Annotated in this window: 54 protein-coding genes and 1 pseudogene (1 of these 55 running past the window's edge); 38 read left to right on the top strand and 17 right to left on the bottom strand. The window is 59.3% G+C overall.

Features of this window, described 5'->3' with window-relative positions:
* On the top strand, nt 1-278 hold the 3' end of the coding sequence (locus ACYP2A_RS14790) for a LysR family transcriptional regulator (protein WP_459746014.1). The gene continues 655 nt to the left of window position 1, outside the view; the window shows 278 of its 933 coding nt (coding positions 656-933); its start codon lies off the left edge, out of view; the stop codon is at nt 276-278.
* Here the strand turns inward: ACYP2A_RS14790 and aroE are convergent.
* Both aroE and hemF read right to left on the bottom strand, forming a co-directional pair.
* Entirely contained in the window at nt 237-1,055 is an 819-nt protein-coding gene (gene aroE, locus ACYP2A_RS14785; RefSeq protein WP_459746012.1) for a shikimate dehydrogenase, read from the bottom strand. The two genes, ACYP2A_RS14790 and aroE, sit on opposite strands and share 42 nt — an antisense overlap.
* A gap of 15 nt (nt 1,056-1,070) precedes the next feature.
* Nucleotides 1,071-1,994 carry an oxygen-dependent coproporphyrinogen oxidase gene (gene hemF, locus ACYP2A_RS14780; RefSeq protein WP_459746011.1) on the bottom strand — a complete coding sequence of 308 codons (924 nt, stop codon included), beginning with the start codon at nt 1,992-1,994 and terminating at the stop codon, nt 1,071-1,073.
* Between the two features lie 167 nt (nt 1,995-2,161).
* Between hemF and ACYP2A_RS14775 the strand changes: the two genes are divergently transcribed.
* Entirely contained in the window at nt 2,162-3,136 is a 975-nt protein-coding gene (locus ACYP2A_RS14775) for a quinone oxidoreductase family protein (protein ID WP_459746009.1), read from the top strand.
* Nucleotides 3,137-3,138: 2 nt separating this feature from the next.
* Here the strand turns inward: ACYP2A_RS14775 and ACYP2A_RS14770 are convergent, their stop codons facing one another.
* From ACYP2A_RS14770 to ACYP2A_RS14760, 3 genes are all read right to left on the bottom strand, one after another.
* On the bottom strand, nt 3,139-3,696 hold the full coding sequence (locus ACYP2A_RS14770) for an L-threonylcarbamoyladenylate synthase (protein WP_459746008.1): 558 nt from the start codon (nt 3,694-3,696) through the stop codon (nt 3,139-3,141).
* Between the two features lie 53 nt (nt 3,697-3,749).
* Complete coding sequence (gene dprA / locus ACYP2A_RS14765; protein WP_459746007.1) at nt 3,750-4,868, bottom strand: DNA-processing protein DprA; 1,119 nt, start codon at nt 4,866-4,868, stop codon at nt 3,750-3,752.
* Between the two features lie 121 nt (nt 4,869-4,989).
* Nucleotides 4,990-6,015, bottom strand: coding sequence for a LysM peptidoglycan-binding domain-containing protein (locus ACYP2A_RS14760; protein ID WP_459746006.1), 1,026 nt, complete (start codon nt 6,013-6,015; stop codon nt 4,990-4,992).
* Nucleotides 6,016-6,121: 106 nt separating this feature from the next.
* Between ACYP2A_RS14760 and def the strand changes: the two genes are divergently transcribed.
* The 4 genes from def to trkA all read left to right on the top strand — a co-directional run bounded on the left by def (nt 6,122) and on the right by trkA (nt 10,368).
* Nucleotides 6,122-6,628: a peptide deformylase gene (def, locus tag ACYP2A_RS14755; protein WP_459746005.1), complete on the top strand. Its 507-nt coding sequence runs from the start codon at nt 6,122-6,124 to the stop codon at nt 6,626-6,628.
* Nucleotides 6,629-6,691: 63 nt separating this feature from the next.
* Entirely contained in the window at nt 6,692-7,636 is a 945-nt protein-coding gene (gene fmt / locus ACYP2A_RS14750) for a methionyl-tRNA formyltransferase (RefSeq protein WP_459746003.1), read from the top strand.
* The gene (gene rsmB, locus ACYP2A_RS14745; protein WP_459746002.1) at nt 7,633-8,958 is read left to right on the top strand and encodes a 16S rRNA (cytosine(967)-C(5))-methyltransferase RsmB; all 1,326 of its coding nucleotides are present in this window, start codon (nt 7,633-7,635) and stop codon (nt 8,956-8,958) included. The genes fmt and rsmB overlap by 4 nt, the downstream gene beginning before the upstream one ends.
* Nucleotides 8,959-8,994: 36 nt before the next feature.
* Nucleotides 8,995-10,368, top strand: coding sequence for a Trk system potassium transporter TrkA (trkA, locus tag ACYP2A_RS14740; protein ID WP_459746001.1), 1,374 nt, complete (start codon nt 8,995-8,997; stop codon nt 10,366-10,368).
* Between the two features lie 77 nt (nt 10,369-10,445).
* On the opposite strand, the gene ACYP2A_RS14735 is transcribed toward trkA, so the two are convergent.
* The 3 genes from ACYP2A_RS14735 to ACYP2A_RS14725 all read right to left on the bottom strand — a co-directional run bounded on the left by ACYP2A_RS14735 (nt 10,446) and on the right by ACYP2A_RS14725 (nt 13,052).
* Nucleotides 10,446-11,360 carry an Abi family protein gene (locus tag ACYP2A_RS14735; RefSeq protein WP_459745999.1) on the bottom strand — a complete coding sequence of 305 codons (915 nt, stop codon included), beginning with the start codon at nt 11,358-11,360 and terminating at the stop codon, nt 10,446-10,448.
* A 214-nt stretch (nt 11,361-11,574) separates the two neighbouring features.
* Entirely contained in the window at nt 11,575-12,462 is an 888-nt protein-coding gene (locus tag ACYP2A_RS14730) for a lysophospholipid acyltransferase (protein WP_459745998.1), read from the bottom strand.
* 38 nt (nt 12,463-12,500) lie between these two features.
* Nucleotides 12,501-13,052 carry a DNA-3-methyladenine glycosylase I gene (locus ACYP2A_RS14725; protein ID WP_459745997.1) on the bottom strand — a complete coding sequence of 184 codons (552 nt, stop codon included), beginning with the start codon at nt 13,050-13,052 and terminating at the stop codon, nt 12,501-12,503.
* Between the two features lie 80 nt (nt 13,053-13,132).
* Here ACYP2A_RS14725 and glyQ point away from each other — a divergent pair, with 80 nt between their 5' ends.
* From glyQ to ACYP2A_RS14685, 8 genes are all read left to right on the top strand, one after another.
* On the top strand, nt 13,133-14,080 hold the full coding sequence (glyQ, locus tag ACYP2A_RS14720) for a glycine--tRNA ligase subunit alpha (RefSeq protein WP_459745996.1): 948 nt from the start codon (nt 13,133-13,135) through the stop codon (nt 14,078-14,080).
* Complete coding sequence (gene glyS, locus ACYP2A_RS14715; protein ID WP_459745994.1) at nt 14,077-16,131, top strand: glycine--tRNA ligase subunit beta; 2,055 nt, start codon at nt 14,077-14,079, stop codon at nt 16,129-16,131. Before glyQ ends, glyS begins: the two co-directional genes overlap by 4 nt.
* A gap of 13 nt (nt 16,132-16,144) precedes the next feature.
* A complete protein-coding gene (gmhB, locus tag ACYP2A_RS14710) occupies nt 16,145-16,687 on the top strand; it encodes a D-glycero-beta-D-manno-heptose 1,7-bisphosphate 7-phosphatase (protein ID WP_459745993.1) in 543 nt (180 codons plus the stop codon).
* Between the two features lie 76 nt (nt 16,688-16,763).
* A complete protein-coding gene (locus ACYP2A_RS14705; RefSeq protein ID WP_459745991.1) occupies nt 16,764-17,534 on the top strand; it encodes a lysophospholipid acyltransferase family protein in 771 nt (256 codons plus the stop codon).
* A 257-nt stretch (nt 17,535-17,791) separates the two neighbouring features.
* Nucleotides 17,792-18,292, top strand: coding sequence for a sigma-70 family RNA polymerase sigma factor (locus ACYP2A_RS14700; protein WP_459745989.1), 501 nt, complete (start codon nt 17,792-17,794; stop codon nt 18,290-18,292).
* Nucleotides 18,289-19,248 (top strand): FecR domain-containing protein, encoded by a 960-nt coding sequence (locus ACYP2A_RS14695; protein ID WP_459745986.1) that lies wholly within the window; start codon nt 18,289-18,291, stop codon nt 19,246-19,248. The genes ACYP2A_RS14700 and ACYP2A_RS14695 overlap by 4 nt, the downstream gene beginning before the upstream one ends.
* A 99-nt stretch (nt 19,249-19,347) precedes the next feature.
* Nucleotides 19,348-21,792: a TonB-dependent siderophore receptor gene (locus ACYP2A_RS14690; protein ID WP_459745985.1), complete on the top strand. Its 2,445-nt coding sequence runs from the start codon at nt 19,348-19,350 to the stop codon at nt 21,790-21,792.
* 124 nt (nt 21,793-21,916) lie between these two features.
* The gene (locus ACYP2A_RS14685; RefSeq protein ID WP_459745982.1) at nt 21,917-23,155 is read left to right on the top strand and encodes a sensor histidine kinase; all 1,239 of its coding nucleotides are present in this window, start codon (nt 21,917-21,919) and stop codon (nt 23,153-23,155) included.
* Here the strand turns inward: ACYP2A_RS14685 and ACYP2A_RS14680 are convergent.
* Nucleotides 23,142-25,388: a putative bifunctional diguanylate cyclase/phosphodiesterase gene (locus ACYP2A_RS14680; protein WP_459745978.1), complete on the bottom strand. Its 2,247-nt coding sequence runs from the start codon at nt 25,386-25,388 to the stop codon at nt 23,142-23,144. The two genes, ACYP2A_RS14685 and ACYP2A_RS14680, sit on opposite strands and share 14 nt — an antisense overlap.
* 353 nt (nt 25,389-25,741) lie before the next feature.
* Between ACYP2A_RS14680 and ACYP2A_RS14675 the strand changes: the two genes are divergently transcribed.
* The 5 genes from ACYP2A_RS14675 to ACYP2A_RS14655 all read left to right on the top strand — a co-directional run bounded on the left by ACYP2A_RS14675 (nt 25,742) and on the right by ACYP2A_RS14655 (nt 28,525).
* A complete protein-coding gene (locus ACYP2A_RS14675) occupies nt 25,742-26,275 on the top strand; it encodes an RDD family protein (protein ID WP_459745976.1) in 534 nt (177 codons plus the stop codon).
* 32 nt (nt 26,276-26,307) lie between these two features.
* Complete coding sequence (locus tag ACYP2A_RS14670) at nt 26,308-26,946, top strand: hypothetical protein (RefSeq protein ID WP_459745972.1); 639 nt, start codon at nt 26,308-26,310, stop codon at nt 26,944-26,946.
* 30 nt (nt 26,947-26,976) lie between these two features.
* The gene (locus ACYP2A_RS14665) at nt 26,977-27,453 is read left to right on the top strand and encodes a hypothetical protein (RefSeq protein WP_459745969.1); all 477 of its coding nucleotides are present in this window, start codon (nt 26,977-26,979) and stop codon (nt 27,451-27,453) included.
* 86 nt (nt 27,454-27,539) lie between these two features.
* Entirely contained in the window at nt 27,540-28,022 is a 483-nt protein-coding gene (locus ACYP2A_RS14660) for a DUF6985 domain-containing protein (protein ID WP_459745966.1), read from the top strand.
* A 47-nt stretch (nt 28,023-28,069) separates the two neighbouring features.
* Entirely contained in the window at nt 28,070-28,525 is a 456-nt protein-coding gene (locus ACYP2A_RS14655) for a hypothetical protein (protein WP_459745964.1), read from the top strand.
* 75 nt (nt 28,526-28,600) lie between these two features.
* Here ACYP2A_RS14655 and gyrB read toward each other — a convergent pair whose 3' ends face one another.
* The 4 genes from gyrB to dnaA are packed head-to-tail and all read right to left on the bottom strand — an operon-like array spanning nt 28,601 to nt 34,837.
* Nucleotides 28,601-31,018 carry a DNA topoisomerase (ATP-hydrolyzing) subunit B gene (gene gyrB / locus ACYP2A_RS14650; protein ID WP_459745962.1) on the bottom strand — a complete coding sequence of 806 codons (2,418 nt, stop codon included), beginning with the start codon at nt 31,016-31,018 and terminating at the stop codon, nt 28,601-28,603.
* 4 nt (nt 31,019-31,022) lie between these two features.
* The gene (gene recF / locus ACYP2A_RS14645) at nt 31,023-32,126 is read right to left on the bottom strand and encodes a DNA replication/repair protein RecF (RefSeq protein ID WP_459745961.1); all 1,104 of its coding nucleotides are present in this window, start codon (nt 32,124-32,126) and stop codon (nt 31,023-31,025) included.
* Nucleotides 32,127-32,150: 24 nt separating this feature from the next.
* Nucleotides 32,151-33,254 (bottom strand): DNA polymerase III subunit beta, encoded by a 1,104-nt coding sequence (gene dnaN, locus ACYP2A_RS14640; protein WP_459745959.1) that lies wholly within the window; start codon nt 33,252-33,254, stop codon nt 32,151-32,153.
* Between the two features lie 38 nt (nt 33,255-33,292).
* Nucleotides 33,293-34,837, bottom strand: a complete 1,545-nt coding sequence (dnaA, locus tag ACYP2A_RS14635) for a chromosomal replication initiator protein DnaA (protein ID WP_459745957.1) — start codon at nt 34,835-34,837, stop codon at nt 33,293-33,295.
* A gap of 586 nt (nt 34,838-35,423) precedes the next feature.
* On the opposite strand from dnaA, the gene rpmH reads away from it, so the two are divergent.
* The 5 genes from rpmH (at nt 35,424) to mnmE (ending at nt 39,349) form a co-directional block, all read left to right on the top strand.
* Nucleotides 35,424-35,558, top strand: a complete 135-nt coding sequence (gene rpmH / locus ACYP2A_RS14630) for a 50S ribosomal protein L34 (RefSeq protein ID WP_002551315.1) — start codon at nt 35,424-35,426, stop codon at nt 35,556-35,558.
* A gap of 16 nt (nt 35,559-35,574) precedes the next feature.
* Entirely contained in the window at nt 35,575-35,985 is a 411-nt protein-coding gene (gene rnpA / locus ACYP2A_RS14625; RefSeq protein ID WP_459745955.1) for a ribonuclease P protein component, read from the top strand.
* Nucleotides 35,978-36,223: a membrane protein insertion efficiency factor YidD gene (gene yidD, locus ACYP2A_RS14620; protein ID WP_459745954.1), complete on the top strand. Its 246-nt coding sequence runs from the start codon at nt 35,978-35,980 to the stop codon at nt 36,221-36,223. Before rnpA ends, yidD begins: the two co-directional genes overlap by 8 nt.
* Nucleotides 36,224-36,225: 2 nt before the next feature.
* Nucleotides 36,226-37,902 (top strand): membrane protein insertase YidC, encoded by a 1,677-nt coding sequence (yidC, locus tag ACYP2A_RS14615; protein ID WP_459745953.1) that lies wholly within the window; start codon nt 36,226-36,228, stop codon nt 37,900-37,902.
* 76 nt (nt 37,903-37,978) lie between these two features.
* Nucleotides 37,979-39,349 (top strand): tRNA uridine-5-carboxymethylaminomethyl(34) synthesis GTPase MnmE, encoded by a 1,371-nt coding sequence (mnmE, locus tag ACYP2A_RS14610; protein ID WP_459745951.1) that lies wholly within the window; start codon nt 37,979-37,981, stop codon nt 39,347-39,349.
* Between the two features lie 293 nt (nt 39,350-39,642).
* On the opposite strand, the gene ACYP2A_RS14605 is transcribed toward mnmE, so the two are convergent.
* The 4 genes from ACYP2A_RS14605 to ACYP2A_RS14590 form a co-directional block, all read right to left on the bottom strand.
* A complete protein-coding gene (locus ACYP2A_RS14605; RefSeq protein WP_459745950.1) occupies nt 39,643-40,275 on the bottom strand; it encodes an RBBP9/YdeN family alpha/beta hydrolase in 633 nt (210 codons plus the stop codon).
* 107 nt (nt 40,276-40,382) lie between these two features.
* A complete protein-coding gene (locus tag ACYP2A_RS14600) occupies nt 40,383-42,824 on the bottom strand; it encodes a TonB-dependent siderophore receptor (RefSeq protein ID WP_459745948.1) in 2,442 nt (813 codons plus the stop codon).
* 106 nt (nt 42,825-42,930) lie between these two features.
* Nucleotides 42,931-43,869, bottom strand: coding sequence for a FecR domain-containing protein (locus ACYP2A_RS14595; RefSeq protein ID WP_459745946.1), 939 nt, complete (start codon nt 43,867-43,869; stop codon nt 42,931-42,933).
* A complete protein-coding gene (locus ACYP2A_RS14590) occupies nt 43,869-44,375 on the bottom strand; it encodes a sigma-70 family RNA polymerase sigma factor (RefSeq protein ID WP_459745944.1) in 507 nt (168 codons plus the stop codon). Before ACYP2A_RS14590 ends, ACYP2A_RS14595 begins: the two co-directional genes overlap by 1 nt.
* Nucleotides 44,376-44,971: 596 nt before the next feature.
* Here ACYP2A_RS14590 and mnmG point away from each other — a divergent pair.
* The 14 genes and pseudogenes from mnmG to glmU form a co-directional block, all read left to right on the top strand.
* Complete coding sequence (mnmG, locus tag ACYP2A_RS14585; protein ID WP_459745941.1) at nt 44,972-46,864, top strand: tRNA uridine-5-carboxymethylaminomethyl(34) synthesis enzyme MnmG; 1,893 nt, start codon at nt 44,972-44,974, stop codon at nt 46,862-46,864.
* Nucleotides 46,861-47,535 carry a 16S rRNA (guanine(527)-N(7))-methyltransferase RsmG gene (rsmG, locus tag ACYP2A_RS14580; protein WP_459745940.1) on the top strand — a complete coding sequence of 225 codons (675 nt, stop codon included), beginning with the start codon at nt 46,861-46,863 and terminating at the stop codon, nt 47,533-47,535. Before mnmG ends, rsmG begins: the two co-directional genes overlap by 4 nt.
* Before the next feature lie 18 nt (nt 47,536-47,553).
* Nucleotides 47,554-48,345, top strand: coding sequence for a ParA family protein (locus tag ACYP2A_RS14575; RefSeq protein WP_459745938.1), 792 nt, complete (start codon nt 47,554-47,556; stop codon nt 48,343-48,345).
* A gap of 7 nt (nt 48,346-48,352) precedes the next feature.
* Nucleotides 48,353-49,237 (top strand): ParB/RepB/Spo0J family partition protein, encoded by an 885-nt coding sequence (locus ACYP2A_RS14570; protein ID WP_459745937.1) that lies wholly within the window; start codon nt 48,353-48,355, stop codon nt 49,235-49,237.
* Between the two features lie 146 nt (nt 49,238-49,383).
* Nucleotides 49,384-49,800, top strand: a complete 417-nt coding sequence (locus tag ACYP2A_RS14565; protein ID WP_459745935.1) for a F0F1 ATP synthase subunit I — start codon at nt 49,384-49,386, stop codon at nt 49,798-49,800.
* A 7-nt stretch (nt 49,801-49,807) separates the two neighbouring features.
* Entirely contained in the window at nt 49,808-50,677 is an 870-nt protein-coding gene (gene atpB, locus ACYP2A_RS14560) for a F0F1 ATP synthase subunit A (RefSeq protein WP_459745933.1), read from the top strand.
* Between the two features lie 134 nt (nt 50,678-50,811).
* Nucleotides 50,812-51,069, top strand: a complete 258-nt coding sequence (gene atpE, locus ACYP2A_RS14555; protein WP_002555987.1) for a F0F1 ATP synthase subunit C — start codon at nt 50,812-50,814, stop codon at nt 51,067-51,069.
* 58 nt (nt 51,070-51,127) lie between these two features.
* Nucleotides 51,128-51,598: a F0F1 ATP synthase subunit B gene (locus ACYP2A_RS14550; RefSeq protein WP_459745929.1), complete on the top strand. Its 471-nt coding sequence runs from the start codon at nt 51,128-51,130 to the stop codon at nt 51,596-51,598.
* Between the two features lie 12 nt (nt 51,599-51,610).
* Complete coding sequence (locus tag ACYP2A_RS14545) at nt 51,611-52,147, top strand: F0F1 ATP synthase subunit delta (protein ID WP_459745926.1); 537 nt, start codon at nt 51,611-51,613, stop codon at nt 52,145-52,147.
* A gap of 21 nt (nt 52,148-52,168) precedes the next feature.
* Nucleotides 52,169-53,713, top strand: a complete 1,545-nt coding sequence (gene atpA, locus ACYP2A_RS14540) for a F0F1 ATP synthase subunit alpha (RefSeq protein ID WP_459745924.1) — start codon at nt 52,169-52,171, stop codon at nt 53,711-53,713.
* Between the two features lie 49 nt (nt 53,714-53,762).
* The gene (atpG, locus tag ACYP2A_RS14535; RefSeq protein WP_459745921.1) at nt 53,763-54,623 is read left to right on the top strand and encodes a F0F1 ATP synthase subunit gamma; all 861 of its coding nucleotides are present in this window, start codon (nt 53,763-53,765) and stop codon (nt 54,621-54,623) included.
* Between the two features lie 27 nt (nt 54,624-54,650).
* Entirely contained in the window at nt 54,651-56,027 is a 1,377-nt protein-coding gene (atpD, locus tag ACYP2A_RS14530) for a F0F1 ATP synthase subunit beta (protein WP_056840950.1), read from the top strand.
* A gap of 44 nt (nt 56,028-56,071) precedes the next feature.
* Nucleotides 56,072-56,497, top strand: a complete 426-nt coding sequence (locus tag ACYP2A_RS14525) for a F0F1 ATP synthase subunit epsilon (RefSeq protein ID WP_122471272.1) — start codon at nt 56,072-56,074, stop codon at nt 56,495-56,497.
* An 80-nt stretch (nt 56,498-56,577) separates the two neighbouring features.
* Nucleotides 56,578-57,671: pseudogene (gene glmU, locus ACYP2A_RS14520) on the top strand (bifunctional UDP-N-acetylglucosamine diphosphorylase/glucosamine-1-phosphate N-acetyltransferase GlmU); the annotation flags it as partial.

Raw genomic sequence — 57,671 nt, 5'->3', positions numbered from 1 at the left:
TGCTGCTCGATACCCACAGCGCCGCCTCGGTGTGCGCCATGGTTCGCGAGGGTATTGGTCTGGCCATCGTCAACCCGCTGACGGCGCTGGATTTTGTTGACCAAGGGCTGGTGATTCGGCCGTTCAGCGTGTCGATTCCGTTCACCATCAGCCTGATCAAGCCTTTGCACCGCCCGACGTCACCGCTGGTGACGTTGTTTGAAGAAACGCTACGCGGGCAGGCGCAGAAGGTGAGTTTACGCCAGTTGCCGACGCATCTCGGCCAGCACCGGGGCTGAATCGGGACGCACGCCACGCCAGAGCAGGAACGCTTCGGCGGCTTGCTCGACCAGCATGCCCAAGCCATCCACGACCTGCGCAGCGCCGTGCGCGGTGGCCCAACGGTTGAAGGCGGTGAGCTCCTTGCCGTACATCATGTCGTAGCAAAAGGTCTTGCCCGGAGCGATGAGACTCGGCGCAATCGGCGGCAGCTCGCCGGCCAGGCTGGCCGAGGTGGCGTTGATGATCACGTCCACCGACTCTTCGAGCCAGTCGAAACCGCTGGCCGACACCGGGCCCAGATCGGCGAACTGACGCGCCAGCAACTCGGCCTTTTCAACCGTGCGGTTGGCGATCACCAGCACCTCGGGTTGTTCGGCCAGCAACGGTTCGAGCACGCCACGCACCGCGCCGCCGGCGCCCAGCAGCAGGATGCGTTTGCCGCGCAGGCTCAGGCCGCAATTGACGGTCAAGTCACGCACCAGTCCCGCGCCATCGGTGTTGTCGCCCAGCAAGGTGCCGTCGTCCTGTTTCGCCAGGGTGTTCACCGCACCAGCGCGACGGCCGCGCTCGGTGAGGCTGTCGGCCAGGGCAAAGGCCTGTTCCTTGAACGGCACGGTGACGTTGGCGCCACGGCCCTCGTGAAAGAACGCCTGGGCAAAGGCCGTGAAATCATCCAGCGGTGCCAGAGCGGTCTGGTAGTCCAGTTGCTGGCCGGTCTGCTCGGCAAACAAACGATGAATCAGCGGCGACTTGCTGTGGCCGATGGGGTTACCGAAGACGACGTAAGAGTCCATACAGGGTCCTGTTACTCAGGGGTGAACGGCGAGGGCCAGCCAGTCGCGGTCTTGCAGGAAATACTCGGTCAGGCGCGCTTCTTCGCTGCCCGGCGCGGCTTTCCAGTCGTAGCCCCAGCGTACCTGCGGCGGCAGCGACATGAGGATCGACTCGGTGCGGCCGCCCGATTGCAGGCCGAACAGCGTGCCACGGTCGTAGACCAGGTTGAACTCGACGTAGCGCCCGCGGCGAAACTCCTGGAATTCACGCTGCTGCACGCTGTAGGCAGCGGCCTTGCGGCGGCGCACGATGGGCAGGTACGCCTCCAGGTAGGCATCACCGATGGCACGCATGAAGGCGAAGCTGGTGTCGAAGTCCCACTGGTTCAGGTCATCGAAAAACAGGCCGCCGATGCCGCGTGGCTCGTTGCGGTGCTTGATATGGAAATAGCTGTCGCACCAGGCCTTGTAGCGCGGGTAAACCTCGGCGCCAAACGGGGCGCAGGCACGCTCGGCGACCTGGTGCCAGTGAATGCAGTCTTCTTCGATGCCGTAGAAGGGCGTCAGGTCGAAACCGCCGCCAAACCACCAGACCGGCTCTTCGCCGTCTTTCTCGGCGATGAAAAAGCGTACGTTGGCGTGCGAAGTGGGCACATACGGGTTGTGCGGGTGGATCACCAGCGACACGCCCAGCGCCTGGAAGCCACGCCCGGCCAGCTCCGGCCGGTGGGCACTGGCCGACGGCGGCAGGCTGGTGCCGAACACGTGCGAGAAGTTGACCCCGCCTTTTTCGATTACCTTGCCGTTCTCGACCACTCGCGTGCGGCCACCGCCACCGGCCGGGCGGGTCCAGGCGTCTTCGACGAAGTGCGCGCCGCCGTCTTCGTGCTCAAGGGCTGCGCAGATACGGTCCTGCAGGTCGAGCAGGTAAGCTTTGACGGCTTCGGTACGGCTATTCATGACACTCCTCGAAACACTCCCGGTACGACCTGAAGCCCGCAAACACAAGGGCCAGAGGCAAAGTGCCGCGTAGCATACCATCGCCGCAGTTACCTTCGCAGTTGACGCGCGTCATGCGAACGGGTCCGATAGGGCGATTCAGTGGCACCTAATCATGGAGAGAACCAATGGCTAAGCGTATCCAGTTCAGCACTATCGGCGGCCCCGAGGTCCTTGAATACCTTGATTACCAACCCGCCGAGCCTGGCCCGCAGGAAGTGCGTGTGCACAACCGGGCCATTGGCCTGAACTTCATCGAAACCTACTACCGCAGCGGCCTGTACCCGACGCCACTGCCCAGCGGCATGGGCAACGAAGGCGCCGGCGTGGTCGAATCGGTCGGCAGTGAGGTGACGCGCTTCCAGGTCGGCGACCGGGTGGCCTACGGCACAGGTCCATTGGGCTCTTACAGTGATTACCACGTGCTGCCCGAGGCCAATCTGGTCAAGCTGCCCGACGCGATCAGCTTCGAGCAGGCCGCTGCCGTGATGCTCAAGGGCCTGACCGTGCAGTACCTGCTGCGCCAGACCTACGCCATCAAACCCCACGAGACGTTTCTGTTTCACGCCGCTGCCGGTGGCGTGGGCTCGATTGCCTGCCAATGGGCCAAGGCGCTGGGCGCACGCCTGATCGGCACCGTCAGCTCGCCGGAGAAAGCCGCGCATGCCAAGGCGCTGGGGGCCTGGGAAACCATCGACTACAGCCATGAAGACGTGGCAAAGCGGGTGCTGGAGCTGACCGATGGCAAGAAGTGCGCGGTGGTCTACGACGGTGTAGGCAAGGACACCTGGCACGCCTCGCTGGACAGCGTGGCGCCGCGTGGCCTGCTGGTCAGCTTCGGCAATGCCTCAGGCGCGGTCACTGGCGTGCACTTGGGCCTGCTGGCGCAGAAGGGCTCGCTGTACGTGACCCGTCCGACTCTGGGCAGCTACGCCAATACCCCGCAAAACCTGCAAGCCATGGCCGACGAGCTGTTCGACATGGTCGCCAGCGGCAAGATCAAGCTCAACGACGTTCAGCAGTACGCCCTGAAGGACGCCGCTCAGGCGCAGATCGACCTGGCGGCGCGCAAGACCACAGGGTCCGCGATTCTGATTCCGTAACCTTATCCGGCGCGAACCACCTGGCCGGTCGCAATATCCCGAATCACACTCGGGTTACGGCGACCGCCCAGGCTGCCGCCCAGCACCAGATCGACCTGCCCGCGGAAATACTGCTCTACCCGCAGCCGCGAACGGGCTGCCGGACGTCCGGTGGGGTTGGCCGATGTAGACACCAGTGGCCCGGTCAGGGCGCACAGTTCGCGCACCACAGGGTGATCGGTGACCCGCAGGGCCACGGTTTCGTGCTGGCCGGTGATCCAGTCGGGCAGCAGGTTCTGGTGCGGCACCAGCCAGGTGTTGGGACCGGGCCAGGTACTGGCCATGCGGTCGATCCACAGCTCGGGGAAGTCCTCGAACAGAAAGTCGAACTGGCGAATATTGTCGGCGATCAGGATCAGGCCCTTGTCCAGAGGACGCGACTTGATCAGCAACAGCCGAAACACCGCCTCTTCATCCCAGGGATCGCACCCCAGGCCCCATACCGCCTCGGTGGGATAGGCAATCACGGCACCTGCCCGTATTTCCCGAGCGGCTTGTTGCACACGCCAGCTGCTGACCATGCCGTTTCTCCCGTGCAGATCGTGTCAATTGATTAATGGGTGGCAGTTTAACCTCAGCGCAGGCAGGCGAACCATCGTCCGGCTTCACAGTTGACGCGCCCGTCCAGCTCCAGTTCGGTCAATTCGCCCAGCACTTGCGGCAACGGCAAACCGCTGCTGTGGGCCAGCGCTTCACTGGTTTGCGGCGCGGCGTGCAACAGCGCCATCAGCGGATGATCGACAACAGCGGGCAGGGCAGAGGCAACAGGCCCGGCCGCAGGGCTTGCAACCTGCCAATGGCGCAGGCCTTCCAGGATGTGCTCGACGCTTTCGACCAGCGTCGCGCCGTCGCGGATCAACTGGTGACACCCTCGCGCGCCTGGATGATGAATCGAGCCAGGAATGGCATACACCTCGCGCCCCTGTTCGGCCGCCAGCCGGGCGGTAATCAGCGAACCGCTGCGCACGCTGGCCTCGACCACCAGCACAGCCAGCGACAGGCCGCTGATGATGCGGTTACGTCGCGGAAAGTTGGCCGCCTGGGGGCCGGCGTCCAGCGGAAACTCGGAAACCACCGCGCCGCCTTGCTCGCGCATGCGTGCCGCCAGCGCGCGATGCTGCTGTGGATAAAAATTTTCGAGCCCCGTGCCCAATACCCCGATCGTGGCCCCGCCGACGTCTAGCGCGGCCTCATGCGCGGCACCGTCGATACCCAGCGCCAGGCCGCTGGTAACCACAAAGCCACTGCTCGCCAGACTGCGTGAAAATGCCCTGGCCGTGTCCAGTCCGGGCCTGGACGCCCGCCGGCTGCCGACCATCGCCAACTGCGGCCGGTCGAGCAGTTCAGGGTTGCCGGCGATGAATAACAACGGCGGTGGATCGGCAATTTCCGCCAGCAACGATGGGTAGCCAGGATCGTCCCACATCAGTAAATGCTGGCCCGGCCGCTCTAGCCAGGCCAATGCAGCGCTGGCGCCAGCACACACTTGCGGGCTGCGGCGCGCCTCGATGCAGGTCGCTGGCATGCGCAATGAACGCCAGGCACTGGCCGGTGCGCTCAGGGCGGCGGCGGCCGAACCGAAGGCTTCGATGAGTCGGGTAAAACGCGCAGGGCCGATCTCTACAAGGCGGTGCAGACGCAACCGCGCTTCCAGTTCGCCAGGCGCAAGGGGGGTGTTTTCAAACAATGGCATACGATCGTCCCTGATCAGTGATGCAGTCCTGGCGGCAGGAAAACCTGTGGATAACTCTGTTGACAACAATTTGATAAGTGGTGGTTAGCGGCTTGAAACAGGTCAAGCCGCCATGTTCCATTTATGGGTTGCGAACCTTGTCCATAATGGCCAATGATCGGGTCGCGTGCAGGACCAAGGCGTAACTGAGCTTGTCATAGGTGCGAAACACCATCAGCAGGCCCGAGCGCTCGTCCGGAATTTTCACTTGCTCGCCGGTGACCCGGTCGCGCACATGCTCACCGGTCTTGTAGATCGCCAGGACGCTGCCTTCTTCCAGGCCATCGCGGCGGCCACGGTCCAGGGTCACCACGTCATATTCACCGATCTGGGTCACTCCACGTGGCACATCGATGATCAATCCATCGATATTGGCCTTCGGTGGCGCCGGCATGAAGGTCGAGTTGACCGAGCGCTCTTCGCTGGCAAACAGCCGGTCGCCCAGGCGCACTTCCTGGGTCGAGCGTTGCAGTACCAGGGTGGAAACATCGCCTTCGGTGGCGACCACTTCGCCACTACCGATATCGTCGGCGTTGATCCCCAGCACTTCCTTGGTGACAGGATCGGTGTAGGTCTTGCCCTGGCGGAAGATGCCATACACGGTATGCGCAGGATCCAGATTGCCGCGCACATACAGACGGTCGCCGCGGCCACTGAGCACCCGCTCGGCATTGCCGGCCACAACATAGGGCGCGTCCAGAAACTGCTCGGCACTGTCGACGATACGGTTGCTGATCAGGAAGGAGTTGATCGCGCCCAGAGGAATGCTCGGGATCGCCTCGACCGTCGGCGTGCTGCGGATACGCGGCGACAGCTTGATGGTGCCACGCGACTCGCCGCGGTTGAGCACCACATGCGGCTGGCCGTCGATATAGGTCAGCGACAGGGTGTCGCCAGGGTAGATCAGGTCGGGGTCCTGAATCGACGGATTGGCGCGCCAAAGCTCTTTCCAGCGCCAGGGCTCGCGCAGGAATTTTCCTGAAATGTCCCAAAGCGTGTCACCCGCAACCACCGTATAACGCTGCGGATGGCCTTCCCTGAGTTGCACTTGCGCCTGCGCAAGACCACCGGCAGTCAACAGCAGCAGGGCGAGTAGTGTTTTCCTCATGCAGTGAATCCCTTTATCATGTGGCATCGCGTCAACAATAGAAGGCGGCTTGGGCAAATCGGCAGCCGTTCCTGACTTTACCCTAACCGTGCAGCATTTTACGTATATGGCCATTCTGAACATTCTCGAATTTCCCGATGCGCGTCTGCGCACCATCGCCAAGCCGGTGACGGTCGTCGACGATGCCATTCGTCAGTTGGTCGACGACATGTTTGAAACCATGTACGAGGCCCCTGGCATCGGCCTGGCCGCGACCCAGATCAACGTGCACAAGCGCGTGGTGGTCATGGACCTGAGCGAAGACCGCAGCGAACCGATGGTTTTCATCAACCCGGAACTTGAAACCCTGACCCAGGACATGGGCCAGTACCAGGAAGGCTGCCTGTCGGTACCCGGCTTCTATGAGAACGTCGACCGCCCGTTGCAGGTCCGGGTCAAGGCGCTGGACCGTGAAGGCCAGCCTTACGAGATGATCGCCGAAGGCCTGCTGGCGGTGTGCATTCAGCACGAATGCGATCACCTCAATGGCAAGCTGTTCGTCGATTACCTGTCTACCCTCAAGCGTGACCGGATCAAGAAAAAGCTGGAAAAGATACATAAACAGAACGCCTGATCCGCGATCACCCTCTAAAAGGCCTCTCACGGGCCTTTTGCTTTTTTACTGAACGAGAAGTCCATGACTGAGCCACTGCGCATCGTTTTCGCCGGCACCCCGGAATTTGCCGCCGAACATCTCAAGGCCCTGCTCGACAGCCCGCATACGATCGTGGCGGTCTACACCCAGCCCGACCGCCCGGCCGGTCGCGGGCAGAAGCTGATGCCCAGCCCGGTCAAGCAACTGGCGTTGCAGCACGATATCCCGGTGTTGCAGCCGCCGACCCTGCGCGACGCCGATGCCCAGGCAGAACTGGCTGCCCTCAAGCCCGACCTGATGGTGGTGGTCGCCTATGGTCTGATCCTGCCGCAAGTGGTGCTGGATATCCCGCGTCTGGGCTGCATCAACAGCCATGCCTCCTTGCTGCCACGCTGGCGCGGCGCCGCGCCGATCCAGCGCGCTGTACAAGCCGGTGACGCCGAGAGCGGCGTGACCGTGATGCGCATGGAAGCCGGGCTCGACACCGGCCCGATGCTGCTCAAGGCGGTGACGCCGATCAGCGCCGAAGACACCGGCGGCACGCTGCACGATCGCCTCGCCGAACTCGGTCCCCCAGCGGTCTTGCAAGCCATTGCCGGGCTGGCCGACGGCTCGCTGGTCGGAGAAGTGCAGGACGACAGCCTGGCCACGTACGCCCACAAGCTGAACAAGGACGAAGCGCGCCTGGACTGGAGCCGTCCGGCCGAAGAGCTGGAACGCCTGATCCGCGCCTTCAATCCATGGCCCATCTGCCACAGCACGCTCAATGGCGAAGCGCTCAAGGTGCTGGCCGCCACATTGGCAGAAGGCCAAGGCGAGCCAGGCATCATTCTGGAGGCCAGCAAGGACGGCCTGCTGGTCGCCTGCGGCCAACAGGCGCTGCGCCTGACCCGCCTGCAATTGCCCGGAGGCAAGGCGCTGAGCTTTGCTGACCTGTTCAACAGCCGTCGCGAGAAATTCGCCAGCGGCACGGTGCTCGGCCAATGAACCCGCGTCTGGCCGCAGCCCGCGCCCTGGCTGCTGTATTGAGTGGCAAGGCATCGCTGAATAGCTCGTTACCGGCGCAACTGGACAAGGTCGAGGCCCGCGATCGCGGCCTGACCCAGGACCTGGCCTTCGGCACCGCACGCTGGCAGCCACGCCTGTCGGCGCTGGCAGCCAGACTGCTGCAAAAGCCCTTCAAGGCCGCCGATGCCGACGTCGAGGCCCTGTTGCTGGTCGGCCTCTACCAGTTGCTCTACAGCCGTATTCCCGCGCACGCGGCCATTGGCGAAACCGTGGGTTGCGCCGACAAGCTCAAGAAGCCCTGGGCCAAGGCCTTGCTCAATGCCGTGCTGCGCCGCGCCCAGCGTGAAAGTGAAGCCTTGCTGAGCGAGCTGGAACACGACCCGGTGGTGCGCACCGCCCATCCGCGCTGGCTGCAAAAAGCCCTCAAGGCCGCCTGGCCCGAGCAGTGGGAAGCGATCTGCGCGGCCAACAACGCGCACCCGCCGATGATCCTGCGCATCAATCGCCGGCATAAAACCCGCGACCAGTACCTCGACCTGCTGAAAACCGCCGGCATCGAGGCCGCCGCCAGCCCGTTCAGCCAGGACGGCATTGTGCTGACCGAGGCGCAGGACGTTCGTGAGCTGCCCGGTTTTGCCGAAGGCTGGGTCAGCGTGCAGGACGAAGCGGCGCAACTGGCTGCCGAACTGCTCGACCTGGCGCCAGGCCAGCGGGTGCTCGACGCCTGCTGCGCGCCGGGCGGCAAGACCTGCCACATTCTGGAAATCCAGCCAGCCCTGAGCGGTGTGGTCGCCGTGGACCTTGAAGCCAAGCGTCTGGTGCGGGTGCGCGAGAACCTCGACCGCTTGGGCCTTGATGCCGAACTGATCGCCGCCGATGGCCGCAACACCGCGCAGTGGTGGGACGGCAAGCCGTTCCAGCGCATCCTGCTCGATGCGCCATGCTCGGCGACCGGCGTGATCCGCCGCCATCCCGACATCAAGCTGACCCGCCAGGCCGACGACATTGCCGCGCTGGCCAGCCTGCAAGGCGAACTGCTCGATGCGCTGTGGCCGACCCTCGATGTGGGCGGCATCCTGCTGTACGCGACCTGCTCGGCGCTGCCGACCGAGAACACCGAGGTGATCGAAGCCTTCCTGGCCCGCACCTCCGGCGCCCGCGAGCTGGACATCGCCGGGCAACAGGGCCAGCCCGCTGCCGGCATCAAACAGCCGCATGGCCGCCAGTTGCTGGCCCAGGAGGGCGGGCACGACGGGTTCTATTACGCCAAACTGATCAAAATCGCCGCATCACCACAGTGATGGACGGACGTAGCGCATCTTCTTTGGAGTGACCGGTTGAAAATCATCATTCTCGGCGCGGGGCAGGTCGGCGGTACGCTGGCCGAGCACCTGGCCAGTGAGGCCAACGACATTACCGTGGTCGACACCGACGGCGACCGTCTGCGCGATCTGGGTGATCGCCTGGATATTCGCACCGTGCAAGGCAAGGGTTCGTTTCCGACCGTGCTGCGCCAGGCCGGCGCCGACGATGCCGACATGCTGGTGGCCGTGACCAACAGCGACGAAGCCAACATGATCGCCTGCCAGGTGGCCTACACGCTGTTCCACACCCCGACCAAGATCGCGCGGGTGCGCGAGTCGGCCTACCTGACCCGCGACGAGCTGTTCGACAACGATGCCATTCCGGTGGACGTGCTGATCAGCCCCGAACAGGTGGTCACCAACTACATCAAGCGCCTGATCGAATACCCCGGCGCCTTGCAGGTCATCGACTTTGGTGAAGGCAAGGCGCAACTGGTCGCGATCAAGGCCTATTACGGCGGGCCGCTGGTGGGCCAGCAACTGCGCCAGCTCAAGGCGCACATGCCCAACGTCGACACCCGCGTCGCTGCGATCTTCCGCCGCGACCGGCCGATTCTGCCGCAAGGCGATACGGTGATCGAAGCCGACGACGAAGTGTTCTTCATCGCTGCCAAGGCGCATATCCGCGCGGTGATGGGCGAAATGCGCCGCCTGGACGAAAACTACAAACGCATCGTGATCGCCGGTGGCGGCAATATCGGCGAGCGTCTGGCCGAGGCCATCGAAAGCCGCTATCAGGTCAAGATCATCGAAATGAACCCGGCGCGCTGCCGCTACCTCTCGGAAAACCTCAACAGCGCCGTGGTGCTGCAAGGCAGCTCGTCGGACCGCGACCTGCTGATGGAAGAAAACATCGGCGACACCGACCTGTTCCTCGCCCTGACCAACGACGACGAAGCCAACATCATGTCGTCGCTGCTGGCCAAGCGCATGGGCGCACGCAAGGTCATCACTCTGATCAACAACCCGGCCTATGTCGACCTGGTACAAGGCGGCGAAATCGACATCGCGGTCAGCCCGCAACTGGCAACCATCGGCACCCTGCTGGCCCACGTACGCCGTGGCGACATCGTCAGTGTGCATTCACTGCGCCGCGGCGCGGCAGAAGCCATCGAGCTGGTCGCCCATGGCGATGCCAAATCGAGCAAGGTCATCGGCCGCGCCATCAAGGACATCAACCTGCCCAGCGGCACCACCATCGGCGCAGTCATCCGCGACGAAGAAGTACTGATCGCCCACGACAGCACCGTGATCGAGTCAGGCGACCACGTGATCATGTTTTTGGTCGACAAGAAATACATCCGCGATGCAGAGCGGCTGTTTCAGGTGGGGTTGAGCTTTTTCTAAGGCTTGCGCGGCCTTGCAGGATCGGCCGGTCGGCCGTTTCTGCGGGGTATTTTCAAGCCATGTGTTCTTTTGAAGGCTTACCACCCCTTGGAATCTGTCTTCCATTTTTCAGGGAAGCCCATGAGCTGAAAATGCTCGATACCGTATTTATCCTCCATTCGCTCGAGTCGCATCTTGAACTCTTCGCTAAATCCTATCGCCTCCAACAAAATGTGGATCACCGTCAGCGAAGCAAAAACAGTACTGTTATCGCTTAATTTGATGGCTTTGAGCTTGAGATTTGTGGGGGAAACACCCGTTTTCACATCAAGGAATCGAGCGTGGTGAGCAGCCATATTGCGCAATACTGTCAGCGTATGGAGCCAGCTTTCAAAGACCTCAACCTGCGTTATGCCAAATTTTGAAGAGATTATTTTTCTATCCGCTGGATCCCTGAGCATGGCGAAAATTCTGGACCAGGTGCCCAGTGTGACGCACTCGCTCATGGCCCAACTTGGCGGCAAATAAGGATCGTCATAATTCTCGTAGTAAGCGGTCACAAACAGCCTTGAGGCTGCCTGTTCAAATCCGCTTTCAATTTTCGCCAGCATCTGCCCGATTCCGCTTTTTCGCTTCGGTGCAAAAAGGGCAGTGTTCAGATACCAATGAGCAGAGTATTTAAGGCTGAGCAGATTGCAAATCACCGTTCGAATAGCCACCTCAAGCCGTTCGACCGACTCCATGATGATGGTCCTCATCTCGCGATCACACTCATACCGATGACGGATCCTGGCGAATGTAGTACCAGGCCGGAAATTGCCGGTAGCAGGATCCTGCAACTGATACCAATAACCCTTCAGTCGAAAATGGCCTACATAAGTAATGTATTGCAACGCTAATACATCGTCTTCGACGATCAGACCCTGGGCTTTCAGCTTTACCAACAACGTTTGAGACGTCAGCGCCGTCTTGGTATAGGGACGCCTGACTATCGAGACTGCCTTCTTGGTCATAGTCAAATTCCGGGCAAAAAAAACCCGCCTTTTGCACGCCTGCTTGGAAGCAGGACCCTATCCGTTGGACAGGACGTGTGGCGAGTGTGTTGCGAGCAGGCTATCCATCGATGACAAGGGTGTCAACGAAGCCCTGAGAATTGTGACTGACGCATTTTGTAGGAGGATTCTTTATCAGCAGGCTCGAGGCCGGATCAAAGCGGCCGGGCAATTTTCAATACCAGCGCGCTTCCCCCGCCGGGCGTTTCTTGAAGCGTTTCATGCTCCACATGTACTGGCTCGGGTACGCCCGCACATACTTTTCCACCACCTGGCTCATGGCCGCCGCCGAGGTTTCGGTGTCGGTGCTGTACATCGCCTCTGGTGCCGCTTCGAGCACCACTTTGTAGCCCGAGCCATCCGGCAGGCGCATGGCGTGCAGGAAGACGCCGACTGCCTTGCCACCGGCAAGCATGTTGGGCACAAATTTGCTGGTCAGCGCCACGGTGCCGCAGAAGGGCACGAAGAGGCCGGCCGATTCGGCGGGTTCAGGATCGGCAGGAATACCGACCTGGCCGCCTTTGCGCACTTCCTTGATGACACTGATGATGCCCTCTTTGGTCGACGGCGCCACGCGGTTGCCCAGTTGCACGCGTTGCTTGCGCAGCAGGTCATCGACCGCCTTGAGCTTGGGCGGGCGGTAGAAAATGATCGGTTTGCACTGGCTGCAATAAAAATGGTTGAGCACTTCCCAGTTGCCCAGGTGGCTGGTGATGCCGACCACGCCCTTGCCCGAGGCCAGCGCGTCCTTGAGCACATCGAGGCCTTCGACTTCACGCACCAGGTCGATGGACTTCTGCGCCGGCCAGATCCAGGCGCAGGCGCTTTCGGTCAGGGTCTTGCCGATGTCCATCAGGCTGCGGCCGACCAGTTTTTCATGTTCGGCGGGGCTCAGTTCCGGGAAACATTTGGCCAGGTTGATGCGCACCACCTCGCGGGAGCGGTTGGGCAGTTTCCACATCAGCCAGCCAATCGCTGACCCTACGGCTTGCACAGCGCGCCACGGCAGCAGGGCAAACAGGCGCAACGCCCCGACCATCAAGGCGCCTTTGAATTTTTCCACAACTCATTCCCTCATGTTCAAGGCGGGCATTGTACCCGTCAGCGGCTTAAAACCGCGTAGCGATCGCAATCGGTGGTGTGGTCCATGACCATGCCGCTGGCCTGCATGAAGGCGTAGCAGATGGTCGGCCCGACAAAGGTGAAGCCGGCTTTCTTCAAGGCTTTGCTCATGGCCTCGGCTTCGGGAGTGATCGCCGGGACTTCGCTGCGGTCCTTGAAGTGGTTGATTTTCGGCGTCCCGCCGACAAACGACCACAGCAACCCGACCGGGTCCGGGTGCGCCAGCCAGGCGCGGGCATTGGTGCGTACCGCCTTGAGCTTGAGGCGATTGCGAATGATCGTCGCGTCCTGCATCAAGGCTTCGATCTCTTCGTCGGTCAATTGCGCCAGGCGCTCGGCATCAAAGCCGAACAACACTTCGCGATAACGCGCGCGGCGTTTGAGAATCGTGATCCATGACAGCCCGGCCTGGAACCCTTCGAGCAATAGCAGTTCGAACAGCCGGTGTGCGTCGCGCAGCGGCACGCCCCACTCGTGATCGTGATAAGCGATGTACAACGGATCTTCATTGCACCAAAAGCAGCGTGTCATACCCCTCCCACGGGCCGATGCGCGGCCGAATCGGGTATACTCCCCGCCTTTCGAATCGCAGCCCAGCACAGGTGAATTTTGTGAGCCAGCCTACGCCAGCCGTGCGTACCTTCCAAGACTTGATCCTCGCCCTCCAGCAATACTGGGCCGAGCAAGGTTGTGTGGTGCTTCAGCCCTACGATATGGAAGTAGGCGCCGGCACGTTCCACACAGCCACGTTTCTGCGCGCCGTTGGCCCGGAAACCTGGAATGCCGCCTACGTCCAGCCCAGCCGTCGTCCTACCGACGGCCGCTACGGTGAAAACCCCAACCGTCTGCAGCATTACTACCAGTTCCAGGTGGTGCTCAAGCCCAACCCGGACAACTTCCAGGAGTTGTACCTGGGCTCGCTCAAGCGCATCGGCCTCGACCCGCTGGTGCATGACGTGCGCTTCGTCGAAGACAACTGGGAATCGCCGACCCTGGGCGCCTGGGGTCTGGGCTGGGAAATCTGGCTCAACGGCATGGAAGTCTCGCAGTTCACCTACTTCCAGCAAGTGGGTGGCATCGAGTGCTACCCGGTGACCGGCGAAATCACCTATGGCCTTGAACGCCTGGCCATGTACCAGCAAGGCGTCGATTCGGTTTACGACCTGGTCTGGGCCGACGGCCCGTTCGGCAAGGTCACCTATGGCGATGTGTTCCACCAGAACGAGGTCGAGCAGTCGACCTACAACTTCGAACACGCCAACGTCGAGAAGCTGTTCGAGCTGTTCGATTTCTATGAAAGCGAAGCCGCGCGCCTGATCGAGCTGAACCTGCCGCTGCCAAGCTATGAAATGGTGCTCAAGGCCTCGCACACCTTCAACCTGCTCGATGCGCGCCGTGCCATTTCCGTGACCGCGCGCCAGCAGTACATCCTGCGCGTGCGCACCCTGGCCCGTTCGGTCGCCCAGAGCTACCTGCAATCGCGCGCCCGCCTGGGCTTCCCGATGGCAGCGCCCGATCTACGCGACGAAGTATTGGCCAAGCTGGAGGCTGCACAATGAGTGCTCAAGATTTTCTGGTCGAACTGGGCACCGAAGAGCTGCCACCCAAGACCCTCGGCAGCCTGGCCGACGCCTTTCGCGCCGGTATCGAGAAGGGCCTGCAAAGCGCCGGCCTGACCTACAGCGCCAGCCAGGTGTATGCCGCCCCGCGCCGTCTGGCCGTGCTGATCACCGGGCTTGCCGACCAACAGCCTGATCGCAGCGTGACCCTCGATGGCCCGCCGCGTCAGGCCGCGTTCGATGCTGAAGGCAACCCGACCCAGGCCGCCCTGGGCTTTGCCAAGAAGTGTGGCGTCGACCTGGCCGAGATCGACCAGAGCGGTCCCAAGCTGCGCTTCGTGCAAAGCATCGCCGGCAAGCCGACGCCGTCGCTGCTGCCGACCATCGTCGAAGACTCGCTCAACGACCTGCCGATCGCCAAGCGCATGCGCTGGGCAGCGCGCAAGGAAGAGTTCGTGCGGCCGACCCAGTGGCTGGTCATGCTGTTCGGCGACCAGGTTATTCCTTGCACGATTCTGGCCCAGACCTCTGGCCGTCACTCGCGCGGCCACCGCTTCCATCACCCGGAAGACGTGCGCATCAGCTCGCCGGCCGCTTACCTGACCGACCTGCGCGCCGCCTATGTACTGGCCGACGCAGTCGAGCGTCGGCAGATCATCGCCAAGCGCGTCGACGAGCTGGCCGCCCAGCAACAGGGCACAGCCATCGTGCCGCCGGAGCTGCTCGATGAAGTCACCGGCCTGGTCGAGTGGCCAGTGCCGCTGGTGTGCTCCTTCGAGGAGCGTTTCCTGGAGGTTCCACAGGAAGCCCTGATCACCACCATGCAGGACAACCAGAAGTATTTCTGCCTGCTGGACGCCGAAGGCAAGCTGCTGCCGCGCTTCATTACCGTGGCCAACATCGAGAGCAAGGACCCGGCGCAGATCATCTCGGGTAACGAGAAGGTCGTGCGTCCACGCCTGACCGACGCCGAGTTCTTCTTCAAGCAGGACAAGAAGCAGAAGCTCGAAACCTTCAACGAACGCCTGAAGAACGTAGTGTTCCAGGCCCAGTTGGGCAGCGTCTACGACAAGGCCGAGCGCGTTTCGAAGCTGGCCGCCTACATTGCCCCGCGCATTGGCGGCGATGCCGAGCGCGCCGCGCGTGCAGGCCTGCTGTCCAAATGCGACCTGTCGACCGAAATGGTCGGTGAATTCCCTGAAATGCAGGGCATCGCCGGTTATTACTATGCCAAGGCCGACGGCGAGGCTGACGATGTCGCCCTGGCCCTGAACGAGCAGTACATGCCACGTGGCGCCGGCGCCGAGCTGCCGACCACCGTGACCGGTGCCGCCGTGGCCATCGCCGACAAGCTCGACACGCTGGTGGGCATCTTCGGTATCGGCATGCTGCCGACCGGCAGTAAGGACCCCTATGCGCTGCGTCGTGCGGCACTGGGCATTCTGCGCATCCTGATCGACAAGAAGTTCGACCTCAACCTGATCGAGACCGTGAAGTACGCTGTCACGCTGTTCGGTGCCAAGGTCAAGGCCGCAGGGCTTGCCGAGCAGGTGCTGGAGTTCATCTTCGACCGCCTGCGTGCGCGTTACGAAGACGAAGGCATCGACGTTGCCGTGTACCTGTCGGTGCGTGCGCTGCAGCCGGCCTCGGCGCTGGACTTCGACCAGCGTGTGCAGGCCGTCCAGGCATTCCGTGCCCTGCCACAGGCCGCAGCGCTGGCGGCCGTGAACAAGCGCGTGTCGAACCTGCTGAGCAAGGCCGAGGGCCACATCGCCCAGACCGTCGAGCCCAAGTATTTCGACAACGCCAGCGAGTTCTCGCTGTACTCGGCCGTGCAACAGGCCGACCACGCCGTGCAGCCACTGGCCGCCGAGCGCAAGTACACCGAGTCGCTGGCGCGTCTGGCCAGCCTGCGCGATCCGGTCGATGCGTTCTTCGCAGCGGTCATGGTCAATGCCGAGGACGCCAACGTACGGGCCAACCGCTATGCGTTGCTGGCCCGCCTGCGCGGGCTGTTCCTGGGCGTTGCCGACATCTCGCTGCTGGGCTGAGAAGGGGTAGAGCGTGAAGCTGCTGATTCTCGATCGGGACGGAGTGATCAATCATGACTCCGACGCGTATATAAAGTCGCTGGAGGAGTGGGTTCCCATTCCGGGCTCTATCGAGGCCATCGCAGCACTGAGCAAGGCCGGCTGGACGGTGGCCGTGGCCACCAACCAGTCCGGCATTGCCCGAGGTTATTACGACCTGGCCACCCTGGACGCCATGCATGCGCAACTGCGCACGCTGGTAGCGGAGCAGGGCGGCGAGGTTGGCTTGATCGTCTATTGTCCACATGGCCCCGATGCGGGCTGTGAGTGCCGCAAGCCGTTGCCCGGCATGCTGCACACCATTGCCGGGCATTACGGCGCGACGCTTTCGGGCGTATGGTTCGTTGGTGACAGCAAGAGCGACCTGCAGGCCGCCCTGGCTGCCGAGGCGCAACCGGTGCTGGTGCTGACCGGCAAGGGCCGCAAGACACAGGACGGCAACGTGCCGGCCGGGACACTGGTTTTCGATGATCTGGCGGCCATTGCCAGAGAACTTATCCACAACCGTGCGCTATAACGCTACTTAGCGCCAATGGCCGGCAACACGCCGGCACGGGCAATCAACGGGCAACCGCCCCCAGGTAAAAGCAGGCATGTCGATCATCCAGACGCTCAGAATCTTTATCTTCTATGTGCTGCTCGGCGGCAGCGCCTTCGCCTGGTGCACCCTGAGCTTTTTCATCGCACCGTTTCTATCGTTCAAGGCCCGTTATCGTTTCATCAACGTCAACTGGTGCCGGTTTGCCCTGCTGCTGTCGCGGGTGCTGCTGGGCATCAGGATCAAGGTGACCGGCGAGCACAACATTCCCAAGACGCCCTGCGTGATCGTGTCCAATCACCAGAGCACCTGGGAGACCTTCTTTCTGTCGGCGTACTTCGAGCCGCTGAGCCAGGTGCTCAAGCGTGAGCTGCTGTACGTGCCGTTCTTCGGCTGGGCCATGGCCATGCTGCGGCCCATCGCCATTGACCGCTCCAACCCCAAGGCGGCACTGCGCGAGATTGCCCAGAAGGGTGACCAGTTGCTCAAGGACGGCGTCTGGGTACTGATCTTTCCGGAAGGCACCCGCGTGCCGTATGGCAAGGTCGGCAAATTCTCCCGTGGTGGCGCCGCGCTGGCCGTGAATGCCGAGCTGCCGGTCTTGCCGATTGCCCACAACGCCGGCAAGTACTGGCCCAAGGAAGGCTGGCACAAGACCCCGGGCACCATCGAGGTGGTGATCGGCGAGCCGATGTTCGCAGAAGGCACCGGCCCACGCGCCATTGCCGCACTGAACGACCGTGTACAGGCCTGGAACGAAGCCACTCAACGCGCCATGGGATCACCGGCAATCCCGATGTCGAACGACGAAAAAGTGCCTGCGTGAAATTGTGGATAACCTGTGTGCGAATTTTCCGAATAACGCGAATATCCTCTGTATCTGATTGATTTGGTTACTTATTTCAGCAGAGCATCAGCGAACTGAAAACGTGCATAAGTTTTTATGAGCATCTGGACCGGCCCTCTCCGAGGGCCGGTTTTTTTACGCCTGTTGTTTGTGCCCTGTTTGCGGGATTGCTCATTTGCATTTCACCGCCATAGAATTGCGATCAATTCTTAAATGCATTCAGGACGGACCGCCCGGTGCCCATCGAAACATCGCCTATCGATACGCTTTATCGCGATCATCACGGCTGGCTGCAGGGCTGGCTGCGCAAGCGCCTGGGCGATCACGAGCGCGCCGCCGACATCGCTCAGGACACTTTCCTGCGCCTGCTGGTCACCCGGCGCCTTCCCGGCATCGATGAAGGGCGCACGTACCTGGCGCAAATCGCCCGTAATCTGGTGATCGACCAGTGGCGCCGCCAGCGTATCGAACAGGCGTATCTGGACAGTCTGGCTCACCTGCCCGAACCGCAATCACCGTCGCTGGAAACCCGTGCACTGGTGATCGAAACACTGATGCAGATCGACAGCATGCTCGACGCCATGCCGGCGCGGGTGCGCGAGGCGTTCTTGCTGTCACGCTTCGAAGGCCTCGACTACGCGCAAATCGCCGAGCGCTTGCAGGTCAGCGTCAGTTCGGTGCAGAAGTACATGCTGCGCGCGATCACCGCCTGCTATCAGGTGCTGTACGCCGAATGAGCCGCCTGCGTGAAGCGCCCATCGCGCCGGCCATCGTCGAGCAGGCCAGCCACTGGTTGATGCTGCACTGGAATGGCGAACTCGACCCCGAACAACAGCGCCGCTTCAACGAATGGCAAGCCGCCGACAGCGAGCACCGCCGCGCCTGGCAGCGCTTCGAGCAGTTACAAGGCACCCTGGCGGGTGTGCCGGTCGACACGGCGCGCTCGGTATTGCGCCAACAGCCCGATGCGCGCAAGCGCCAGACCCTCAAGCTGCTGGGCTTGTTGCTGGTGGCCGGTGGTACTGGCTACCTGGCGCAGAGCCACTTACCCTGGCGTGAAGCCATGGCCGACCTGCGCAGCGACACCGGCATGCGCCTGAACCAGACGCTGGCCGATGGCAGCCAGTTGAGCCTGAACAGCGGCACGGCAGTGGATATTCGCTTTAGCGCCCGCGAGCGGCGTATTCGCCTGCTCAGCGGCGAAATCCTCCTGCAAAGCGGCCATGATCCGGCGAACCGGCCGTTGATCGTAGAGACTGCCGCGGGTGAAATCCAGGCACTGGGGACACGCTTTTCGGTTTATGAAATCGATGGCGGCAGCCGGGTCGAGCTGTTCGAAGGCGAACTGGAACTGCGCCCGTATCAAGCGTCCAGGGCACGCCTGCACGCCGGTCAGCAGTGCTGGTTCAATGCCGGGCGGCTGGGCCAGATCGTGCCGGCCAACCTTGATGCCATTGCCTGGACACAAGGTCGACTGGTGGCCGAGCGCATGCCACTGGGGCAGTTCATCAGCGAACTGTCGCGCCATCGTCCCGGCGTGTTGCGCTGCGATCCGGCCGTGGCCAACCTGCCGCTGACCGGCGTATTTCCACTGACCGACACTGATCGCGTGCTGCTGGCGTTGCAGCAGTCGTTGCCGGTTGAAGTCCACAGCATGACCCGTTATTGGGTGACGGTGCGGGCCCGGGCATAACGGGCCGAAAAATTTTCACAGCCGCCTTTGTCGGTTTCGCTCGCTCGTTCGGGATACCTCTTGAAATCATCAAGAAGCCTTCGTCAGAGGATATCCAGAGTGCCGCATCTGCCCGCCACACCGCGTTCACGACTCAGTCTTTGTGTGCGTCATGCACTGTTCAGCAGCCTGTTGGCCGCCGCACCGACCTTGCCGGTGTCCGCCGCCAGCGAGCCGGCTGCCAGCCGCGAACAGACCCGCGCCTATGCCATTCCTGCCGGTAATCTGGATCAGGCCCTTAATCGCTTCGCCAGCGAGTCGGGGATTCTGTTGTCGGCCGACGGGCAGCTTACGGCGGGTAAACGCAGTGCAGGGCTGAGTGGCAGTTACGGGGTAGGGGAGGGTCTGGCGCGGTTGCTGGCGGGCACCGGGCTGCGGGCGATCAATGTGGGCGGTAATTATGCGCTGGCGGTCGCGGTAGAGGCGCAAGGGGCGGTGGAGTTGGGGGTCACCCGTATTCAAGGCGCAGGTCTGGAAACCCAGAGTGAAGGCAGCGGCGCCTATACCTCGTCGCGTCCGTCGAACACGGCCACCAGACTGGGTCTGAGCCTCAAGGAAACCCCGCAGTCGGTCACGGTCATTACCCGGCAACGACTCGATGACCAGAAGCTTTCCAGCATCACCGAAGTGCTGGACGCGACCGTTGGCGTAAGCACGTTCAACCAGGGCATCGGCACCGATCTGGATCAGCCGTATTCTCGCGGTTTCATGATTTCCAATTACCTGGTCGATGGCCTGCCCAAGTCCTCGAGCAAAATGTTCAGCCTCCAGGCCTCGACCGCGATGTTCGACCGGGTCGAAGTGGTCCGCGGTGCCACCGGGCTGATGAGCGGCATGGGAAGTCCCGGCGCGTCGATCAATATGGTGCGCAAGCGTCCCACCGCCCAGAATCAGGCCAGTGTCAGCGCCGAGGCAGGCAGTTGGGATCACTATGGCGTAGGCACTGACGTTTCCGGCCCGCTCAACAGTTCCGATACGATTCGCAGCCGTTTGGTACTCGACCATAAGGATCAGAACAGTTGGCTGGATCGTTACGAAAGCCGTGCGGAACTGGCCTACGGTATCACCGAGTTCGACCTCAACGACCAGACGCTATTGAGCATCGGTTTCAGCTACCAGAGCAATGACAATGAGCAGCCCCTGCGCAGTGGCGTGCCGCTCTATTACTTGAATAACTACAGCAACGGCGCCCGGATCCATCTGCCCCGCTCTTATAACAATGCACCGGACTGGAGCTATTACGACACCCGTCAGAGTAACCTTTTTGTGTCGCTGGACCACGCATTTGCCAACGGCTGGAGTGGCAAGGTAGAGGTCAGCCGCAGTCGCAATGAGCAGGATGCGATTTCCTATTACCAGTATGGCGAGATCGATGCCGCTACCGGGCTGGGCAGCAGTATCACGCCCGCCAAATGGGTCGAGACCAATACGGTGAACAGCCTGGATGCTTATGCCACCGGCCCGTTTTCACTGCTGGGCCGTGAGCATGAACTGGTTGCAGGAATCGCCTTGTCGCACACCGATATCAAGTCGGATAACTATGGCTGGCTGTACAGCTGGAACAGCAACTACGACGGTACTCTGGGCAGTATCTGGGACTGGGACGGCAGTGGTGCCAACCGGCCCGCGTTCAACCGCACAGGCAAAACCGATACTGAAGAAACCCAATACAGCGCCTACCTCACTTCGCGCTTCAATCTTACCGATGCCACTCACTTGATTGTCGGCTCGCGGGTCATGGACTGGAAACGCAATGCGCAAACCGTCTCCACTGCCGGAGTCCGCAGTAAACAGGAAAAAACCGAAAGCGGTGTTGTCGTGCCTTTTGCCGGCTTGATCTATGACCTGGACGATACCTGGTCGCTGTACGGCAGCTATACGCAGATTTTCAATCCACAAAGCGCCACGGCACGGGATATCAACAACAGCCCGCTTGATCCGGAAGAGGGCACCGCCTACGAGGCAGGCATCAAGGCGGCCTTCAACGACGGGCGACTCAATGCCAACCTGGCGCTGTTCAGGGTCGAGCAGGACAACGTTGCCGAGTACGACGCTACCATCAGCGCCTACCGCTCGCTGCAAGGCATCACCACTGAAGGCGTGGAGCTGGAAGCCAACGGTGAGTTGAGCGAAGGCTGGAATATTGCGGGTGGCTACGCCTACAGCCTGAGCGAAGACGCACAGGGCAATCGGGCGATGAGCCGTATTCCCAGGCACAACGTCAAAGGCTTCACCACGTATCATCTGTCTGGCACGCTGGATAAGCTCACCGTGGGTGGCGGATTCAACTGGAAAAGCCGCTATGGCTTCGAGGGCGAAGGCTACCCAGAGCAGGGCAGCTACATGCTGATCAGCGCCATGACGCGGTATGAGATCAGCAAGCAACTGTCTGCGACCTTGAACGCCAACAACCTGCTCGATAAAAAATACTACGCCTCGATTACCGACAACGGCGTGTATGGCGAACCGAGGAACCTGATCCTTTCACTCAAATATTCATTCTGAGCCTGATACCTGACTCGGCATACCGGTATGTTCCACGTGGAACATATCGACTCCCGCCCTTGCTAGACTCCTCGTTGTCCCGATCGCATGTTGCTGTCGCCACGGTTCCGCGAGGAAGTCGCTTATGTTTGAGTTTTTGACCGACAACCGCTTCATGCCGCATGGGCATTGTTATTTCTGGCGGCCTGATCTGTTGTGGGCCAATGTGCTGTCCGACAGTCTGATTACCCTGAGCTACATCAGCATTCCGCTGGCGTTGATCTACTTCATCCGCAAGCGCAAGGATATGCCGTTCGACTGGATGTTCGTGGCGTTCGGGGTGTTCATTCTGGCGTGTGGCGCAACGCATGTGATGGAAATCATCACCATCTGGCATCCGTACTACTGGATCGCAGCCATGCTCAAGGTCATCACCGCCAGTGCCTCTGTGCTGACGGCAATCATGCTGGTCAGATTGATTCCGGTGGCATTGAAGATTCCCAGCCCCAGGCAACTGGCTCAGGTCAACGATGAGTTACGCGCCGCGCAAGCGGAGCTGGTGACCACGGCGCGCCAGGCGGGGATGGCCGAGATTGCCACCAATGTTCTGCACAACGTCGGCAATGTACTCAACAGCGTGAACGTGTCGGCGCAGGTGCTGCGCGATAAGGTGCGTACCTCGAAAGGCCAGGGCGTGTCGAAGGTCGTGCAGTTGCTTAACGAGCATGCACACGACATGGGCGAGTTCATGGGCAACGATCCGAAAGGGCGGATGCTGCCCGATTACCTGAGCAAGCTGGCCGAGGCGCTGGCGGCGGAGCAACAGAGCATGCTCGATGAGCTGGCGCTGCTGACCAAGAGCATCGATCACATCAAGGATATCGTCGCCACCCAGCAATCGTATGCCGGCACATCGAGTCTGATGGAGCCGGTGCTGTTGCGAGATCTGATCGAGGATGTGGTGCGCATCTGCGACGTGTCGCTGGCACGCCACACCATCACCCTGGTCAAGGATTTCAACGATGTGCCGCCGATCAATCTGGACAAGCACAAGGTACTGCAGATTCTGGTCAACCTGATCAACAACGCCAAGCAGGCGCTGGAGCCGGTCAATGATCGGCCCAGCGAGATCATTTTGCGCCTGGAGAGTGCCAGCGAGGGGCAAGTGCGCATTGTGGTGCAGGATAACGGCGAGGGTATTTCGTCCGAGAATCTGGGGCGGGTCTTCGAGCATGGCTTCACCACGCGCACTTCAGGCCATGGCTTTGGCCTGCACAGTTGCATTCTGGCGGCCCACAGCATGGGCGGTGATCTGATTGCGCACAGTGAAGGTCAGGGCCAGGGTGCAACATTTACCCTGGTGCTGCCCCTTACTCAAGGTTGATATGACCCTCGCTCAATAGCTCGGCAGCATGCTGGCTGTTCACGGCTTCACTAAAGTAGTAGCCGTGGGCAGCCACGGTGGCGCCGGTGGAGATCAGGGTCTTTTTCTGTTCAAGGGTTTCCACGCCCTCGGCGATCACACCAATGCCGACCTCGTTGGCGAAATTGATGATGGTTCGTAAAGTGATCGCGCTATTGAGGTCGTCGCGGGCGTGGGTGACAAAGGCAGGTGCCAGCTTGAGACGGTTGACCTTGTAGGTCTTGAGGTAATCGAACGATGAATAGTCGGTGCCGAAATCGTCGATGGCGACCTTGATGCCCAACCGGCGCAACGCGGGCAGTACGTCATTCTGGGTCCACTTGGTGTGGGCCAGGGTGGCTTCGGTGACATCGAACTCCAGATCCGACGGTTTCAGCCCCCAGCGATTGAGCGTCTGTAATACCTCGTTGACCAGCTCATTGCCACGCTTCAGCTGGGTCAGCGACAGATTGACGGAAATGATCGGCGGCGCCACCTCCTGATCCTGCCACTCACGCATCTGTTTGCAGGCCTGATTCAATACCCACTGACCCAACGCAACGATGGTGCCGACCTTCTCGGCCTCGGCCATGAACGCGCTGGCATCGAGCAAGCCGCGAGTCGGGTGATGCCAGCGCAGCAAGGCTTCCATACCCAGAATCGCCCCCGAATGCAGATCGACTTCAGGCAGATAGAACAGCTCAAGCTGATCACTGATCAAGGCCTGTTTGAGCTCGGCAATCAAAGTGATGCGGTCCATGACCTCCTGATTGATGTCCTCGGAATGGAAGTGGTACTGGTTGCGGCCCATTTCCTTGGAACGGTACAGGGCCATGTCGGCCTGGCCGAGTAACGACTCGGCACTGATGCAATTGGCAGAATAGGTGCTGATGCCGATGCTCGACGACACATAAAGATCGTGGCCATCCAGATGATAGGGCTGCATCAGCGCGCTGCGCAGTTTGATCGCAAGCGCGGCAGCATTCGCCGGGTCGCCCATTTCCAGTTGCAGGATCGAAAACTCATCGCCGCCCAGGCGCGCCACAACGTCACTTTCGCGCGTGCAGTGCATCAGCCGCCGGGCGGCTTCCTGCAGCAGCAAATCGCCGACGGCGTGGCCCAGCGTGTCGTTGATCCGCTTGAAGTGATCCAGGTCGAGATAGAACACGGCAAACGACATCGCACCACGTTCGGCCGCTGCAAACGCATGGCGCAGGCGCTCCATCAGAGTCGAGCGGTTGCACAACCCGGTCAGGCTATCGGTGCGCGCCAACAGCGAGATCTTGTCTTCGGCCAGCTTGCGCTCGGTAATATCGATGATGATGCCTTCGATTTCCAGCAGCCGGCCGTTGGCATGGCGCACCGGTACATAGCGGTTTTCGACCCAGCGATATTGACCGTCACCGGTGCGCAGGCGAAATTCGATCGAAGCACCCTGGGCGTCCTTGTCGAGCACCAGCCCCATGGTTTCGTTGACCTTGAACTGGTCGTCGGGATGGATCAGTTGCTGGGTCCAGTCAGGCGAGTTGAGCAGGTCTGCGCGCTGGTGGCCGAACTTGGTGATGTTGTGCGAAATGTACATCAGCGGAAACGACGGCTGGCCGCGCAGGCGGTACAGAATCGTCGGGCTGTTCTGCACAATGATGTTGGCATCGGACAGGTCGCGGGTACGCTCCTCGACGGCTTGTTCGAGCAGGTTGAGCTTGGCCTCGGCTTCGCGGGTCATCTGCCATTTGACCGTCATGGCGCGGGCCATCTGCACGATCTCGATGGGGTCGAACGGCTTCTTGAGAATCAACAGGCGGTCGCCCATATCAACCCGAGCGCTCATCTCGTCCAGCGAATAATCGGAGTAGGCGGTGCACAACGCGACCTGCAACCGTGGGTCAACCTGCCACAAGCGCTCCAGCGTCTGCAAACCGTCCCAGCCAGGCGGCATGCGCATATCGATGAAGGCGAGGGCGTAAGGTCGGCCTTCGGCAAGGGCCTGCTCAAGCCTGGCCAGCGCTTCCTGACCTTGATACGCAGAGTCCAGCTCGAATGCCGTTGCAGCCGGTACTGCCGGAGTACCTGAACCGAACAGCAGTTCTTCGGCCTCGGCCAATGCATCGGCACTGCTGTCGTCAGGGCAGAGAATCTTGCGGAAGTCCGCATGAATCGACGGTGTGTCGTCGATGATCAGAATGCGCCGGTTGGCCATGGTTTCGCAGGTCATAACCGGCTGCTTTGTCGGCATTACATCATTCATGCGGCTACTTCCTGATCTTCCATGGACTTGATACATCGCGCATGAGTTGCTTATAGCGTTATGCACAGAATAGTAGCATGTGATGTTGTTGGCACCGGTATCGCTGCCTTCTGGCGCCCCCCGTATGGCCTGCAGCGCTGTTTGAAGGCCCGGGGAACTCTGTGACCTGGCTCACAGTTACGGCCAAGCGCGGGAATTTTCCGGCAAACAGGCGGTCTTTTTATTGCCGCTTATACATTCAGCCAGCCTGAATACACTCAGCGGGCGATTCGCGCCCCGCGCCTTATTAATGGATTAATCATGCTTGCCACGCCAAGGACATGGCCGACTTTGTACGGCCTGATTTCAAGCCCCCGTATTGTCCTGCCACGGCCAGCCGAAAGATCCCTCATTCGGTACTTATCGACATGACCGCATTGACCCAGCAATACCCGGCCTCATCCTACGATCTGGCAAGTCCTTTGAAACGCTTCTACGCCGTCATGATTGATGTAGGGATTGCTCATGTCATTTTTATCACTGCTGAATTAATCATCAGGTGGATTGGCCCATTATTTTCTCCCGAAATTTCGCCTTCACTCGTCCTGATGATAATGATGAGCCCTTGGCTTTTTTCGTACCTGTATCTTGTATTCGGTGATGCACTGCCAGGTGGCCAAAGCGTGGGCAAGCGCGTGATGAAGATTGCCGTTGTCGGTTTCCCGTTCGAGATGAACTGCACGGTCTTTCAATCGGTGTTGCGTAACCTGCCAAAGGTGCTGTTTAGTTTGCTGGACGCTATTTTCTTATTCTTCGGGCATCGGCGGCGCTTTGGCGACATGCTGGCAGGCACGATTGTGGTCAATAGCAAGTGATGTTCATAAAAATCGATAGGTAAGCTTTGATTATGGATCGCAGAGTCAATGATCTCCTGAATAGTATTCCTGAACATGCCGATTATGCGGCTGATCCAGGAGAGCTGGACGCAGAGGATATTCCACAGGACAGAATGGAGGCGGTAAAGGATCTGCTTTCTCACACAGACGATGAGGTGCGTTTTCTGGCTGCGAAATTATTGACCAGCTGGGGTGTGCATGAGGCGCTTATTGCTTTGGAAAAAAGTATGACAAGGCCCGATGTTATCGAGGGTATCTATTCTCATAGACTGCATGGGTATGATGATACTTATCGGCATATTCTCATGGCAGTGACTATGTATTTTGCCCACTCGGCAGACAGGGGAGAAAAAGAGTTGGCAAGAACTCAAATATTCTCAATGGTGTTGAAGATAATCACATTGGCGAACAACAGACCCTTCGAAATAGCCAATGCGTTGAGTTTTATAAAACACCAACACTGTCTCGAGTACCTACCTGCTATTGAGCAACACCTCGCCTCAATCATTGACCACCCTGACATTCATCGCTGGAAGATTTATGATGCCATCGAATTCCTGATGGATTTCAACCGTGAGTTTGTGATGGCATTGCTGAAAGAGAAAAACAGGACGATTGATGACTTCAGGCCAAACGCTCAGGGCGGGTAATCATTGCCAACACTGGACGATAGGTGAATCATGCAACTATTCAAAAACCAGCCAAGGTGTGACTTATATAGTACTGAAGTGATCACCTCACCCACGCTCAGGTTTCTGAAATTATATGATGATACCGTTGACTACTTACAGGTTCTCAACCGAAGCGGCTACTGTGGCGTCAGTATTGAGCGGATTAACATGCTACGCCTTATCGTAGATTTAAGGCGTGATGGATTTAACGCTTCCAGCATACCTGTCTGTTACAAGAGTGCTTCACTGCTTACTCGTCAGGCGTGCTTCGCCCTTGCAGAAAACTATGCGAGTAGTCAAGGTTTTAGCATCTTGGCGGACGTTTTTCAGAAGCTTGAAATTCCTATCTACCATACCTTTAGCATCATTCAGCGTAGTGAAGAGAAGGCCGGAGGTATCGTTCGCGTGGATCGCCTGGATGGACATATCTGGACGATGCTGGAGTTTGAAGAATACATGCATGATTACAACGGAGTGCTTTTGTGAATCACACATCGGACACTTACTGATTGTAACGGTCCGATAGTGAGAGTCAGGATATCGATTCAACCAGTAAATCATAGGAGCCATGCATGAGCTCAGTAATAGATCCCGTTTTTGGAGAGCTTTGTTTCGACGATGTCTGCACAGGCCACTGTGAGATTGTTTTATACGGCCAGCTATTATCGGTAACTCTGGTTATCCAGACCTTTGATGATGACCCGATAGCTGAAACCCAGCGGCTGGCTTTTCGCGAATTCAACTCACACAAAGTGTCTATCGGCAGGGCGGTCGAGGCCGCTATTTTCGATCACTACTGCGCTCATCTTGAAGCCTATCGAAATGGTTTCGACGCCAATGAAGTGGACGCCAAGGCGCCCGTCATCAGCCAGCCTGGCGACCTGAAAAATCTTGTTTCTCTCACCGAGATCAAAGTCATGTCGGCTTTCGATACTGAAGCGCGTCAGATCGGCTTTATCTTCGATGCTACGTTTGATCCGGAACTGGGCCTGGGCGTGCTGGTTGTCGACGGCAGGGTGACGGAGGTCGACGTTCAGGATTTTCTACTGGGATAGTTTTTTCTTTCCAAAAGAATTATTCACAATCAAGAAGCGGAGCCTGTATGGACTCTTTTGAAGATTCACCCGAAGCCTTGCTCGCACGCCGCGTAGAGGGCTTCGATGCATTCAGAGCCGAGCGCTTGCCCGTGCTGCATGAATTTTGTAAAAGCCTGGGGTTTGATGAACCCCATGAAGTACTGATTCATCCCGAGAAGTTTTTACCGCTGCTGGACAGTGGCTTCAGGCACTCGGTGATCAGTGACGAAAACAGGGTGTGGTTCATTACGCGTATCGGCTACTTCATCGGCGAGTATCTGATCGGTCGTTACGCGGGTTGTTGGCTGTTGGACACCGCACCGGAGTCGCCATCGTTCGCCAGATATGTAGTGGGAGACTTTTCGTTTGGGGACGAGATTGATTCGGTGATCGATCCTTTCGAGATTGCACAGGGTTATGCGGATTCGCCTGTGCCTCGTGGATTGGGACAGGCAATCGAAGAGAGACTGCTCAGGCGGTGAGGGTAGTGCGATAAACAAAAAGCCCCCGGCAGCATAACTGTCGGGGGCCTTCCCGGCTAAAGCCGGTCCTACAAATCAGAAGTCCAGGTTCGACACTGCCAGCGCGTTGCTCTCGATGAAGTCACGGCGCGGTTCTACGGCGTCGCCCATCAGGGTGTTGAAGATCTGGTCGGCGCCGATGGCGTCTTCGATCGTCACCTTGAGCATCCGGCGTACGCTTGGGTCCATGGTGGTTTCCCACAGCTGGTCCGGGTTCATCTCGCCCAGTCCTTTGTAGCGCTGAATGGTGTGGCGCTTGGTGCTTTCGGTCATCAGCCATTCAAGCGCTTGCTTGAACTCGGTAACCGGTTTCTTGCGTTCGCCACGCTGAACGTAGGCGCCTTCTTCAAGCAGCGAGCTGATCTGTGCACCGAGCACGGTGACGGTCCGGTAGTCGTTGCTGCCGAAGAAGTCACGGTTGAAGGTCACGTAGCTGGAAAGGCCGTGGGAGATCAATTCGACTTCCGGCAACCAGACGTTGCGCTCGCGGTCTTCGCGCAGGCTGGCTTTGTAGGCCAGGCCCGATTTTTCGACGGTGCGCAGGCGCGCGTCGAACTTGGCCAGCCAGTCTTGCATGGCGGCGTGATCGGACAATTGCTCCAGCGTCACGGCAGGCAGGTAGACGAAGTGCTCGGTCAGTTCCTGAGGGTACAGGCGCGACAAACGCTTGAGCGTCTTCATCACGGTGCGGAACTCGTTGACCAGACGCTCCAGCGCTTCGCCGGAAACGCTTGGCGCCGAGTCGCTGAGGTGCAGGCTGGCGTCTTCCAGGGCCGACTGGGTCATGTATTCTTCCATGGCCTCGTCGTCCTTGATGTACTGCTCCTGCTTGCCTTTCTTGACCTTGTACAGCGGCGGCTGGGCGATGTAGATGTAGCCACGCTCGATCAGTTCCGGCAACTGACGGAAGAAGAAGGTCAGCAGCAGGGTACGGATGTGCGAACCGTCGACGTCAGCATCGGTCATGATGATGATGTTGTGATAGCGCAGCTTGTCGATGTTGTACTCTTCGCGACCGATACCGCAGCCCAGTGCAGTGATCAGCGTACCGACCTCCTGAGACGAGATCATCTTGTCGAAGCGTGCTTTCTCGACGTTGAGGATCTTGCCCTTCAGCGGCAGGATGGCCTGGGTTCTGCGGTTACGGCCTTGCTTGGCCGAGCCACCCGCAGAGTCACCCTCGACCAGGTACAGTTCGGAAAGAGCAGGGTCTTTCTCCTGGCAGTCGGCGAGTTTGCCCGGCAGGCCGGCGATGTCCAGCGCGCCTTTGCGGCGGGTCATCTCACGGGCCTTGCGCGCTGCTTCACGGGCACGGGCAGCGTCGAGCATCTTGCCGACCACGGCCTTGGCTTCGTTCGGGTTTTCCAGCAGGAAGTCGGAGAAGTATTTGCCCATCTCCTGTTCTACTGCGGTCTTGACCTCGGACGACACCAGCTTGTCTTTGGTCTGCGAACTGAACTTTGGATCGGGTACTTTTACCGAGATGATCGCGGTCAGGCCTTCACGGGCATCGTCGCCGGTGGTCGCGACCTTGTGCTTCTTGGCCAGGCCTTCCTGCTCGATGTAGTTGTTCAGGTTACGCGTCAGGGCCGAGCGGAAGCCCACCAGGTGCGTACCGCCATCGCGCTGAGGAATGTTGTTGGTGAAGCACAACAGGTTCTCGTTGAAGCTGTCGTTCCACTGCAGGGCAATCTCGACACCCACGCCATCGTCGCGCTGGACGTTGAAGTGGAAGACCTGGTTGACCGCAGTCTTGTTGGTGTTCAGATATTCGACGAAGGCACGCAGGCCGCCTTCGTACTTGAACATTTCTTCTTTGCCGGAGCGTTCGTCCTTGAGCAGGATACCGACACCGGAGTTGAGGAACGACAGCTCACGAATCCGCTTGGCGAGGATGTCCCAGCTGAAGTGAATGTTCTTGAAGGTTTCAGCCGAAGGCTTGAAGTGGATCTGGGTACCGGTGGTTTCGCTTTCGCCAACGATTTTCATCGGCTCTTGCGGTACGCCATGAACGTAGGTCTGTTCCCAGAGCTTACCGCTGCGACGCACGGTCAGCATCAGGTGTTCCGAGAGGGCGTTGACCACCGACACACCCACGCCGTGCAGACCGCCGGAGACCTTGTAGGAGTTGTCGTCGAATTTACCGCCGGCGTGGAGCACGGTCATGATGACCTCTGCCGCCGAAACGCCTTCTTCTTTATGGACGTCGACCGGGATACCGCGGCCGTTGTCGCGCACGGTAATCGATTCGTCTGGGTGAATGATGATACTGATGTCGTCGCAATGGCCGGCCAAAGCTTCGTCGATCGAGTTATCAACCACCTCGAACACCATGTGGTGCAGACCGCTGCCATCGTCTGTATCGCCGATGTACATCCCGGGACGCTTGCGTACGGCATCCAGTCCTTTCAACACTTTAATGCTGGAGGAGTCGTACGTTTGGTTTTCGCTCATGCAATCACTCCCGATGGTCGTGGGTCTGGCTGATACGGCCATGTTCCACGTGGAACACAGCAACTGGCGTTTCCGTCTGCCAGCCTTCGATCAAAAATTGGTGGTCTACACAGGTGATGAACACCTGGCAGCGTAAGTCTTCCAGCAAGCGACAAAGCGCCTGGCGGTGGTGGTCATCCAGTTCGGAGGGCAGGTCATCCACCAGGTAGATGCATTGCCCTCGACGCGCCTGGCTGACGAGGTGCCCTTGAGCGATGCGCAATGCACAGACCACCAGCTTCTGCTGGCCGCGAGACAATATGTCTGCCGCGTTGTGTGCTCCGAGCCTCAGGCGTAAGTCCGCTCGTTGAGGTCCGGCCTGGGTATGGCCTATCTGCCGATCGCGCTGCAAGGATGAAGCGAGCACCGTGCTCAGCTCTTTTTCCTTGTCCCAGCCGCGGTAGTAGCTAAGGGTCAGACCTTCGAGCTCGACAAGCTCGCTCAATGTCTTTTCAAAAACCGGTTTCAGCACCTTGATATAAGCACGCCGAAACTCGTCAATTTCATCGCTGGCCAGGCACAATTCCCGGTCCCATGCCGCTTGCGAAGCGGTGTCGAGTGTACCATGCCGCAGCCATGAGTTCCGCTGCCGCAGGGCTTTCTGCAGGCGCTGCCAAGTGGCCATGAAGCGAGGTTCCACGTGGAACACTCCCCAGTCCAGAAACTGCCGACGAATCTTCGGAGCGCCTTCCAGCAGCCGAAAACTGTCCGGGTTGATCAGTTGCAGCGGCAGGGTTTCAGCCAGTTGCGCCGTGCCGCGCGCGTTTTGACCGTCGATACGGATCTGAAATTCCCCATGCCGATCGCGAGAAATACCCAGGTTGCTATGACCACCTTCAGCCAGTTCGACCTGACCGAAGACCGTGCAACTGGGTTGCTCGTACTGGATGACCGGTAGCAAACGGCTGCTGCGAAACGAGCGTGCAAGACCCAACAGGTGAATGGCTTCCAGCACGCTGGTTTTGCCACTGCCATTGGCGCCGTGGAGAATGTTGATACGCGGGGAGGGAGAGAAGGTCACCGGGTGCAGATTGCGCACCCCGGTGACCGAGACGCGACTGAGAGACATCAGGCTGCGCTATGCATCAGAGGATCACAGACGCATCGGCATGACGACATAGGCCGAGTCGTCGTTATCGGACTCTTGCACCAGTGCGCTGCTGTTGGAGTCGGACAGGATCAGACGCACCTGCTCGGTGGTCATCACGCCCAGTACGTCGAGCAGGTAGCTGACGTTAAAGCCGATTTCCAGCGAGTCGCCGTTGTACTCGACGCCGATTTCTTCTTCAGCTTCTTCCTGTTCCGGGTTGTTGGCCTGAATCTTCAACTGACCGCTGGCCAGTTGCAGACGAATACCACGGTACTTCTCGTTGGACAGGATCGCGGTACGGCTGAACGCTTCGCGCAGCGCCTGGCGATCACCGAGTACCAGCTTGTCGCCGCCCTTGGGCAGTACGCGCTCGTAGTCGGGGAACTTGCCGTCGACCAGTTTGGAAGTGAAGGTGAATTCACCCGTGGTAGCACGAATGTGATGCTGGCCCAGCACGATGCTGACGATGCCGTCCTGTTCGGTGAGCAGACGCGCCATCTCCAGAATGCCCTTACGCGGCACGATGACCTGGTGACGATCGGCCTGGCCGATTTCAGCGGCCATCGAGCACATGGCCAGACGGTGACCGTCGGTGGCGACCGCACGCAGAACGCCGCTGTTCACTTCAAGCAGCATGCCGTTGAGGTAGTAGCGCACGTCCTGCTGGGCCATGGCGAAGCTGGTGCGTTCGATCAGGCGACGCAGTTTGCTTTGCACCAGATCGAAGGTCAGCGAGCCCGGACCTTCTTCGACGGTCGGGAAATCGTTGGCTGGCAAGGTGGACAGCGTAAAACGGCTGCGACCGGCCTTGACCAGCAACTTGGACTCTTCGAGTTTGATGTCGATCAGTGCGTCGTTGGGCAGGCTTTTGCAGATATCCATCAGCTTGCGCGCCGGCACGGTGATTTCACCGGGTTCGGCAGGCTCTTCCAGTTGGACGCGGCCAACCAGTTCCACTTCAAGATCGGTACCGGTCAGCGACAGTTGCTGGCCCTGAACGACCAGCAACACGTTGGAAAGCACCGGCAAGGTCTGGCGGCGTTCAACTACGCCGGCGACCAATTGCAGGGGTTTCAACAGGGCTTCGCGTTGAATGGTGAAATGCATGGTCTAGTCCCTTGCCTCTATAAACTGCTCTGGCGTCATCATGTGGTCAATGTACGCAGCAGGTTCTTGTAGTCCTCGCGGATGTCCGCATCGGACTCCTTGAGTTCGTTGATCTTGCGGCAGGCGTGCAACACCGTGGTGTGGTCACGCCCGCCGAATACGTCGCCGATCTCCGGCAGGCTGTGGTTGGTCAGCTCTTTGGACAGTGCCATGGCCACCTGACGCGGCCGGGCAACCGAACGCGAGCGACGCTTGGACAACAGATCGGAGATCTTGATCTTGTAGTACTCGGCCACTGTGCGCTGAATGTTATCCACACTCACCAGTTTGTCTTGCAGGGCCAGCAGGTCCTTGAGCGATTCGCGGATCAGCTCGATGGTGATGTCGCGGCCCATGAAGTGCGAGTGAGCGATGACACGCTTGAGTGCGCCTTCGAGTTCACGGACGTTGGAGCGAATACGCTGGGCGATGAAGAACGCCGCGTCGTGCGGCAGCTCGACTTTTGCCTGATCGGCTTTTTTCATCAGAATCGCGACTCGTGTTTCAAGCTCCGGTGGCTCGACCGCAACGGTCAGGCCCCAGCCGAAACGCGACTTGAGCCGTTCTTCCAGGCCTTCGATTTCCTTGGGGTAGCGGTCACTGGTCAGAATGACCTGCTGCCCGCCTTCAAGCAGAGCGTTGAAGGTGTGGAAAAACTCTTCCTGGGAACGCTCTTTACGGGCGAAGAACTGGATGTCGTCGATCAGCAACGCATCGACCGAACGATAGAAGCGTTTGAATTCGTTGATCGCATTGAGCTGCAGCGCCTTGACCATGTCAGCCACGAAACGCTCCGAGTGCAGGTACACGACCTTGGCATTCGGGTTCTTCTTGAGCAGGTGGTTACCCACCGCGTGCATCAAGTGCGTTTTACCCAGGCCGACACCGCCATAAAGGAACAGCGGGTTATAGCCGTGCTTGGGGTTGTCGGCGACCTGCCAGGCGGCGGCGCGCGCCAGTTGGTTCGACTTGCCCTCGACGAAGTTCTCGAAGGTGAAGGTACGGTTCAGGTAGCTGGTGTGCTTGAGCGCACCCTCAACCTGCACGGTACGCCCTTCGGCACGCACGGGCGCCTGCTGGCTGGCAGCACCGGCCAGTGGATCGAAGCTGTCGCGCGATGGCTCGTCGCTTTCAGTGTGGCGCACCGGCGCCGGTGCCGGCGTGGTGATGATCGCAGGCGCAGCATTGTGCACAGGTGCCGGACTGGCAGGCGAGTCACCGGCCGTGCCCTGGGCCTGCTGCGATGCCGCCGCTGCGGCTGCCAGTGGCGCATTGGGTGCCGCACGCGGCGCCGAGCTGCGTTTGCTGCCTATTAATAAGGAAAGCGCAGGCGCCATGCCCTGACCGTGCTCGCCAAGAAGCTCGAGCAGCCGACCCAGGTACTTTTCGTTAACCCAGTCGAGTACGAAACGGTTCGGTGCATAGACACGCAACTCGTCGCCTTCGGCTTCGACCTGTAGCGGACGGATCCAGGTGTTGAATTGCTGGGCCGGCAGCTCATCGCGCAAAAGCTCCACGCACTGCTGCCAAAGTTCCACTGACACGGATATCCCCTGAGTTGAAAGCCGCTAAGGCAAAAACAACGGCCATTGTATCGATCAGCGGCCGACTTATCCACATGTAGGTGCCCGACGACGCATTTGATCGACGAATTTTCCACCGCACCCCAGACAAAAAAGCGCCGCCTAAGCTCTGTGGATAACCTGCCTTCAGGTCCTTGCATAAGTAGGGGTTGAAGTCTGTGCATAACTGCCCTGTGGATAAAAACCACTTTCATACACAGCTTATCCGAAGGCGCAGCACAGCCAGAGCACCGCTTCTCGACAGACTTTCAATTCGCTGTACATCTTGAAATCAAAGGGCTGTAGAAGGTTATCCACAGATAGTCGCCTGTACAAGAGTAATAGCTTCTTCAAAAAAGCTTTATAAAAGGTCTTCTTGTTTCTATAGCTACGCCTGTTTTACAGATCGGGGCTGAAGCAGGACAGGACAGTCGCTGCATCTTTATAGAGAAGTGATTGAAGTAAACGCTGGTTGGAAATTGACCTATCGACTTGCTTTCTCTAGAATCGCCGGTCTCTTAAAACGGGGGCCATTCCGGCCCGTTGTCGACGAACCAGGTAACACGCCATGAAACGTACTTTCCAACCCAGCACTATCAAGCGCGCTCGCACTCACGGTTTCCGTGCCCGTATGGCCACCAAGAACGGCCGTGCCGTTCTGTCGCGTCGCCGCGCCAAAGGCCGTAAGCGTCTGGCCGTCTGATTTTTCGGTACAGGTGGTGAGTCAGGACTACGGTCGGGAAAAGCGTCTGCTGACCCCCCGGCATTTCAAGGCAGTCTTTGACTCCCCCACCGGCAAGGTTCCGGGAAAAAATCTCCTGATCCTTGCACGCGACAACGACCTTGAGCATCCCCGTCTGGGGCTTGTGATCGGTAAGAAGAGCGTCAAGCTCTCCGTTGAGCGCAATCGCCTGAAACGCCTGATCCGCGAATCGTTTCGACTGCACCAGGACAACCTGGTCGGCTGGGACATCGTGATCGTCGCGCGCAAAGGGCTGGGTGACCTGGGTAATCCCGAGTTGATCCAGCATTTCAGCAAGCTCTGGAAGCGTCTGGCACGCAGCCGGCCTGCTGTTCCAGCAGTTCCGGAACAACCTGAACCTGCAGGGGTGGACAATCCAGATGCGTAAACTGGCACTCGTTCCGATCCAGTTTTATCGCTATGCCATCAGCCCATTGATGGCAAGTCATTGCCGTTTTTACCCCACTTGCTCCTGCTACGCCTTGGAAGCCATCGAACATCATGGCCTTCTGCGCGGCGGCTGGCTGACCATCAGACGATTAGGTCGCTGTCATCCGTGGAATCCCGGTGGCTATGATCCGGTTCCACCCGTTCCTACCTCCCGCTCTTCTTCGATGGCCGAGTAATCATGGATATTAAACGCACGATCCTGATCGGCGCCCTGGCAATCGTGACCTATGTCGGCGTTCTGAAATGGAACGAAGACTACGGCCAGGCTGCCTTGCCGACCCCGACTGTTGCTGCTACCACTACCAATGCCGATGTACCTGCTGCTGCCAACGACGGTACAGCAAGTGCCGATGTACCAACGGCTCCGGGAGCGACTGTCGCCCCTGTCGAAACCCCCGTTGCAGTCAGCAAGGATCTGATCAAAATCAGCACTGATGTGCTCGATCTGGCCATCGATCCGGTCGGTGGTGACGTCGTCCAGCTGCGTTTGCCGCTGTACCCACGTCGTCAAGACCGCCCCGAGATTCCATTTCAGCTGTTCGATAACGGCGGCGAACGCACTTTTCTGGCCCAGAGTGGCCTGACCGGCACCAACGGTCCGGACGCGCGTGCTACCGGTCGTCCGGTTTATGCGTCGACACAGAAAAGTTATCAACTGGCTGACGGCCAGGATCAACTGGTCGTCGACCTGAAATTCTCGGAAAACGGCGTCAACTACACCAAGCGCTTCACACTGAACCGCGGCCTGTACGATCTGAAAGTTACCTACCTTGTGGATAACCAGAGCGCGCAGCCTTGGTCGGGTAACCTGTTTGGCCAGTTGAAGCGTGATGCCAGCTCCGATCCGTCGTCGACGACGGCCACCGGTACCGCCACCTATCTGGGCGCTGCCCTGTGGACACCTTCGGAGCCGTACAAGAAAGTGTCGATGAAAGACATCGACAAGGGTCAAGTGCGTGAAACCGTGCAGGGTGGCTGGGTTGCCTGGCTGCAGCACTATTTCGTGACCGCCTGGATCCCGGAGCACAATGTCAGCAATGCCATGCAGACCCGCAAGGACACGCAAGGCAACTACATTATCGGCTTCACCAGTCCATCTCTGACCGTTGCACCGGGCGCCCAGGGCGAAACCGGCGCTACGCTGTATGCCGGTCCGAAAAGCCAGGCGGTACTCAAAGAGTTATCCCCAGGCCTGGAACTGACCGTCGACTACGGCATTCTGTGGTTCATTGCCCAGCCGATCTTCTGGCTGCTGCAACATATCCACGCCGTGCTCGGTAACTGGGGCTGGTCGATCATCGTGTTGACCATGCTCATCAAGGGCCTGTTCTTCCCGCTGTCGGCGGCCAGCTACAAATCCATGGCGCGCATGCGCACCGTGGCGCCGAAACTGACCGCGCTGAAAGAGCAGTTCGGCGACGATCGCCAGAAGATGTCCCAGGCGATGATGGAACTGTACAAGAAAGAGAAGATCAACCCGCTGGGTGGATGCTTGCCGATTCTCGTGCAGATGCCGGTGTTCCTGGCGCTCTACTGGGTACTGCTGGAAAGCGTTGAAATGCGCCAGGCCCCGTGGATCCTGTGGATAACCGACCTGTCGATCAAGGACCCGTTCTTCATCCTGCCGATCATCATGGGCGCGACCATGTTCATCCAGCAGCGTCTGAACCCGACACCGCCGGACCCGATGCAGGCCAAGGTAATGAAAATGATGCCAATCATCTTCACCTTCTTCTTCCTGTGGTTCCCGGCCGGTCTGGTTCTGTACTGGGTTGTGAACAACACCCTGTCGATCCTGCAGCAGGCTTACATCACACGTAAGATCGAAGCGGCTTCCAAGAAAGCAACTGTCTGATCTAACCTGTGAACATGTTGTACAAGACGCCCCCTCGTGGGGCGTTTTGCTATCTGTCAGTTTTTCAGGAGTCGCCATGAACGCCCCTCGTGAGACCATCGCCGCCATCGCCACTGCTCAGGGACGTGGAGGCGTCGGTATCGTGCGTCTCTCCGGCCCGCTGGCGGCCAAGGCTGCCAACGCCATCACCGGCCGTGACCTCAAACCGCGCTATGCCCATTACGGTCCGTTCGAAGATGGCCAGGGGCAGGTGCTGGATGAAGGCATTGCCTTGTACTTTCCCGGTCCCAACTCGTTTACCGGCGAAGACGTGCTGGAGTTGCAGGGCCACGGTGGCCCGGTGGTCCTGGACATGCTCTTGCAGCGCTGCCTGCAACTGGGCTGCCGCCTGGCACGCCCGGGGGAATTCAGCGAGCGGGCGTTTCTCAACGACAAGCTCGACCTGGCCCAGGCCGAAGCCATCGCCGACCTTATCGAGGCCAGCTCGGCACAAGCCGCACGCAATGCGTTGCGCTCGTTGCAAGGAGCATTTTCGCAGCGTGTGGATAAACTCACCGAATTGCTGATCGGCCTGCGCATGTATGTCGAGGCGGCCATCGACTTTCCCGAGGAAGAAATCGACTTTCTTGCCGACGGCGTGGTGCTGGGCAAACTCGATAACGTGCGCGACATGTTATCCACCGTGCAGCACGAGGCAGGACAAGGTGCCTTGCTGCGCGATGGCATGAACGTGGTGATCGCCGGTCGCCCGAACGCAGGCAAATCCAGCTTGCTCAATGCCCTGGCAGGACGCGAAGCGGCCATCGTCACCGACATCGCCGGCACCACCCGGGACGTGCTGCGCGAACATATCCACATCGATGGCATGCCGCTGCACGTGGTCGATACCGCAGGCTTGCGTGATACCGAGGACCAGGTCGAGATGATCGGCGTGCAGCGCGCTCTCAAGGCCATTGGTGAGGCCGACCGTATCTTGCTGGTGGTGGATGCTACCGCCCCGGAAGCCACCGATCCGTTCGCCCTGTGGCCGGAATTTCTGGAACAACGCCCGGACCCGGCCAAAGTTACCCTGATTCGCAACAAAGCCGACCTGAGCGGCGATGTCGTGGGGCTGGAAACCAGCGGCGATGGCCATGTCACCATCAGCCTCAGCGCCAAGGCGGCCGGTGAAGGCCTTGATCTGCTGCGTGAACACCTCAAGGCCTGCATGGGTTATCAACAGACCTCTGAAAGCAGCTTCAGCGCCCGTCGTCGTCACCTCGATGCCCTGCACCGCGCCAGCAGCTTCCTGGAACACGGCCACGCGCAACTGACCCTGGCGGGCGCCGGCGAATTGCTGGCCGAAGATTTACGACTGGCGCAGCAAGCCCTGGGCGAGATCACCGGGGCATTCAGCTCCGATGATCTGCTGGGCAGGATTTTTTCCAGTTTTTGTATTGGTAAATGATCGCTGCATAAACTATCCACAGGGTCAACCAAGGACCGGAAGGATTAGTTAGTCACAAGACTCATTGCTGCAAAACAGAATGACTCTGTGAGTAGGATCGGGGCTGATCGGCGCCCCGATTGCTCGTGGTGGATCGGTTAAAAATTTCGCAAAAAGGCAGGGGACAATGGACTTTGCACCAGCATTGCTGATGTTCGAGGCTTTTCTGTTCCTTTAAAATTCTATATGAATCAAATAGTTAAATTTCTTTGACGGTATTTAATACCGAGCGCGTCAAGTTACCCACACCCCTGTTATTGCGGCGTGGACATCTCCCGTTTCAGCTCTTCCAGCACCTGTGGAAATCTTTTGAAACCATCGTCTGCAAGAAAATGCCCGCCTTGTGGCAGTGAGACAAACCGTGCGTCCAGCCTTTTCGCCAAACGCTGGCTGACCGCATGCGGCACCACCACATCATTCCGGGCCGCAATGACAACGCGATTGTGGGTAAGTCCAGTCAGCTTGCGATAATCCAGATCAGGCTGGATAAAACTGTCGATCTGCGGAATGTTCGACAGTTTTTCATTGAACCCCGAGACCAGCACATACCCACCGATTGTGGATAAGTCTTTGCGCTCACTGAGGTATTGCAACAACGCGATGCTGCCCAGGCTGTGGGTCACAAACCATGAGTGGCTATCGGGGTTCGGAATCTGTTGTCGCAATGCCTGTTGCCAGGCTTCGCGCTGCGGGGCACTGGAGGACGGCAGCTCGACGACAGTGACGCTGGCGCCGGCCTTTTCCATTTGCTGCTTCAGCCATGGAAACCAGTGGCTGTCGGGAGCTGCGCCATACCCGTGGACGATGTACACGTGATCGGCCGCATACGTGAGGCCTGTCAGGCCCATGAGCAGGGCCGCAAGCGCACTTTTGAGGCGCAGGTGCAATCGGTGTCTGTGGATAAACATGACCGTCTCCTCGGACAGATAAGGGGACGGTCACCATAAACACCTGCTGCCTGTTCAGCCAATACCTGAACACCTTATCCACAGTTCTACCAGTTGTATGAAACCGTCCCCAGCAACGTACGGCTGTCGCCCCAATAGCAACGGCCGGCATCGTTGCAGCCCGATACATATTCCTTGTCGAACAGGTTGCGCGCGTTCAGGTCCACCGACCAGTGCCGGTCGATCTGGTAGCCGATGGCCGCATCCACCAACGTCACGTCGCCCGAATCGAGGCGGCCATAGAGGCTGGGCTGTGTATAAGCGAAGGTGCTGTCGAAGTAGCGCACGCCACCTGCGACCGACAGACCGCTCAATGGGCCGTCCAGGAAGCGGTATTTTGTCCACAGCGAAGCCTGGTTACGCGGTACGCCGGTAACCTGGTGGTCTTCGATCAACGAGCCTGGCGCATCCTTGGTGACCCGCGCATCGGTGTAGGTGTAGGCGGCCGTCAGGTTCAGGTTACGGGTGATGTCGCTGTTGATTTCCAGCTCGACGCCCTTGGAGCGACTTTCGCCGATTTGGCGGTAGGTCGAAGTGGTGGCGTCCAGATAAGTGTCGTCTTCCTTGCGCAGGTCAAACACGGATGCGGTGATCGCAGTGTTCCAGCCGGCCGGCTCGTATTTAACGCCCACTTCGATCTGCGAGCTGGTGATCGGGTCCAGTGGCGCGCCGCCATTGGAGATCTGCTGCACCGGCACAAAGGCGGTGGAATAGCTGGCGTAAGGCGTCAGGCCGTTGTCGAAGCGGTACATCAGGCCGGTCTGCCAGGTGAACTTGCTGTCGTTGCCACTGATGTCGCCGGCGGGCGCCAGCTTGTTGCGAAAATCGCTGTCGACCCAATCCTGGCGACCGCCCAACAGGAAGATCCAGTTGTTCCAGGTGCTTTGCCATTGCCCGTACAGACCCTGCATCTGCTGGGTGAGCAAGGTGTTCTGCACGGCAATAGAGGTAACCGGGTCACGGGCATACACCGGGTTGAAGATGTTGATCTGCCCGGCAAAGCCTGCGTCCCAATCCTGGCTGAACGAGGTGCGGTCATAGCTGGCGCCGATCAGTACGGTGTTATCCACAGCGCCTGCGCTGAATTTGCCTTCGAGCTGGTTATCCAGCGAATACACCATCGATTTATTGAAGCGATCGTAAGCGGTGACATTCAGTTGAGTACCGAAGCCTGCGTTGTTCAGGCTACCCGGCCAGGTTTCATGACGGCTGACGCGCGATTGCTGGTAGCGCGAGTTCTGCCGGAACTGCCAGTCGTCGTTCAGGCTGTGGATAAATTCATAGCCCAGGCTCCAGGTTTCACGCTCGAAGGTGTTCCAGCCCGGCACACCGAGCATGGTGTCCTTGCCGAGCTTGCCGTTGGGGTTGTTCAGCAGGGTGCCGGCGGCCGGCAGGCCCAGCTCCATGTTGGTGTGGTCTTTCTGGTAATGACTGAGCAGAGTCAGTTGTGTGGCGTCATTAAGGTTGAGGGTCAGGGACGGTGCGATGTACAGCCGATCGTCGGGCACATGGTCGGTCTGGGTGTCGGCATTGCGACCCAGCATCACCACACGGCCCTGAACATTGCCGCTTTCGTTCAGGGGGCCGGAGATATCCACAGCCAGTTGCCGACGATTGTTTGAGCCGTAGCTGAGCTGTACTTCACCTTGCGGCGTGGCGGTGGGGCGTTTGCTGACCAGATTCACCAGGCCGCCCGGGGCGTTCTCGCCATACAGAATCGATGACGGTCCCCGGAAGATTTCCACACGCTCCAGGCCATAGGTGTCGGTGGTGGTGTCGTAGCGGTTGCCTTGCACGCGTAAGCCATCGCGCAGCAGGCCGTAGCCGTAGTCGGTGGCGTTGAAGCCACGGATGAAGAACAGATCGCCCGCCAGGCTATCGCCGGCGGCAAAGGGCGGGGCGAAGATACCGGGGACATAGCCGAGCACTTCGGTGAGCGTCTGCGCCTTCTGGTCCTTGATGCGCTGGCCGGTCACTACCGACACCGAGCGCGGCGTCTCGCTCAAGGGTGTGCTGGTCTTGGTCGCGGCACGGCTGGCGCGGGCCTTGTAGCCGGTGTCGCTGGCGCTGTCCTGGGCGAATGAGTCGGTGCGGCTGCTGTCGATCATCGTTTCACCCAGCTCCACCGAACCGGTTGCCGGCACGGCCTGCAAAATGTAGCTGCCTGGCGCCTGAGCCACCGCCTGCAACCCCGAGCCTTGCAGCAACCGGACAAAGCCTTGCTCTACCGAATACTCACCTTGCAGTCCCGGTGTACGGCGGTTGGCGGTCTGGGCGGGGGAGAACGACAGGATGACATTGGCCTGCGCCGCAAACTGGCTCAGCGCGTTATCCACAGGGCCTGCGGCCACGGTAAAGCGCTGGGTCTGGGCTTGCGCCTGGCTGGCCAGCAGCGGGTAAATGACTGCGCCGCCGATCAACAGGCTGTAAGCGATACAGTGGCGGGCAAGGGGCTGGCGGGCATAAGGCGGAATCGAAGCAAAGCGCATGGATGAAGACCCTGATGATGGCAAAGATTCGCGTTGATCGCGATTAATGGAAGGGCCGTCTCAGGTTTGAAAAAGATCATCGCCCGGCAAAAAAATTTCGGACGCTTCAACCGGTGTGGCTGACCGATACCCAATAGCGCGTGAAATAGCGCACCTCGATGGGCAGGCTGGCCTGTAAATTGGCCAATACCGCCTCAAGGGCATCCAGACGAAACGTACCGGACACCCGCAGTGAGGCGGCACGTTCGTCACAGCGCATAACGCCTTGGCGGTAACGTGCCAGTTCAGCGACGACATCCCCAAGACGCGCATTGAGCACGATCAACTGACCATCGACCCAGGCCACTTGCGAAGCACGATAACTGTCCACAGGGCCCACCCTGCGGGTATCGAAATCTGCGCTTTCTCCTGCCTTGAGCAGCACGACTTTATCCACAGCGGTTTCGGGAAAGAGGTTCACAGCGTCCTCCAGAACCCCGACATGAGTGACATCGCTCAGCTGGCGCACACTAAAACGAATGCCCAGCGCCTGCACATGCCCTTGGCGAGTCTGAACCCGAAAAGGCCGCTGATCGCCACGCTTGCCGGTGCGTACCAGAATTTCCCCGCTGCGCAGGTGAATCAGCCGCTGTTGTGCGTCAAAACGCACATCGATAGCGGTCCCGGTGTTCAAGTCGATCTGACTGCCATCGGCCAGTTCGATCCTGCGTTGCTGACCAACGCCGGTCCGATAATCGGCCCAGTAATCCACAGAGTCACGTGCTTGCCAGCCGACGAAACCGACGGCTGGCAGCAGCAACAGCAGCTTGAGCACCTGACGGCGCTGTGCGGTGCCCGACAAGGCTTGGCGGGTCGCGAGGCCTGGCATCACGCCCAGGCTGCGCTGCACAAGCTCCATCTGGTTCCAGGCCGCCTGGTGCGCCGGATCGCTGGCCAGCCAGTGCTGCCATGCCAGGTGCTGAGCACGGCTGGCCGGCTCGGACTGAAACTGCACGTACCAGGTGGCCGCCGCCTCGAGCACCTGACGGTTAACGGGACTGGCCATTACAGCGTAGCCATCAGGACCGAGCATTCGGTCAAGGCGCGAATCATGTGTTTCTTGATGCTGCTGATCGACAACCCCAATTGATCGGCCGCCTGTTGATAAGTCAGGCCATCGATCTGCGTCAGCATAAAGATCGTGCGCGTTCGCGCACCCAGGTCAGACAGGGTTTTGTCCACAGCCAGCAGGGTTTCAATGATGACAGCCTTGTCCTCTTCACTGACCACTACCGCCTCAGGGCGCGCAGCCATGCTCTGCAGCCAGGCCTGCTCGATGGCCTGGCGCCGGTAACGGTCGATAACCAGGCCACGGGCGATGGTGGTCAGGTAATCGCGCGGTTCACGGATATCGTCGGCGTTACGCGCGGCCAGGATACGTACGAACGTGTCATGCGCCAGATCGGCCGCATCGCTGGTGTTGGAGAGCTTGCCCTTGAGCCAGCCATACAGCCACGAATGATGCTGTTCGTAGATCGACTGGACAGCTGCCGTATGGGAAGGAGAGGACATGAGAGGGGCACAGGGCGAGTGAATGATAATCGCTATTATTAATTTGCGACGCCGCCGACCACAAGCGCCTTCCATCACGACTTTTATTTGTCGTGAGCGCGATTATTTTTAAAAAAAGTTATCAACAGGACTTAAGCCCCGACGCAGAAGGGGTTTTGTGCGATTTGAAGCATGCAAATCCAGCATTTCAGACGATTGTGGATGCTTGCATAAGCCCTGTGCATAACTGCCCTTCAGCCCGGTTGATAAGCATGCCTGAAAGCTGGGCAAAACTGCCCCTGTGGACAATCGGCACTTTTATACACAGGCCAAACAGAGTTATCCATAGCCCCCAATGGCACCTGTGTACAGACTTTAAAAACTCTGTACACATTGAAAAACATGGGCTGTAGCAATCTATCCACAGAAAGGTGCCTCAGTAACATAAGCATTAAAAACAAGGTTTTAAAAGATTTCTTTCTTTCTAATTTTTTTAGACTCCGGACCTTTTTGCACGACTGGTCATTTTTTGTTCAACGGGTTTCATTCAGAGGGGTGAAGTCCCTATACTTGTCAGCTATCCCAATTTCCCATCTACAACAGGCACGAGGTGCGTGGTGGATTTCCCTTCCCGTTTTGAAGTGATCGTCATCGGTGGCGGTCATGCCGGTACCGAGGCGGCACTCGCCTCGGCACGCATGGGCGTTAAAACACTGTTGTTGACGCACAACGTCGAAACCCTTGGCCATATGAGCTGCAACCCTGCCATCGGTGGCATCGGTAAAAGCCACCTGGTCAAGGAAATCGATGCCCTCGGCGGTGCAATGGCCGTTGCCACCGACATGGCCGGTATTCAGTTCCGCGTGCTCAACAGTCGCAAGGGCCCGGCAGTTCGTGCCACTCGCGCCCAGGCCGACCGCGCCATCTACAAGGCGGTTATCCGGGAAATCCTGGAAAACCAGCCCAATCTGTGGATATTCCAGCAGTCCTGCGACGACCTGATCGTTGAGCAGGATCAGGTGCGTGGCGTCGTGACCCAGATGGGCCTGCGTTTTCTCGCCGATTCCGTGGTGCTGACCACCGGTACTTTCCTGGGCGGGCTGATTCACATCGGTCTGCAGAATCATTCCGGCGGTCGTGCCGGTGATCCGCCTTCGATTGCCCTGGCCCACCGCATGCGTGAACTGCCGCTGCGCGTCGGTCGCCTGAAAACCGGTACACCGCCACGTATCGACGGTCGGTCGGTGGATTTTTCGGTCATGACCGAACAACCGGGCGATACGCCGATTCCGGTCATGTCGTTTCTGGGCAACAAGGAACAGCACCCGCGTCAGGTCAGTTGCTGGATCACCCACACCAACACGCGCACCCACGAGATCATCGCTGCCAACCTTGATCGCTCGCCGATGTATTCCGGCGTGATCGAAGGCGTTGGCCCGCGGTATTGCCCGTCCATCGAAGACAAGATTCATCGTTTTGCCGACAAGCAGAGCCATCAGGTGTTCATCGAGCCGGAAGGCCTGACCACCCATGAGCTGTACCCCAATGGCATCTCGACATCCTTGCCGTTCGATGTGCAGTTGCAGGTCGTGCGTTCGATTCAGGGCATGGAAAATGCCCACATCGTGCGGCCCGGCTATGCAATCGAGTACGACTACTTCGATCCGCGCGACCTGAAGTACAGCCTCGAAACCAAAGTGATCGGCGGCCTGTTCTTCGCCGGGCAAATCAATGGCACCACCGGCTACGAAGAAGCGGGTGCTCAGGGTTTGCTGGCCGGAACCAACGCGGCATTGCGCGCGCAGGGCAAGGAAAGCTGGTGCCCGCGTCGCGATGAAGCGTACCTGGGCGTGCTGGTCGACGACCTGATTACCCTCGGAACGCAAGAGCCCTACCGGATGTTCACCTCCAGGGCCGAGTACCGCCTGATCCTGCGCGAAGACAATGCCGACCTGCGCCTGACCGAAAAAGGCCGCGAGCTGGGGTTGGTCGACGATGCCCGCTGGGCGGCGTTCTGCACCAAGCGCGAAAGCATCGAACTCGAAGAACAGCGCCTGAAAAGTACCTGGGTACGCCCCGGCACCGAGCGCGGCGATGCGATTGCCGAGCGTTTCGGCACGCCGTTGACCCATGAATACAACCTGCTCAACCTGTTGACCCGTCCTGAAATCGACTATGCCAGCCTGGTTGAGCTGACCGGCGAGGGCTGTAGCGATCCACAGGTCGCCGAGCAGGTCGAGATCAAGACCAAGTACGCCGGTTACATCGACCGGCAACAGGACGAAATCGCCCGGCTGCGTGCCAGCGAAGACACCCGCCTGCCGGAAGACATCGACTATTCGTCGATTTCCGGGTTGTCGAAGGAAATCCAGTCCAAGCTGGGGATAACTCGTCCCGAGACGCTGGGCCAGGCTTCGCGTATCCCCGGCGTCACGCCGGCGGCGATTTCCCTGTTACTGATTCACCTGAAAAAACGCGGCGCAGGCCGTGAGCTGGAGCAAAGCGCTTGAGTGCCATGGTGACACCGCAACACGCCGAAGAATTATCCACAGGGGCGCGTGAACTCGGCATCGAGCTCAGCGACACCCAGCACAGCCAGTTGCTGGCGTATCTGGCCCTGTTGATCAAATGGAACAAGGCTTACAACCTCACTGCTGTGCGCAACCCGGACGAAATGGTCTCCCGGCATTTGCTCGACAGCCTCAGCGTGGTGCCGTTCGTCAAAGCGTCGTCCGGTGCCGATGCCTGCATCGAAGGTGCACGCTGGCTGGATGTCGGCAGCGGCGGCGGCATGCCGGGCATTCCGCTGGCGATCCTGTTTCCACAGGCGCATATCGCGTTACTCGACAGCAATGGCAAGAAGAGCCGCTTCCAGACCCAGGTCAAACTGGAGCTGAAACTCGACAACCTCGAAGTTATCCACAGTCGCGCCGAGACGTACCAGCCAGGCCTGCCATACACCGGAATTATTTCCCGGGCGTTCAGCAGCCTGGAGGATTTCGCCGGCTGGACTCGCCACATGGGTGACACCGAAACACGCTGGCTGGCAATGAAAGGGCTGCATCCGAGCGATGAGCTGTTAGCATTGCCCACAGATTTTCGTCTCGATAGCGCTCAGGCCTTGGCCGTTCCAGGTTGCCAAGGCCAACGCCATCTGCTGATACTGCGCCGCACGGCATGACTGGGAACACAAGCAAGAATGGCTAAGGTATTCGCGATAGCGAACCAGAAGGGTGGAGTGGGCAAGACCACCACCTGCATCAACCTCGCCGCGTCATTGGTCGCGACCAAGCGCCGCGTGTTGTTGATCGATCTCGATCCACAAGGCAATGCCACCATGGGCAGTGGTGTGGATAAACACACCCTGGAAAACTCGATTTATGACCTGCTGATCGGCGAATGCGATCTGGCTCAGGCCATGAAGTTTTCCGAACATGGCGGTTACCAGTTGCTGCCCGCCAACCGCGACCTGACGGCCGGCGAAGTGGTCCTGCTGGAAATGCAGATGAAAGAGAGCCGCCTGCGCAATGCGCTGGCGCCGATCCGCGAAAACTACGATTTCATTCTCATCGACTGCCCGCCGTCGCTGTCGATGCTGACTCTCAATGCCCTGGTGGCCGCCGATGGGGTCATCATCCCCATGCAGTGCGAGTACTTTGCCCTCGAAGGCTTGAGCGACCTTGTGGATAACATCAAGCGCATCGGCGAGATGCTCAACCCCAATCTCAAGATCGAAGGCCTGCTGCGCACGATGTACGATCCGCGCCTGAGCCTGAGCAACGATGTCTCGGCGCAGCTCAAGGAACACTTCGGTGACCAGCTGTACGACACCGTGATACCGCGCAACGTCCGTCTGGCCGAAGCGCCGAGCTTCGGCATGCCGGTGCTCGCTTACGACAAGTCCTCACGCGGAGCACAGGCCTACCTGGCCTTTGCCGGTGAACTGGTCCGTCGTCAACGTCGCAGTGCAAAAGCTGCCAAGCCCGCCTGAGGAAACCATGGCCGTCAAGAAAAGAGGTCTCGGACGCGGGCTGGACGCACTGCTGAGCAGTCCGAGCAGCATACCGACCGTCACGTTGCTGGAAGAACAGGCCAGCAAGATCGATCAGCGCGAGCTGCAGCATGTGCCTCTGGACCTGATCCAGCGTGGCAAGTACCAGCCGCGTCGCGACATGGACCCGACTGCACTGGAAGAACTGGCGCAGTCGATCCGTACTCAGGGCGTGATGCAGCCGATCGTGATTCGTCCGATCGGCAACGACCGCTTTGAAATCATCGCCGGTGAACGCCGCTGGCGCGCGAGCCAGCAGGCCGGAGTCGAGACGATTCCGGCCATGGTTCGTGATGTGCCCGATGAAACTGCCATTGCGATGGCGCTGATCGAGAACATCCAGCGCGAAAACCTCAATTCGGTCGACGAGGCGATGGCCCTGCAGCGCTTGCAGCAGGAATTCCAGCTGACCCAGCAACAGGTGGCCGATGCGGTCGGCAAGTCGCGGGTCAGCGTGGCCAACCTGTTGCGCCTGACTACATTGCCGGAAGTCATCAAGACCATGCTGTCGCATGGTGACCTGGAAATGGGTCATGCCCGTGCGTTGCTCGGTTTGCCTGAAGATCGGCAGGTCGAAGGGGCGCGACACGTTGTCGCACGTGGTCTGACCGTACGCCAGACCGAAGCGCTGGTCAGGCAGTGGTTGACCAGTGCTCCGGAGCCTGTCGAAGCGACACGCACCGATCCCGATATAAGTCGACTCGAACAGCGTCTGGCAGAGCGTTTGGGGTCTGCAGTGCAGATCCGCCACAGTCAGAAGGGCAAGGGCCAACTGGTGATCCGGTACAACTCGCTGGACGAGCTGCAAGGTGTCCTTGCTCACATCCGCTGAAACAATTGCACTGTAACGTGTAGTCGGAAATCGGTTCCTTGGAGTTGAACGAGGGCTGAACCGCCCCTATACTCTGCGCGCATTTTGTCGGCACAAATTATGCCAAGTTAACGATGATGGCGACCGACAACCGAGGAGCTGTTGCGATGGAATCACGCAAGCCAGACCGCCTGCCTTTCCACCGCCTCGCGGTCTTCCCGGTGTTGGTGGCGCAGTTGATCGTCGTTCTGCTGGCTGCCTTGGCGCTGTGGCAGTGGAAGGGAGTCGTAGCCGGATATTCGGGGCTTTGTGGGGGCCTGATAGCTTGGCTGCCCAATGTGTATTTCGCTCACAAGGCATTCCGGTTTTCCGGTGCCCGAGCCGCCAAAGCCATCGTCCGGTCTTTTTACGCCGGCGAGGCAGGCAAACTGATTTTGACGGCGGTGCTTTTTGCATTGACGTTCGCAGGGGTGAAGCCATTGGCGCCACTGGCTGTATTTGGCGCGTTCATGTTGATCCAGGCGGTCAACTGGTTCGCTCCCCTGTTGATGAGAACAAGACTTTCCAGACCTAAGGGCGTTTGAGGCAACCATGGCAGCAGAAACCGCTTCGGGCTATATCCAGCACCACTTGCAGAACCTGACCTTCGGTCGGCTCGCTGATGGCAACTGGGGCTTTGCCCACACCGCAGCAGAAGCAAAGGAAATGGGCTTTTGGGCCTTCCACGTCGATACTCTCGGCTGGTCGGTCGCATTGGGCGCACTTTTCATTCTCATTTTCCGCATGGCAGCCAAGAAGGCCACTTCCGGCCAGCCGGGCGCCCTGCAGAACTTCGTCGAAGTGCTGGTCGAGTTCGTCGACGGCAGCGTGCGAGACAGCTTCCATGGCCGCAGCGCCGTGATCGCGCCTCTGGCCCTGACCATCTTCGCCTGGGTGTTCATGATGAACGCCATCGACCTGGTACCGGTTGACTGGATTCCGGTCCTGGCAGCCAAGATCAGCGGCAACGAGCACATCTTCTTCCGTGCCGTACCGACCACTGACCCGAACGCGACCCTGGGCATGGCCCTGTCGGTGTTCGCACTGATCATTTTCTACAGCATCAAGATCAAGGGCATCGGCGGCTTCGTCGGCGAACTGACCCTGCACCCGTTCAGCAGCAAGAACGTTTTCGTTCAGGCACTGCTGATTCCGGTGAACTTCCTGCTGGAGTTCGTGACCCTGATCGCCAAGCCAATCTCTCTGGCACTGCGTCTGTTCGGTAACATGTACGCCGGCGAACTGGTCTTCATCCTCATTGCCGTGATGTTCGGTGCTGGCCTGTTGTGGCTCAGCGGCCTGGGCATCGTCCTGCAATGGGCCTGGGCGGTGTTCCACATTCTGATCATCACCCTGCAAGCCTTTATCTTCATGATGCTGACCATCGTCTATCTGTCGATGGCTCACGAAGATAACCACTAAGATCGCCTCGCGGCGTTTCTGAACCCTCTCGCTTCGGTGGGAGGGTGCCCGCGAGGGCTGATGTACTCACGATTCTGTTTTATCGCTTCAATCTAAAAAACCTAACCAATACGACGTAAAAGTCGGGAGGAAAGATGGAAACTGTAGTTGGTCTTACCGCTATCGCTGTTGCACTGTTGATCGGCCTGGGCGCACTGGGTACTGCAATCGGCTTCGGCCTGTTGGGCGGTAAATTCCTGGAAGGCGCAGCTCGCCAGCCAGAAATGGTTCCAATGCTGCAGGTCAAAATGTTCATCGTCGCCGGCCTGCTCGACGCCGTAACCATGATCGGTGTTGGTATCGCCCTGTTCTTCACCTTCGCAAACCCCTTCGTTGGTCAACTCGCTGGCTAATCACTCGATTCTTCGAGTTGATTGAGTGGGATGGACAACGTAAGAGCGAGGTGTTGGCGTGAACATTAATGCAACCTTGATTGGCCAGAGCATTGCGTTCGCGATCTTTGTACTGTTTTGCATGAAGTATGTGTGGCCTCCGGTCATCACTGCCTTGCGCGAACGTCAGAAGAAGATTGCGGATGGATTGGACGCTGCCTCTCGAGCTGCTCGCGACCTGGAGCTGGCCCAAGAAAAGGCCGGCAACCAATTGCGCGAAGCCAAGGCTCAGGCAGCCGAGATCATTGAGCAAGCCAAGAAACGCGGTAACCAGATCGTCGACGAGGCCCGTGAACAGGCTCGCGTCGAAGCTGACCGTGTGAAGGCTCAGGCTCAGGCCGAGATCGAGCAAGAACTGAACAGTGTCAAAGACGCGCTGCGCGCCCAACTGGGTAGCCTGGCAGTCAATGGCGCCGAGAAGATCCTGGGCTCCACAATCGATCAAAACGCGCACGCAGAGCTGGTCAATAAACTGGCTGCTGAAATTTAAGCGAGGGCGATCATGGCAGAACTGACCACGTTGGCCCGACCTTACGCGAAGGCGGCCTTCGAGCACGCTCAGGCTCACCAGCAACTGGCCAATTGGTCAGCCATGCTCGGCCTGGCTGCTGCGGTGTCACAAGATGACACCATGCAGCGCCTGCTCAAGGCCCCGCGACTGACGAGCGCACAAAAGGCCGCCACTTTTATCGAAGTGTGCGGCGACAAGGTTGATGAGAAGGCACAGAATTTCATCAATGTCGTAGCCGAAAACGACCGTCTCCTGCTGTTGCCGGAGATTGCCGCCCTGTTCGACCTGTACAAGGCCGAGCAGGAAAAATCGGTAGACGTTGATGTGACCAGTGCGTTCGCATTGAACCAAGAACAGCAAGACAAACTCGCCAAGGTTCTCAGTGCACGGCTCGGCCGGGAAGTGCGCCTGCATGCTGCGGAGGATGCCAGCCTTATTGGTGGCGTCGTTATCCGCGCCGGCGACCTGGTTATCGATGGCTCAGTTCGCGGCAAACTCGCGAAGCTGGCCGAAGCATTGAAATCTTGAGTTTGAAGGGGCAGCAGAGCAATGCAGCAACTCAATCCTTCCGAAATAAGTGAAATCATCAAGGGTCGCATCGAGAAACTCGATGTAACCTCCCAAGCCCGTAACGAAGGCACTGTCGTCAGCGTGTCTGACGGTATCGTGCGGATTCACGGTCTGGCCGACGTTATGTACGGCGAAATGATCGAGTTCCCTGGCGGCGTCTATGGCATGGCCCTGAACCTGGAGCAAGACTCCGTAGGTGCAGTGGTTCTGGGTGCGTACACCACCCTGGCCGAAGGCATGAGCGCCAAGTGCACTGGCCGCATCCTGGAAGTTCCTGTTGGTAAGGAACTGCTGGGTCGCGTTGTCGACGCACTGGGTAACCCGATCGACGGCAAAGGCCCGCTGAACAACACCGAGACCGATGCGGTCGAGAAAGTTGCTCCGGGCGTGATCTGGCGTAAGTCGGTAGACCAGCCTGTACAGACTGGCTACAAGGCTGTCGATGCCATGATCCCTGTCGGCCGTGGCCAGCGCGAGCTGATCATCGGTGACCGTCAGATCGGTAAAACCGCTCTGGCGATCGACGCGATCATCAACCAGAAAGACAGCGGCATTTTCTGCGTCTACGTCGCCATTGGTCAGAAGCAATCGACCATCGCCAACGTGGTTCGCAAGCTGGAAGAAAACGGCGCACTGGCCAACACCATCATCGTCGCGGCAAGCGCATCGGAATCGGCTGCTCTGCAGTTCCTGGCTCCGTACTCTGGCTGCACCATGGGTGAATTCTTCCGCGACCGCGGTGAAGACGCGCTGATCGTTTATGACGATCTGTCCAAGCAAGCAGTGGCTTACCGCCAGATTTCCCTGCTGCTGCGCCGTCCACCAGGCCGTGAAGCCTACCCAGGTGACGTGTTCTATCTCCACTCCCGTCTGCTGGAGCGTGCATCGCGCGTTTCCGAAGAGTACGTAGAGAAGTTCACCAATGGCGCAGTGACCGGCAAAACCGGTTCCCTGACCGCTCTGCCGATCATCGAAACCCAGGCTGGCGACGTTTCCGCGTTCGTTCCGACCAACGTGATTTCCATCACCGACGGTCAGATCTTCCTGGAATCGGCCATGTTCAACTCGGGCATCCGCCCTGCAGTGAACGCCGGTGTTTCGGTATCGCGTGTCGGTGGTGCTGCCCAGACCAAGATCATCAAGAAGCTTTCCGGTGGTATCCGTACCGCTCTGGCTCAGTACCGTGAACTGGCAGCATTTGCCCAGTTCGCTTCTGACCTGGACGAAGCCACCCGCAAGCAGCTCGAGCACGGTCAGCGCGTTACCGAACTGATGAAGCAGAAGCAATACGCACCAATGTCGATCGCTGACATGGCGCTGTCGCTGTATGCCGCCGAGCGTGGGTTCCTGACCGACATCGAAATCACCAAGGTCGGCAGCTTCGAACAAGCGCTGATTGCCTACTTCCACCGCGATCACGCCGAGCTGTTGGCGAAGATCAACGTGAAGGGTGACTTCAATGACGAAATCGACGCTGGCATGAAAGCCGGTATCGAGAAGTTCAAGGCCACCCAAACCTGGTAAGCCGCAGCGGGGGTCAATAGCCCCCGCTTGCTAACCTGATAGGTGATACATGGCAGGCGCAAAAGAGATTCGCAGTAAGATTGCGAGCATCAAAAGCACGCAAAAAATTACCAGCGCCATGGAAAAAGTGGCGGTCAGCAAAATGCGCAAGGCTCAAATGCGCATGGCTGCTAGCCGTCCTTATGCGGAGCGTATCCGCCAGGTGATCGGTCATCTGGCCAACGCCAACCCGGAATACCGCCACCCGTTCATGATCGAGCGCCCTGTAAAGCGCGCCGGCTATGTGGTTGTGAGCAGTGACCGTGGTTTGTGCGGTGGCTTGAACACCAACCTGTTCAAGGCTCTGGTCAAGGACATGAACGAGACTCGCGGACAGGGGATCGAAATCGACCTGTGCGTGATCGGCAGCAAGGGCGCGGCTTTCTTCCGCAGCTTCGGCGGTAACGTCGTGGCAGCAGTCAGCCACCTGGGCGAAGCGCCATCGATCAATGATCTGATCGGCAGCGTCAAGGTCATGCTCGATGCCTACCTGGACGGTCGTATCGATCGCCTGTCGGTCGTCTCGAACAAGTTCATCAACACCATGACGCAACAGCCAACGGTAGAGCAACTGGTACCGCTGGTGGCAACCCCGGATCAAGGCCTCAAGCATCACTGGGACTACCTCTACGAACCCGATGCCAAGGAGCTGCTCGACGGCTTGATGGTTCGCTACGTGGAATCGCAGGTCTACCAGGCGGTGGTCGAGAACAATGCGGCCGAACAGGCTGCCCGGATGATCGCCATGAAAAACGCCACAGACAACGCCGGTGACCTGATCAGCGACCTCCAGCTGATCTACAACAAGGCGCGTCAGGCTGCGATCACCCAGGAGATCTCGGAAATCGTCGGCGGCGCTGCCGCGGTTTAACGGTTCAAATATTCAGAGGATCCAGCTATGAGTAGCGGACGTATCGTTCAAATCATCGGCGCCGTCATCGACGTGGAATTCCCACGTGATGCCGTGCCGAGTGTCTACAACGCGCTGAAAGTACAAGGCGCGGAAACCACTCTGGAAGTTCAGCAACAGCTGGGCGACGGCGTGGTTCGTACCATTGCGATGGGCTCCACCGAAGGTCTGAAGCGCGGTCTGGATGTTGTCGACAGTGGCGCCGCCATTGCCGTTCCAGTCGGTAAAGCGACTCTGGGCCGCATCATGGACGTCCTCGGCAACCCGATCGACGAAGCAGGTCCAATCGGTGAAGAAGAGCGTTGGGGCATTCACCGCGCCGCGCCTTCGTTCGCAGAACAAGCAGGCGGCAACGACCTGCTGGAAACCGGCATCAAGGTTATCGACCTGGTCTGCCCGTTCGCCAAAGGCGGTAAAGTCGGTCTGTTCGGTGGTGCCGGTGTCGGCAAGACCGTAAACATGATGGAACTGATCCGTAACATCGCCATCGAGCACAGCGGTTATTCCGTGTTCGCCGGTGTGGGTGAGCGTACCCGTGAGGGTAACGACTTCTACCACGAGATGAAGGACTCCAACGTTCTCGACAAGGTAGCCCTGGTCTACGGTCAGATGAACGAGCCACCGGGAAACCGTCTGCGCGTAGCGCTGACCGGTCTGACCATGGCCGAGAAGTTCCGTGACGAAGGTAACGACGTTCTGCTGTTCGTCGACAACATCTATCGTTACACCCTGGCCGGTACCGAAGTATCCGCACTGCTGGGCCGTATGCCTTCGGCAGTAGGTTACCAACCGACTCTGGCCGAAGAGATGGGCGTGCTGCAGGAGCGTATTACCTCCACCAAGCACGGCTCGATCACCTCGATCCAGGCCGTTTACGTACCTGCGGACGACTTGACCGACCCGTCGCCGGCGACCACCTTCGCCCACCTTGACGCCACCGTCGTACTGTCCCGTGACATCGCCTCCCTGGGTATCTACCCGGCGGTCGATCCACTGGACTCGACTTCGCGCCAGCTGGACCCGAACGTGATCGGCAACGAGCACTACGAAACCGCTCGCGGTGTTCAGTACGTGCTGCAGCGCTACAAAGAGCTGAAGGACATCATTGCGATTCTGGGTATGGACGAACTGTCCGAAACCGACAAGCAACTGGTATCCCGTGCTCGTAAGATCCAGCGCTTCCTGTCCCAGCCGTTCTTCGTGGCTGAAGTCTTCACCGGTTCTCCAGGCAAATACGTTTCCCTGAAAGACACCATTGCTGGCTTCAAAGGCATCCTCAACGGTGACTACGACCACCTGCCAGAACAAGCGTTCTACATGGTCGGCGGCATCGAAGAAGCGATCGAGAAAGCCAAGAAACTGTAATCCCGGCGCCCCGCAAGGGGCGCTAATCAGGTTGAGGCAAGCACATGGCTATAACAGTCCATTGCGATATCGTCAGCGCGGAAGGAGAAATCTTTTCCGGTCTGGTCGAGATGGTAGTAGCGCACGGCAACCTGGGTGATCTTGGTATCGCCCCGGGCCACGCGCCGCTGATTACCAATCTCAAGCCAGGTCCGATCACGCTGACCAAGCAGGGCGGTGACCGCGAGGTGTTCTACATCTCCGGTGGTTTCCTCGAAGTGCAGCCGAACATGGTCAAGGTGCTTGCCGATACCGTGCAACGTGCTGCCGACCTGGACGAGGCTTCCGCACAGGATTCCGTCAAGGCTGCCGAGAAGGCCCTGAACGAAAAAGGCGCTGATTTCGACTATAGCGCTGCTGCCGCACGTCTGGCCGAGGCGACAGCTCAGCTGCGCACCGTTCAGCAGATTCGCAAGAAATTCGGCGGTTAATCCCGCTGCATTCCCCGCGCGATTGAGTAAAAGGGTAGCCTCGGCTACCCTTTTTCTTTTTCTGCCGTTCTAGGTCCTTCATGTCTCTCGATATCGTCATTCTTGCAGCAGGCCAGGGTACTCGCATGCGTTCGGCCCTGCCCAAGGTGCTGCACCCGGTGGCCGGCAATTCCATGCTCGGTCACGTTATCCACAGCGCACGCCAACTGTCCCCGCAAGGCATTCACGTGGTCATCGGCCACGGTGCCGACGCCGTGCGTGAGCAACTGGCCGCCGACGACCTCAATTTCGTCCTGCAAGACAAACAACTGGGCACCGGCCATGCCGTCGCCCAAGCCCTGCCGGTGCTGACGGCCGAGACCGTACTGATTCTGTATGGCGATGTACCGCTGATCGAAGTCGAGACCCTGCAGCGCCTGCTCACGCTCGTCACTCCGGAACAACTGGGCCTGCTGACTGTGACCCTCGACGACCCGACCGGCTATGGCCGCATCGTGCGGGACGGGCAGGGCAAGGTCAGCGCCATCGTCGAACACAAGGACGCCAGCGAAGCACAGAAAGCCATCCAGGAAGGCAACACCGGCATTCTTGCCGTACCGGGCAAGCGCCTGGCCGACTGGCTGGGCCGCCTGTCCAACAACAATGCCCAGGGCGAGTACTACCTGACCGACGTGATCGCCATGGCGGTCAACGACGGCCTGGTGGTGGCCACCGAACAGCCGCATGACCCGATGGAAGTGCAGGGCGCCAACGACCGTCGGCAGTTGTCCGAGCTGGAGCGTCATTACCAGTTGCGTGCCGCCCGCCGTCTGATGGCCGCCGGCGTCACCCTGCGTGACCCTGCGCGCTTCGATGTGCGTGGCGAGGTCAGCGTCGGCCGCGATGTGCTGATCGACATCAACGTCATCCTCGAAGGCCGGGTGGTGATCGAGGACGACGTGATCATCGGTCCCAACTGCGTGATCAAGGACAGCACCCTGCGCAAGGGCGTGGTCATCAAGGCCAACAGCCACCTCGACGGTGCCGTGCTGGGCGAGGGCAGCGATGCCGGCCCGTTTGCGCGGTTGCGCCCTGGTAGCGTGCTGGGTGCCCGTGCCCATGTGGGTAACTTTGTAGAACTGAAGAACGCCCACCTGGGGGAAGAGGCCAAAGCTGGTCACCTGACCTACCTGGG

Source organism: Pseudomonas sp. 3A(2025) (genome assembly GCF_054589175.1).
This window is presented reverse-complemented; position numbering and strand designations above follow the sequence as displayed.

Coding starts and splice junctions, on each gene's coding strand:
- ACYP2A_RS14775 (WP_459746009.1), top strand. CDS start 2,162: ATGGCTAAGCGTATCCAGTTCAGCACTATCGGCGGCCCCGAGGTCCTT.
- dprA (WP_459746007.1), bottom strand. CDS start 4,868: ATGCCATTGTTTGAAAACACCCCCCTTGCGCCTGGCGAACTGGAAGCG.
- rpmH (WP_002551315.1), top strand. CDS start 35,424: ATGAAACGTACTTTCCAACCCAGCACTATCAAGCGCGCTCGCACTCAC.
- ACYP2A_RS14600 (WP_459745948.1), bottom strand. CDS start 42,824: ATGCGCTTTGCTTCGATTCCGCCTTATGCCCGCCAGCCCCTTGCCCGC.
- ACYP2A_RS14675 (WP_459745976.1), top strand. CDS start 25,742: ATGGCCGACTTTGTACGGCCTGATTTCAAGCCCCCGTATTGTCCTGCC.
- atpA (WP_459745924.1), top strand. CDS start 52,169: ATGCAGCAACTCAATCCTTCCGAAATAAGTGAAATCATCAAGGGTCGC.
- ACYP2A_RS14665 (WP_459745969.1), top strand. CDS start 26,977: ATGCAACTATTCAAAAACCAGCCAAGGTGTGACTTATATAGTACTGAA.
- def (WP_459746005.1), top strand. CDS start 6,122: ATGGCCATTCTGAACATTCTCGAATTTCCCGATGCGCGTCTGCGCACC.
- ACYP2A_RS14565 (WP_459745935.1), top strand. CDS start 49,384: ATGGAATCACGCAAGCCAGACCGCCTGCCTTTCCACCGCCTCGCGGTC.
- atpG (WP_459745921.1), top strand. CDS start 53,763: ATGGCAGGCGCAAAAGAGATTCGCAGTAAGATTGCGAGCATCAAAAGC.
- mnmE (WP_459745951.1), top strand. CDS start 37,979: ATGAACGCCCCTCGTGAGACCATCGCCGCCATCGCCACTGCTCAGGGA.
- glyS (WP_459745994.1), top strand. CDS start 14,077: ATGAGTGCTCAAGATTTTCTGGTCGAACTGGGCACCGAAGAGCTGCCA.
- ACYP2A_RS14680 (WP_459745978.1), bottom strand. CDS start 25,388: ATGACCTGCGAAACCATGGCCAACCGGCGCATTCTGATCATCGACGAC.
- recF (WP_459745961.1), bottom strand. CDS start 32,126: ATGTCTCTCAGTCGCGTCTCGGTCACCGGGGTGCGCAATCTGCACCCG.
- ACYP2A_RS14660 (WP_459745966.1), top strand. CDS start 27,540: ATGAGCTCAGTAATAGATCCCGTTTTTGGAGAGCTTTGTTTCGACGAT.
- ACYP2A_RS14735 (WP_459745999.1), bottom strand. CDS start 11,360: ATGACCAAGAAGGCAGTCTCGATAGTCAGGCGTCCCTATACCAAGACG.
- ACYP2A_RS14545 (WP_459745926.1), top strand. CDS start 51,611: ATGGCAGAACTGACCACGTTGGCCCGACCTTACGCGAAGGCGGCCTTC.
- atpB (WP_459745933.1), top strand. CDS start 49,808: ATGGCAGCAGAAACCGCTTCGGGCTATATCCAGCACCACTTGCAGAAC.
- ACYP2A_RS14575 (WP_459745938.1), top strand. CDS start 47,554: ATGGCTAAGGTATTCGCGATAGCGAACCAGAAGGGTGGAGTGGGCAAG.
- ACYP2A_RS14670 (WP_459745972.1), top strand. CDS start 26,308: ATGGATCGCAGAGTCAATGATCTCCTGAATAGTATTCCTGAACATGCC.
- atpE (WP_002555987.1), top strand. CDS start 50,812: ATGGAAACTGTAGTTGGTCTTACCGCTATCGCTGTTGCACTGTTGATC.
- ACYP2A_RS14525 (WP_122471272.1), top strand. CDS start 56,072: ATGGCTATAACAGTCCATTGCGATATCGTCAGCGCGGAAGGAGAAATC.
- fmt (WP_459746003.1), top strand. CDS start 6,692: ATGACTGAGCCACTGCGCATCGTTTTCGCCGGCACCCCGGAATTTGCC.
- ACYP2A_RS14590 (WP_459745944.1), bottom strand. CDS start 44,375: ATGTCCTCTCCTTCCCATACGGCAGCTGTCCAGTCGATCTACGAACAG.
- ACYP2A_RS14760 (WP_459746006.1), bottom strand. CDS start 6,015: ATGAGGAAAACACTACTCGCCCTGCTGCTGTTGACTGCCGGTGGTCTT.
- atpD (WP_056840950.1), top strand. CDS start 54,651: ATGAGTAGCGGACGTATCGTTCAAATCATCGGCGCCGTCATCGACGTG.
- yidD (WP_459745954.1), top strand. CDS start 35,978: ATGCGTAAACTGGCACTCGTTCCGATCCAGTTTTATCGCTATGCCATC.
- gyrB (WP_459745962.1), bottom strand. CDS start 31,018: ATGAGCGAAAACCAAACGTACGACTCCTCCAGCATTAAAGTGTTGAAA.
- aroE (WP_459746012.1), bottom strand. CDS start 1,055: ATGGACTCTTACGTCGTCTTCGGTAACCCCATCGGCCACAGCAAGTCG.
- ACYP2A_RS14685 (WP_459745982.1), top strand. CDS start 21,917: ATGTTTGAGTTTTTGACCGACAACCGCTTCATGCCGCATGGGCATTGT.
- ACYP2A_RS14705 (WP_459745991.1), top strand. CDS start 16,764: ATGTCGATCATCCAGACGCTCAGAATCTTTATCTTCTATGTGCTGCTC.
- ACYP2A_RS14595 (WP_459745946.1), bottom strand. CDS start 43,869: ATGGCCAGTCCCGTTAACCGTCAGGTGCTCGAGGCGGCGGCCACCTGG.
- ACYP2A_RS14570 (WP_459745937.1), top strand. CDS start 48,353: ATGGCCGTCAAGAAAAGAGGTCTCGGACGCGGGCTGGACGCACTGCTG.
- yidC (WP_459745953.1), top strand. CDS start 36,226: ATGGATATTAAACGCACGATCCTGATCGGCGCCCTGGCAATCGTGACC.
- ACYP2A_RS14695 (WP_459745986.1), top strand. CDS start 18,289: ATGAGCCGCCTGCGTGAAGCGCCCATCGCGCCGGCCATCGTCGAGCAG.
- dnaN (WP_459745959.1), bottom strand. CDS start 33,254: ATGCATTTCACCATTCAACGCGAAGCCCTGTTGAAACCCCTGCAATTG.
- ACYP2A_RS14725 (WP_459745997.1), bottom strand. CDS start 13,052: ATGACACGCTGCTTTTGGTGCAATGAAGATCCGTTGTACATCGCTTAT.
- rsmB (WP_459746002.1), top strand. CDS start 7,633: ATGAACCCGCGTCTGGCCGCAGCCCGCGCCCTGGCTGCTGTATTGAGT.
- ACYP2A_RS14655 (WP_459745964.1), top strand. CDS start 28,070: ATGGACTCTTTTGAAGATTCACCCGAAGCCTTGCTCGCACGCCGCGTA.
- ACYP2A_RS14770 (WP_459746008.1), bottom strand. CDS start 3,696: ATGGTCAGCAGCTGGCGTGTGCAACAAGCCGCTCGGGAAATACGGGCA.
- hemF (WP_459746011.1), bottom strand. CDS start 1,994: ATGAATAGCCGTACCGAAGCCGTCAAAGCTTACCTGCTCGACCTGCAG.